The sequence below is a fragment of the Streptomyces sp. CBMA29 genome (assembly GCF_014596445.1).
GTDB lineage: Bacteria > Actinomycetota > Actinomycetes > Streptomycetales > Streptomycetaceae > Actinacidiphila.
Genome location: NZ_MECL01000150.1, coordinates 1 through 57671, shown reverse-complemented (window position 1 = coordinate 57671; position 57671 = coordinate 1). Strand labels below are relative to the sequence as shown.

Here is a 57671-nt window from a genome sequence, read left to right as displayed (position 1 = left end):
GGGCCGCCAACGAATACGCCGACCGGCTGAGCAGGCGACGCCGCTCCTCGTCCACTTCCACCCTCCCCAATTCCGTCAAGGTCACCAAGGCATCACTACGCCAGTCCAGAGCACCGACCGCCGTCACGGACAAGTCCGCGAGACCGATCTCGTCCAGCGTGAGATGACGGCCGAGGCGACGGGACAGCGCTTCGCGCAACACTAACGGCGCGTCGCCGGAGGGCACCGTCCCTCCCACCCAGTAGGTCACATGCGACCGTCCGACGGCCGTGCACGCGCTGATGCCGTTCTCCGTGGCGACGCGCACGACGGCCGCCGCCACCTGCGCGTGCGACCACCCTGCCTGGGCGATGACCTGCGCCAACTTCTCATTACGGCTACGCGCCATCTTCGCGTCCTCCCGTGCCGGAGCGATCTTTCACCACCTTCACCAGCTCACGGGCCTTGACCTCATTCCGTGGCTCTGTGATCGGCGGAACACTCAACGTACTCGCCAACACCACGGTCCCGGGAGGGAAGAGCATGAGCGTCACTCCCGGCAAGCCGGAAGGAGGATCAGATGTGCGTGAAGAAGAGACTGCCCCTTTTCGCCCCGGCAGCACGCCCTCACAACGGACAGGTCGGCCGCACCCCTCCTGCCAACTGGCCCGACAGGGGTACCCGGGGAGCGAGCCCTCAATGACCGCCCACTCCCCGGAACGTCTCGCGCAGAGCCCGGCATACGCTGAGCCCGTACTCGACGAATTGGCCCTCCGTATCGAGCGTGGACCCAACCGCGACGGCGACACGGTGTCGGAGGACGACGCACTGTGGGTCGGACGTCTCCGCCGCATCGGGGCTGCCGTGGTGGCTCGTTGGGGATATCCCGGGCTCGTCGAGAGCGCCGAGTTGCTGATCAGCGAGCTGGTCACCAACGCTCTGCGGTACGGAGCGGACGACGCGATCGCCTTCAAACTCGTCCTCGCCGCCGACGCGTTTGTGATCGAGGTGGACGACGGATCGCCTGGCCGGCCGCGGGTCCGTGAGGCGGGGCCGGACGAGGAGAGCGGGCGCGGCATGCTCCTGGTTTCCGCTGTGGCGGACGAGTGGGGTGTCAGCCCCGACGGAACGTGCACCTGGTGCGTCCTCAAGATCCCCCAGGCGGGGCAACCGAGTTGAAGAGGTTCGAGAAGAGTCACCGCGGGTGGCCGCTCCAGGGGCGGTCGGCCGCGACAGCAGCAGCACGCCTGTTTTCCCATGGAGAAGGAGATCGAGATCAACGAGCAGCACGTACCCCAGCCGCCGCAGCCTGCGGGCCCGCTGGAGCATCCGAAGCCGTGGAGCACGCCGGGTTCGTGGACGATCACTACCACGGCCGTGCTCGCGGTGTCCGGCTATCTGCCCGAGTGGGCCGAGGACGATCCGACGGAGGTCGGCGTGCCGTTGGACCTGCTGTCGGCACGGCTGGCCAGCATCAATCACCGGAACTTCTTCGAGGGCGCGATGATGCCCCTCACCACCACGGACAGCAGAGACGAGGCCGAGGAGGACGCGGTCTTCGAGGGAAGCATCGACTGCAACCCGTACGACGTGGACCCCCGCCTGCGCGTGCCGGTGGTGAACATCCAAGTCAGTCCGGAGTGCCGAATTCTGGGCCTGGACCCGCAGGAACTCGCGGAGATCGCATTGAAGTTACGCGCCCAGGCCGATCGTCTCCACGACGAGGTCCTGCCCGCGCTCATTGCCGCCCGCCAAGACTGGGCCACGCGCCAACCGGACTGACTCCTGACCACGTTCTGCACTGTCGGCGGGGCGGGCCACCGATTCCGGTCCGTCCTGTCATGCCTCTCCGCAACACCTTGTCGGCCAACAACGATCACTTCGAGGGGAACCGGGGATGTCCGCACGTCAGCGCACCCGGCCGAGCAGGCTGCACCAAGAGCCCGAGGCGGTCACCTGGGCACGGGAGAAATCCGAGCCGACCAAGCGGGCACTTGCTGATCTCGTCGGCATAGGCGAGCAGTTGATGGGCGAGATCGAGTCCGGTTGGCGCAGCGCCACCCCAGCCAGCCTGATCAAGATTGCCGAGGCGCTGAACTGCCCGATCGTCGCATTGGATTGCAAGCGCGCGACGCCGTCATATCGATGTCGAGGAGTCCGCTCACGCTGACGCCCCGACCCGCCGACCGCCGACGTGGGCACATCCCTGCCCGGACGCGATGGCGGACGTCACCACCGGGAAGACAACTGCCCCCCGCACCGACCCATGGTGGGTCTGTTCGCGCATGCGCGTAGTTCCGCGAACGTGGGGGGCAGTGATGGCCGGCTGGCACGAGAACGGCACGCCGGACGAGACCATGGCGTACGGCTGACGGCTGCGGGACCTGGAGGCAGCAGCGTTCCGCACCAGCCGCGCCCTCACCGAGCACAGCGTGCAACTGGCGACCGTACGCGAGCATCAGACCACCACGTTCGGCCACACAGGCCCCTCGGCGATACCACCGGCGTGCCGGGGGAGCGCACCATCACCGCTTCGGGCAGATCATGCCCAGGGCACGGCGGACGAGCCAGCTAACGCGCCACACGGTGGCGGAGATAGACGACTCCCGAGCCAAAGGTGCGGGTCTCGACGAGTTCGAGATGCATCCGGCGCTCGTGCTGAGGGAAGAATGGAACGCCGTCGCCGACCAGTACCGGGTAGAACCCTGACCCGGTACTCGTCGATCAGGCCCGAGTCGGCGGCCTCGGCAGCGAGATTCGCGCCTCCGATCGCGATGTTGCCGTCCCCCGGTTCGGCCTGCAACCGCTCGATCTCCTCCACCAAGCCGCCGGAAGCGAGCCGGGCATGGCCCTGTACCGCCGACAGGGTGGTGGAGAACACCACCTTGGGCAGCGCCCTCCAGATCGCGGCGAACTCGCCCGTCGAGAAACCGAGCGCGGGGTCCTGACCTGCGGTCTCCCAGTACAGCATCGACTCGTACAGCCGCCGCCCCAGCAGATGGACGTCGGCCTCCCGCACCTCATCGGTGGCGAAGCGGAAGACCTCCTCGTCGGGCGGCGCCCAGTCGAAGCCGCCGTCCGGCCCGACGATGTAGCCGTCCAGCGAAACGCTCATCGAACAGGTCACGCTGCGCATCAGAAGTCCTCCTCGGTAACGGGTCCGACCCTACGACTGCCGGACGCCGCAGGACTCATCGCAGCTCGTGGAATCCCTTGCCGAGTCATCACACGAAATCACTTTGCGAGAAAGCCTCACCGCGAAAGGGGGATGTCGTTTTGGCGTCGAGGCGGGCGAAGGGGCTTCATTCGCTGGATGGATAGCGGCTTCCCCGCCTACGTTGCTGGTCCGCGCTCGTCCGAATGCACGGCAGGGAAGGGGGAATCGCCGTCGATCCGATGAGGCAGGGGCGCGGAACAGCCGTCGGAAAGTCGACCGGCGCCCGAGAGGTACCAAGTCGTGGGCGCCGGGCGGGCAGCCCGAAGGGCGCCGATTCATATCTAGCGGGCGGCATGCCGTCTCTGTACGAGAACCGCCGCACCGCGCTTCTACAAGCAACGGAGTAGCACATGCCCGCCATGCCGAGCGGAAGTCCGGCCTGCCCGGATGTCGATCGCCCACGCCGCCTCGCCGACATGGTTTCCGGTGCGGCGTGCCCGCGCGCCGTCGACCTGGCCACCACCGCCACCCTCATCCGCAGCGGCCTGGTCGCGGCAGGGCGGGGCCGCTGAGATGCCGAGGATCCGCACGATCAAGCCGGAGCTGTTCATCAACGACCGGTGCAACGAGGTCTCGGTGACCGCGCTGCTGACCTTCATCGGGCTGCTCCCGCAGGTCGACGACTGGGGGCGGCACCGGGACAACGCGGCGATCATCGGGGGCGTGATCTGGCCGCAGCGCGCCGAACACACCGCCGTGCACGTCGAGGAGGACCTCATCCAGCTGGCGCTTGCCGGACTGATCTGCCGCTACACCGGGTGCGACGGCAAGCGGTACCTGCACATCGTCGGGTGGTTCGAGCACCAGAAGATCGACAAGCCGAGCCAGTCCCGGATCGGTCTGCACCGGCCACCACCCCGACCACCGGTGCGGCCCCTGCACGGGCCCCTGCACCCAGCACCCCGACCCTTCACCGAAGGCTCCCGGAGGGTTCGGGGAGGACTCGCCGAACCCTCCCCGAGCCCTCGAAACGCCCCCACGTCCTGTGCCGACCCCTCCTGCACCCACCGGGGCCACCTCGGCCCCGGCCTTGGACACCCGCGACACCGCCGCAGCCACGCCCCAGGAGGGCGTTGGCAAAACCGCAGGTCAGGAGGCACTCGCCGAACCTTCGCCGAAGGCTCCCCGAATACTCTCCGAGGGCTCGGCCCCTGGATCTAGGATCTTGGATCCTGGATCTTTCTTCCCTACGGGGCGCGATGCGCCCGGCGCGGGCAGCGTCTCGGCGAACCAGCTGATCGGCGAGTACGTCGCCTCGTGCGACCGGCGGCCCCCCGAGGACGTGATCGGGCACTTGGGACGGATCACCAGGAAGCTGCTGGACGAGGGCATCACCCCGGAGCACGTCCGGGCCGGGCTGCGGCGGTACGCCGAGGTCCAGGGCCACCCGTCGCGGCTGCCGAGCCTTGTCAACGACGCCATGAACGCCCCCGGTGGATCGGGGGCTGGTTTGGGCCGTCCGGGATTCGGGTCTAACGTGCCCGCTCACAGGGCATGGACCAACCCGGTCGACGCCTCCACCGCCTACGCCGAGGAGCTGTGATGCGTACCCGAACCCGTGAACCGCAGACCCTCGCCGAAGCCGGAGCCCTCGACCGCCTCGCCCGAATCCTGGCCGCGCGGAACATCGACCCGGCCGCCCTCACAGCCTCGAACGAGTCGGTGCCGTACTCGCCGCTGGACGCCCTCGTGGCCGGGATGCCGCCGCGCTACCGGGGCGCGGCGGCCGACCATCCCCAGGTCCTGGCCTGGTGCCGGGAGGTTGCCGCGCAGGCGATCGCGCCGGGCACCGGGGCACGGCGGCAGGTCGCGACGGGGCCGTCGCTGCTGATGGCCGGGGTGGTCGGCGCGGGCAAGACGCACCAGGCGTACGGGGCGGTGCGGGCCCTGGTTGGGGCAGGGGTCGGGGTGCGGTGGCGGGCGACGACGGCGGCCGACCTGTACGCCGAACTGCGCCCAAGGGCCGGGGTGGATAGCGAGCGGAATCTGACAGCCGTGGCCCGGGTGCCGCTGCTTATCCTGGACGACCTCGGTGCGGCGAAGGCCAGCGAGTGGGTCGAGGAGATCACGTACCGGCTGGTCAATCGCCGCTACAACCAATGCCTGCCGACGCTGATCACCTCCAACCTGGCGATCAGCGCCCTGCGGGCGCACGTCGGCGACCGCGTCGCCTCCCGCCTGGCACAGATGACCACGAGGGTCGAGTTCGCGCCGGTCGACCGCAGACGCACCCGCACCGCTGCCTGACCCCAGGGCAAGCCGCTCCGCACGGGTCCGCCCCCGAGCGCGCCACCCCGTCGACTTCCCAGCCAGACCACTCCGCCGACGCACCACCAGCGCACGGAGAGAGCGATCGGAGCACACCCCGCATGCCCAGCACGACGAACCCCCCGCCCACCACCGGTCGCTGGGGGACGGACCTGGCAGAACCAGGCAGTCTGCGGGGGCTCCGACAACCGCGCCGACCGACCTGACCACCACGGTCACGGTCAGTCCGACCACTCCGGGCGAATCCGGTCACTCGGGATGATCAGTTCGGTCAGCGGTCACCCCGGGCCGGTCAGGTCGGCGCCGGTCAGCCGGTCGGTGAGAGGGAACGGTGACCTGGCGGACGACGCCCGGCGCGGTCACCGGCCACTGCAAGGATCCCAGTTCGGGCGTTCGGGCCGCTGACCTTCGCGGTCAGCCGATCAGTCGCCCGGCGGTCAGAGAACGACTGGCCGCCACCGACCAGGTGACCGTCTGCCCGGTCAGCCGTCCGCCGGTCACTGACCGGCCGGTCACCCCGGCGCCGGTCAGTGACCGCGAATTCCGTCGGGCCGGTGACCGGCGGTCTGACCCGGACACCGAGGAGCTGCTGGCGATCGTCCGGTCGGCGGTCAGAGCCGAGGACAAGCTGACGCGGCAGGTCATCGCCCAGGCCGTCCGAGGTCAGAAGATCCCGCTGTCGAGCGACACGCTGACCGCCCCGATGGCCCAGCTCCGCGAACAGCACGACACCCCGTCACCCAGTCACCCCCCACCGGGACTGACCGCACACCACGACGGTGGGTGACCGGGCCGGATAGCACGGCCGGTCACCCATCCAGCGAGCGTCACCGTTCCGACTTCTTTTAACCACAGGAGAACACCGCCATGCGCACGACCCCTGCCACCCCAGCCGAAGTGGACAACTGGCTGGGCGTGCCGCACCACAGCTGCCACCTCCACCGCGCCGAACCCGGACCTGACCGCACCTGGACGCTGCACCACCCTCTCCTGGCCATGGACCGTACAGAGGACTTCCTGCACGAGGTCCACCAGCAGGACGCGGAGTCGGGTCGGTGACCGCGAACGACTCGGCAGCTACCACCCCGGTACAGCAGCGTGAGGTCAACACAGCCCTCCGGGCAGCAAGTTGTGGGGTAAGCGCTGCTTACCCCGCTCCCGCCCCGGAAGGGGCGGGAGCTTACCGTTCGGCGGCGGGCCCGGGGGTGCCTGCCGCCGAACGGGACGACGGCCCGGGGGTGCCGTCCGTGGGGGAGGAGCTGCCGCAGAACACCGCCGTGCGCGCCGTGTCCCGCCGACGCCGTCCGCGCCACAGCGCCCAGCGCCGCACCTGCACCAGCCTGCGTTTCAGCGACGCCGAATGGACCGCCGTCCAGCTCGCTGCCCACGCCGCCGACCTTGCCCCCGGCGGCTACGCCGCAGCCGCCACCCTCGCTGCCGCGGCCAGCGTCAACCCCACCGCCGCGGTCGCGGACTACCGGCGCGGTGTACAGGAACTCATGGAGTCCAACCGGCAGCTCGCCGCCGTCGGGAACAACTTGAACCAGGTCGCCCACTTCCTCAACGCCGGCGGGCAGCCCGCCACCGACCTCCAGCAGCTCCTGCACCGCATCGACAGCGCACTCGCTTCGGTGGACGACGCCGTCGGGTGGCTGGTGCGCCGGTGACGGCACCGGTGGAACGCACAGGCTGATCCGCTACCTGTTCGGCCCCGGCAAACGCGACGAGCACACCGACCGGCACCTGGTCGCGTCCTGGAACGACTACGCCCCCGGCCCCGGCCGCAACCCCCACCACACCATCGCCCAGTTCGCCGGGCGGCGCGACCAATCCGTCAAAGCAATCGGCGACCGGGCACCGGCCACGACGTTCTGGCACTGCTCGGTCCGAGCAGACCCCGGCGACCGGCACCTCGATGATGCCGACTGGGCGGCCATCGCCCGCCGCTTTGTTGCCGCGGTCGGCGTTGCCCCCGAAGGCGACACCACCGCCTGCCGGTGGGTCGCCGTCCGCCACGCCGAGGATCACATCCACATCGCCGCCACCCAGGTGCGCCAGGACGGCCGCCGCGCCGACCTGAAGTTTGACCAGCGCAAAACCCAGGCTGGAGCTCGGCAGATAGAAAAGGACTACGGCCTGCGCCGACTCAACCCCGGCGACGGCGCCGCCGCCAAGAACCCCACCAGCCAAAAGCGGTTCAAAGCCGAACGCACCGGACGCGCCGAAATCCCGCGCGAGACGCTGCGCGAAGCCGCCCGCCAGGCCCTCGCCGGAGCCGCCACGTAAGCCGAGTTCTTCACCCGGCTGCGGGACAAGGGCCTGCGCATCAAACTCACCCAGGGGCCGTCCGGGGACGTCCTCGGCTACGCGGTCGCCCTGCCCGGCGACCGCAACGCCAGGGGTGAGCCCATCTGGTTCGCGGGCTCCACCCTGGCCGCCGACCTCTCCCTGCCCCGCATCCGACAACGCCTCACCGACGGCACCCCCGACCAGCACACGTCAACGCGAACCGGCGCCGCCCGGCCGCACTGGTCGGCGCCTGCCCGGGTACGCCGCACGGCAACCGGCGTCGCCGAACGCGCCACCGCCCTCCTGGACGGAGACGGCGACGAAGCCGCAGCCCAGCTCACCGGCATGGGCCAACTCCTGGACGCCGTCGCGCAGACCTCCCCGGCCGCGACCCGCGCCGAACTGGCCGCCGTGGCCCGCTCCTTCGAACGCGCCACCCGCAGCCACACCCGTGCCGAACAAGCCGACACCCGCGCGATGTGCTCGGCCGCCCGGGGCATCATCCAGGCCGGCGGGGCACTGGGGAGGGGCGAAGACGGCGGCGCCACCGCAATGCTCCTGTCCGCCCTCGTCCTGTTCGCCATCGCCGCCGCCCACTGGCACTCCGCCCGAGGACAGCCCAACAAGCCCACGCCGCAAGCCAGACCGCCGAACACCTGCGCGCCGCCTACCGCCAAGCCGCCGCCGCACCCATGAACGCCCTGCACGCCCAGGGTCGAGCCCTGCCCGAAACCGAACGCCGCAGCTACGAGGCCACCATCCGCGCGGTACTGGCGCACCACCTCACCCGCACCGGTACCGAGACCCAGCACGACGCGCTGGCCGCCACCCTCGCCCAGGCCCAACAGGCAGGCCGCGACCCCAAAGCCCTGCTCCAGCAGGCCGTCAGTCGTTGGGACCATTGCCACGTGTCGGCGGTGCTCACTGTCAAGCAACTGCACCCTGCCTCCGTGGGCACCCAGCAGCACACCATCTGGGAACACCCAGACCCTGAGTGGCCCGTGCCCTCACTCCCGATGTGGCGGCGATCGACTGTCGATGCCCACGGCACCATGCACTTCGTCGATCCCGCGCACACGCCGACGGAGTGGTTCGGCCTTACGAACCCGTGGCCGATCGGGATGTGCTCCCCCCGACAGGGACAATTACAAAGAGGCCACGCTCGCGCTCCTGCTCGAGCTGGCCTGCAGTGACAGTGGACTCGGGGGCGTGTTCGCGGCGCTGCCTAGCCTCGGCGTCTGTGCGCTGTCTTTCCCGCGCTCAGCGCGAACTGGAGGGGCTCGCTGGGCACCGTGTCAGCGCCTGGTCCCAGCCGTCGTCCGCGCCAGCGCCCATACCCACTCCGCAACTTATCCCGCACACCCAGGCCCCAGATAGCGCCACAGACCTCTCTGCCCTCCTGGACACCATCGGCGCGGACAGAGCCCCGTCGCGCTGAATGCGCTGCCCGTCCGGCAGGAACGCTCATTGCTGTCGGCATCGACGGTTAGAACAGCCAAGGGTCGGCGATCGAACCGTCGATCTCCAGGCCATAACAGCTGGCCTGCTCGGCCTCTTTAGCTCTGCCCTCGTCTTCCCAGAGAGCAGCAAGCGGGCCGACGCCACCGCCAGCATCGACCAACGCCCGGTGCGTGCGCTCGGCATGGGCTGTATTCCGGTGCCGTTCCATCATGGCCAGCCGCTCCTGCGCATAGAGGTCCCCCCGATCTGCCGCGCGTCGATGCAGAGCCTCGGCCTGGCTCGGGTTACGGGCCTCCTGGTGCCAGCCCGCCACGGCCCAGGTCTGCGGGTTCCGGGACTCCGCCAGCCGATACAGGACGGACTCCGCGTCAACCTCGTCGTCGCCGTACAAGCCCATCAGTAACATGACCGCAGCGAACACCCCGCCCGGCCAGTGCCGCTCTGCCGCGCCAAGCACGTCCCGATCGGCCAACTCGACGACCGTCCAGGCCAGCCGTTCGGCCTCGAACCGATTGCCGTCCCGGTACCGTTCCATCGCCATCATGGCCAGTTCGAATCCATCGCCGCTTTCCGCGAACGATCGCGCCAAGAGCTCGGCCTCGCCCCACTCGTCAACGCGGCACTTGAGTGTTACCAATTCGCCCTTGGCATCCCGATCACCCGCCGATGCCCCCAGCCACAGGAGCCGTTCGAACTCCGCGAGGTGGCCCGCCTTTCGGCGCAGCTCAGCCAGCAGGTAGGGCGCCGCCGGATCTCCGAGCGCCACAGCCTCCGTCAATGCCGTTTCGGCCTCCGGGCCGTGGTCCAGCACCACCGCCAGCGATGTCAGGGCCGAGGCCCGCCCGGTGGTGGCCGCTTCCCTAATCAGCCGTTCGCTCTCGTCAGGGTCGCCGACCTCGTTGAGTGTCCAAGCCAGGGCTAACATCGGCTCCGGGTCTCCGCTCCGGAGGATAGATCGCGCCAGCGTCTCGGGTTCCTCGGTTAGGCCCCGGTACGCCATCATCGTGACGATTGTCTCCCAGGCCGGACCGTGTCCCCCATCTGCCGCGCGGCGCAGCAGTGCGGCCGCCAGACGCAGCCGCCCCCGATTCTTTGCGGCACAGGCCAGTCCGTACAGGTCAGCGGCGGTCGCCGAGTGGTGTTCAACAGCGTGCCAGAACGAGGAGGGCGGGAAGCACTCGCGCCGAGCCGTCCGGGCGTAGTGGTCGAGGTAGTCCGCCAGGCGGCTCACTCCCGACCTGGCGCCCATGCCGTGGTCGCGGGCAACGTCGCCGAGCGCCGCCGCCACGTCCTTGACCCTGGTTCGTGCGAAGGCCAACGCGGTCTCGAACCAGTCCGCCGGCGCTGCTGCGCGCTGAGAGTCCGTCAGGTAGCCGGGCGCGGCCGCTTCCAGCAGCGCGAACGAGAGCGGGGAGGCGTGACCAAGTCGGCGCGCGTCCATTGCGGCCGTGACAACAGCCTTGCCGTAGCAGTCCTGCGCTCCATCTGCCTGCTCGTACCGTTGAACCAAGGCTGGCCCGCCGGCCAGGGTCTGGGTGATGGAACCGTCCAGAGCTGTTCGCGCGGCGACGGCCAGGGAACCGTCGTCCGTCTCGTGCAGCCGCCCCAACGCCGAGCCGTCAAAGACCGCAGGAACAGTGATCACGCGCGCTGCCGCAAGCAGTGCCCTGGCCTGAGGATGGCGGTCCTGGACGCCGGTCGGACGATCGGTCAGTTCGTTTCGGTGGCCCGGCCAAAGGGTGGCGATGACCACCAACGGTCCTGGCTGCTCCAGCCGTCGGCGCAGTGCCGCGGCAGCGGCCTCACCGCCGTTGCCGCCGAGCAGTTCCTGGGCCTCGTTGAGCCACAGCACGGTGCGCGGGCCGAGGGCGTTCGCCGCAAGCAGCCGGTTCAGGCTGTCTGCGTCCTTCGGATACGCCAGCGCCCAGTCAGCGAGGCAGGCCAGGACCGCCTCGTACGCGGTGCGCGTCTTCCCGGCGCAGCTATACCCGCTCAGCACGAGCAGCACTGGGTCTGCTCCGGACGCCGCATCCTTCAGCAGGCCGCGCAGCTCGTGGTCGTGGCGGCGGGCGATGTACGTCGGGAGCACGAAGTCAGTCGCGGCCGTTCGCAGCGGATCGGCGATCGCCGCGTGCACGCCGAGCCGCTCGGGCTGCCAGCTGGCCAGCGGACGTGGCAGGTCGAGGGGGCCGACGACGCAGGGTTCTCTGTCGGAGTGCACTGGTCGTTGCGCGGTCCCGCCGTTCTGCCCCCCGATCCGGTCGGCCACGGCGTCCCGATGGCGACGGCGCCAGTGGTCGAGGTCGAAGAGGTGCCGCTCGTCGGGCAGCGGCTCCGCTCCTTGGCGCTTCGCCTCGGCACCGATCGCGAGCACCAGCCCAATCAGGCGCTCCACGGAGGCCGGCAGGTTCCGTCCGAGGAGCCAGCCGCCGACCGTCGAAGGTGACTCGACACGGGCACTGCGCGCGAGTCTGCGCAGACCCGGCACCGGCCTGAGCCTGCTGAGGCGCCACTCCCCCAGGGTCCGCAGGTCCGATCGGAACCGTTCCTCACCACTGCCCAGCACGCCGCCCCGCCTGTCCGATCTGTCTCGCCTGCCGTTGGACGGCCCCTCGGCGTATGCCCGGTGACCTCCCGCTCTCCGCCTCGACTGTACAAACGGAGAATCCGGGTTCCGTACGGACCCGCCGGACAGCGAGAGTCCCGATCGCCCCGTTCTCCACGAAGGGATCCTCTCGTGTCATTCGCCGATGCCGTACGAATCGGTGCGGTCGTGCTCTCATCCCCGGGCGTCATCGTCCTGGTCGTCTTCGTGCTGCTCTATCTGGGCGTTGTCCTGCCTGCGGTGTGGTCACGCCGAAGTCATCGTCGACAAGCGGCCATGCGGGTCCTGGAGCTGATGCTCGGCCTTTTCGTACTGCGCGTGCTGGCCGGTCTCCTCCGGCGCTGACCGACTCTGTCGACACCGGTGGCGGCCCGGCGCCAACCTCTCGCACTGCACAGGCGTCGGCGAGGAGCCACACCGCAACGGTCACGGCGTCAACCTGTCGTGCAGTACCGCTGTCTGGGGACGGCGAAAGGGTCGGCGCGATGCCGAATTCACCCTAGTTGAGGAGTGATCGGCGGCAGCACCCAGCGCGCTCGCGCTTTGCTGTTGCCGGAGATCGGTGGAGTGGCAGCCTTCCTTCACGCCTGGTTGGCCGGGGACGGCAAGACATCATGGCGGCCCGCAGGAGTACGGCTGTTCGGGCAGACGAGGTGTCCGGGACCTTACACCGTCCCCCGCAATCTGCCGGATACCCTCGGGCGGCCAGTTCGGAGAGCATAGGATTCCGGAAATATCGATCATGGGCCGCGCCGCCCGGGGACTCCTGTCCGGAGAAGAGCGCGCTGCGGCCCGCCGGCGGGGGAATCTGTGTACTTAGCGCATCTTCGGGTCGAGAACTTCCGGGTCTTCGGAGCTGCGGCCCTGAGCGAAGGCGAGTCGGACGCGTCGCTGGCCCTGTCATTCACGGCCGGGACGAACGTGCTCGTCGGCGAGAACGACAGCGGGAAGACGGCGATCATCGACGCGATCCGGCTGTGCCTGCAGACCGCGGCGACGGACTACTACCGAGTCTCCCAGGATGACTTCCACCTCGGGAAGGACGGGCGGGCGGAGACCTTCACCATCGTGTGCGGGTTCACCGACCTGTCGACCGAGGAGCAGGCGGTCTTCCTTGAACTGCTCACTCATGACCGCCACGGCGCCGCCTGGCTCTGCGTGACGTTCAAGGCCCAGCGGATGGACCCGGTCCGGAACCGGGTCTCGGTCACCACACGGACCGGACCAGACGGCAACGGCCCGGCCCTGGATGGCGCCGCACGCGAACTCCTGCGCGCCACCTACCTGCGCCCTCTGCGCGACGCGGAGGCGGAACTGCGCTCGGGTCGCGGATCACGGCTCTCCCAGATCCTCGCCGGCTACCCGGCAATGAAGGACCAGGGTGTTGATGATTACGACCCCGAGGGCGATACCCCTCCGTCCACTCTGGTGGGGATCCTGCGCCGCGCCGAGCACGACATCCGAAACAACAATGCCGTCGCTGATGTGAGCCAGGACATTAACTCAGCTTACCTGCAGCGGTTCGCCATCGGCGACGACGTCCTGCGCGCCAAGATCAGCGTCGCCACCGACGCGACGCTGGCCCGCGCACTGGAACGACTCGAACTGAATCTCTTCGCCAGATCCGACGAGTGGACGCGCCGAGGGCTCGGATACAACAATGCCTTGTTCATGGCTGCGGAGCTCCTCCTGCTGGGCAAGAGCGAACTGGCTCCCCTGTTGCTGATCGAGGAACCCGAGGCGCACCTCCACCCCCAGCTCCAGACCCGGATCATGGACCTTCTCCACGACAAGGCCCAGAGGCCGCAGGAAAATGGCAGGGCCCCGGTCCAGGTCATCCTCACCACCCACAGCCCCAACCTCGCCTCATCAACGCCCGTCGAGTGCCTAACCCTCGTCGTCCGGGGCCGCACCTTCCCGCTGCGGCGGGGTATCACGCGCCTGACCGGCGAGGACTATGCGTTCCTGACCCGGTTCCTGGACGTGACCAAGGCTAATATGTTCTTCGCCCGCAGCCTGGCGATGGTCGAGGGCGACGCTGAGGCAATCTTCCTGCCCGCTCTCGCCGCCGTCCTGGGTATGCCCTTCAACGAGCACGGCGTCAGCGTGGTCAACGTCGGCCACGTCGGCCTGTTCCGGTACAGCCGCGTCTTCCAGCGCTCCGGCGAGCAGATCCCCGTCCCCGTCGCCTGCATCCGCGACCGCGACCTCGTTCCCGCCGGCACCTCGGAGAAGATGCGAGGCAGCTTGAAGTGCTGGGACGAGATGACGGAGCAGGAGATCGCCGCGCACATTGCGGACCTCGCCAGCGAAGACGACGGGCCGGTGAAGACCTTCGTGTCGAACTGGTGGACGCTGGAGTACGACCTCGCCGTCACCTCTTGGACCATGGCCAGGCTGATGCACCGCGCGGTCAAGCTCGCATCCGTTGCGGAACGGTCCTGGCCGGACGCCGCCAAGACTGCTCAGGTCATCGCACGGGCCGACAAGGTCGTCGACCGCTGGCTGCGCCAGAAGGTCCCCCTCGAGCAGGCTGCTCTGGCTATCTACAGACCGCTCAAGCTCAACAGCGCCAGCAAGTCGATCACCGCGCAGTTCGCCGCGCAGCTCCTCGCCTCCACCTCGGTGACGAAGAGCGACGTCCCGCCCTACCTGATCGACGCCTTCACCCACCTGTGCGGCGAGGCGACCCTGTGACCGGCACCTACCTGCCCGATGCCTTCGCCACGCACAAAGTGGAGGCCATGGTGAAGCTCCTCGGACTCGACCCGCTCGACGCCGAGCAGTGGGACTTCCTGCAGAGCGAGACCACACAGGACCTCCAAGCCGCTCCGGGGTCGGGCAAGACCACCTTGATCGGGCTCAAGCTCGCACTTATGGCCGACGCATGGACCTCCGCTACGTGCGGGGTGTGCGTGCTGTCCCACACCAACACGGCCAAGAACGAGATCGCCGACCGGGTGGCCTCCCTCGCCACGGGGCGCAGCCTGCTGCGCTACCCACACTTCATCGGCACCATCCAGTCCTTCGTGCACACTTTCCTTGCGCTTCCGGCCGTGCGGGCCGAGGGAGTCGAGGTTCGCTCCGTCGACGACGCGGCCTTCGAGACCGCAGCGATCCGGCTCCTGCAGCACCCCAACTACTCCACCCTGCGCAGCTACGTGGAACGTCAGCGCGGCGGCACCGGCATCGTCACGGGGGCGACGTTCACCTACCGGGATAGCAAACTCGTGGTCACCGGCGCGACTGGGGAACTCCCCTTCCGCGCCGAGACGGTCAGCGGCGAGCAACTGTCCAGGCTCAAGTGGGCTCTGGCCCGCCGAGGCGTCTTTCGCTACCAGGACATGTACGCCATCGCCCAGCAGTACCTCACCGAGCACCCAGGCATCATCCCGGCCGTCTCCGCGCGCTTCCCGTTCGTTCTCTTCGACGAGATGCAGGACACCAGCGTCCCCCAGCACGAACTGCTGGACCTGGTCTTCGCCTCCTCACCCACCGTGGTGCAGCGGGTAGGCGACACCAATCAGGGCATCTACAGTGACTCGGGCGCCGTGACCGGGCCAACCTCAGCGTTCCCGCTGGCCGGTGCTGCGGAGCTGCCGGTCAGCCGCCGCTTCGGACCGCAGATCGCAGCAGTGGCCAGCCGCCTGGCGGTCCGGCGCCCCCAGCAGATCCATGGAGCCGGCCCCGACGGACAGGTGGCGATACTGCTGTTCAACGAGGCCACAGCGATCGATGTCGTGCCGACTTTCGAACGCATGGCTGCCGCGATCCTCCCCGAGGATGTTCTCCTCAGACGTCCGCCGCGCGTGTTGGGCGCGCGGCAGGGCCCGGGAACTTCCCAGGCATACCCGCAGTCGATCTCCTGCTACCTGCCCGGCTACACCCCGCCCGGTCGCCCAACGGCCCACCGCGCCCTGATCGACGCGGCACGCGCGGCAGGGCCCCAGTGGAGGTCGGACGCGAACAGCTACGAAGCGGCCACTGAGTTGTGGAACGCCCTGCGCGCGTCCTTCACGCCCCTGACCGGCGAAGGGCTGCCGGCGCTCGGCCGCCTGGAGAGGTCTGCGGCGACCCCCGGCGGCAAGGTACGGATCCTGCTGCGCGAACTCCTCGCCCACGGAGCCACATTCGACGAGGCGAGCTGGGGCATGATCACCGATCAGCTGACCGTCCAGATGAAGCTGCTCGCCGACGCACCGCTGAAGGCCCTCGGCCTGGAGTTCACCCCCGCGGGCGAGTCGGCCCCAGCAGTGGGCGGCGTTCCCAGGAGTTCTGCCGCAGTGCCAGCGGCGCGCGCCATACCCGGGACCATCCAGAGCGCGAAGGGCGAGACCCATGCGGCGACGCTGATCCTGGAGTGCCTGGAGAAGAACGGCAGGAAGTTCGACGTGACCGAGGCGCTCCGCATGGTTGCCGAGGGGAGTGACCCCCGGCGGGAGCTGAAGAGCGTCCAGGCCGCTGTGCAGCTCGTCTTCGTCGGGGCGACGCGCCCCACCCACCTGCTGGTGCTCGCCGCCCACCGCGATCGCGGCAAGCAGTACGCGGAGGCAATGGTCGACGCGGGCTGGGACATCCGAGACCTCACCGAGCACTGACCGCCGCATGCCGTTTACGAGGCCATTGGGCCCGCAAGCCCTTCGGAAGCAGTCGGCTCACCGGCGTCGTCTAAGCGGCCACCGGCGCCACGACCCCGGAACCCGGGTTGCCCGGACAACCCCTGTACACCCTTCGTCGCCGCAGCCGCAGCCGCAGCCGCAGCCGCAGCCGCAGCCGCAGCCGCAGCCGCTGGCGCGGCACTCGCACAGCTCATCTCCACCGCGCACCGCCGCGGGTTCGAAGTGCGGACCCAAGACTCGGCGGAGCGGAGGTCCCTTGGAGGGCGACAGGGTGTCTTGCCCCGGACCGGTGGACCGGGTGTGATGATCGGCGTGAACATCTTCTCGCCGATCGAGCGAACCGACCCGTCCCCGGCCAAGTACGAGGAGAGCCACTCCCAGTTCATCGACCGCGTGGCAGGCTCCTACTGGGAACAAGTCCGCAACGTGATCGAGGACTGGTTCTCCCGGCTGTGCCCGGATGCTCGGCCGGACGTCATGGGACGGCTGCGCTCCACTGACGACCGGCAGTCCAAAGGGGCTTTCTTCGAGTTGTACCTGCACGAGTGTCTTCTCCGGATGGGCTACGCCGTGACCTGTCACCCGGAAGTTGACGGGACTAGCCGCCGCCCGGACTTCCTTGCGGAGAAGGACGGCACGGCGGTCTACGTTGAAGCTCGATCAGCGTCGTTCAGTGACGTCTCGGGGCGCGCAGCAGCGAGGGTCAACACTCTGTACGACTCGCTCGACAAGATCAGCAGCCCGAACTTCGTCCTGTCGATCGACGTAGAAATGCAGGGAGGTGGCCCGCTCCCAGCCCGCCCGTTGCGCTCCAGACTGGGAAAATGGCTAGCAGAGCTGGATCCGGACGCCTACAGGAACCAGGGGAACGGCCGCCGCGACTTTCCAGGAATGCCCTATGAGGCGGACGGGTGGCGAATTCAGTTCCACGCGCTTCCGAGGTCGCCCGAGGCGCGCGGAAAGGAGGGCGTGAGACCACTTGGGATCCTCGGCGGCGGACGAGCCTTCGTGGTGCAAGGCGAGGAGGGGATCAAGAAGGCCCTGAGTGACAAGGGTTCCGCATACGGGCCGCTCAGTGCTCCGTACATCGTTGCGGTGGCGTTGAGCAGCTTCACCACCGATGACTACGACGTGAGGAACGCGCTGTACGGCACGGAGAGCCTGCTCATCGACACTCGACCTGGCGCCGAGACCCACTTGGGGGCTGTCATCCGCAATCCCGATGGCTACTGGTACAAGGGTGATCGCTCGGACCACCGTCACGTGTCGGCAGTGGTCGTGGTCAAGCAACTGCACCCCGCCTTCGTGGCCACGCAGCAGCACACCATCTGGGAGCACCCCGACCCTGAGTGGCCCGTGCCCTCGCTACCGATGTGGCGTCGATCGACCGTCGACGCCCACGGCGCAATGCATTTCGTTGATCCTGAGCACACGCAGGCGGAGTGGTTCGGCCTCACAAACCCGTGGCCGATCGGGGAGCCCTTCCCGCGTCAGGGACAAGGCTAGAAGGGCCAGGCTCGCGCTCCTGAGAAATAGCTGTGCAAGTGCTACAAGTGGCTGGTCCCTCGTTGTCGTGTGACGTCCACGGCGAGGTATTCACCCGGACGGCGGAAGCCATTGGTCTTGGGAGATGCCACGAGGCGGCAGCTCTGCCCCTGAACGTTGCGGGACACGGGGGTGCAGCACGGGCACGGAGAGCGCAAGGCGAGCGCGGACGCTCTTGGACGGGGTGGCAGAACACGGCATCGGATCGCAGGTTTGATTTCCGTAATCATATGGATGTCCCGGGCCTTTGAACTGAGCTTTCCCTTGTCTAGCGGGATAGGTCGGGCGCACGTAGTGAAAGCCCCGGTGGACCAGCGTGCGTGACACCTAGTCAGGTTCTGTCATTGATCTTCGGTCGACAGGCCAATGGCTATCACCGCGCCGTGACCGTCCGGCGAGGTCGGGGCTGTCCGGTCTCGACAGATCTCGCGCCTGACTCGGCACCTAGTGACGATCGCGCTGTTGAACGGGCGGCTGCGTCGGTGTGCGCGAGCTCAACCCGGAGGCCGTAATCGCCGGCCGCGGCGGTAACCTTCGCGGTTCGCCGGCCCAATGGCCCATCTCTGCCGGCACCCTGGCGGATTGACTCGCGTGGTGCCGTTTTAGCGCCTCCGGCCGTGAGGGCCTGCGCCGGCACTTCAGTCCTCCCGGTCATGGGCGCTTGGGGGAGGATCGGCCGCGTACTTGGAGACAGGTGATGGCTGTCCAGAACGGCGGTGAGCACTCGGTGGGGCGCGGGGCTGGTGGTCGTGCGCCCACGACACTGCCCGGAGGAGCGCCGCACTGGACAAGCCGCGGATGCGCTTATGGAGGACGGTGTGGTCAGGAGGATGCGTTACCTTCGACAGTCTCGTCTTCGATGCGGGCTGTGTGGCCGGGGCCGGGATGGACGACGCCGGGGACCAATGGGCTGATGTAGTCGAGTTCGATCTCGCCGAAGGTGTCGCTGGGAACGGGTGCTGTGTCGTTGTCGGCGACGATCAATTGCAGGGCTTCACCATAGGTGTAAGCCAGATCTTTGAAGCGGTCGTAAATTCGGCGGCTAGTTTCCTGGTCTTCGGGGTTGTTGCCGAACACTCTTCGGGGGGAGTCGATGATCAGGAGGGAGGGCACCAGCACGTCAGGGTGGGTCAGGCCAAACTCGAGGAGCGCCAGGCTGTAGGCAAGGTTGACGCAGGCGCTGATGCCGCCGCCGGACGCCTGGAGGTTCTCGAACTGCGTGTCGTTAACGACCGGCAGGTACGAGTCGGGGTCCACGACCGCTGACTCCACCTCCCACGGCGGTTGAAAGTCCTCGAGGATCGTGCGGAAGGATGTGCTGAGTTCCGCGACCAGGGTCTGTCGGCTCTGGAGGTCTGCGGTACGGGCCTTGATCGCCGCGGTGAGCTCCTTGCGTTCGGCGGTGATGTCGCGGACGGACTGGTTGATCGAGCGGGCGCGGGTCCAGAAGTCGCGTAGCTGTGCCACTGCGTCGATGGTCGCTTTGAGCGTGGCCACTCGGGCGCTGGACTGCGCGATCGCCTCGAAGCGGGGTGCGACCGTGTCCCGGGTCAGCGCATCGAGCTGGCGGCGCAGGGTGGTGGCACGGAAGTCCGCCTGCTCGGCGGCCTCTTGTGCACGTTGCAGAACCTGAACGTCGGCGTCCTGGACTGCACGGGCATCCTGAAGTTGTTCCTCCAGCGCTGTGCGGGTCTGTTGTACGACGACGGGGTCGACGTCGGCGTCGCGCGGATCAGGCTGCAGGCACACGACGCAGTAGTCGGCGGGGACGGGCCTGTTCTCCAGGCGCTGCATGCAGCGCGGGCAGATGACGAAGTCGAAGGGGGAGAGCAGGTCGATGGCGGTGGAGGACCGTTCCAGGCGGGCGAGGTCCAGGGTCACCTGGGCGACGACGGCGGCTCGTGCTTCGACCAGGTCGCGGGCGCCGAGGACTTCCTGGGCGGCGTCGCGGGTCGCGTCGACCGCCCGTCCCAGATCCTGGCGCAGGACGGTGTCCGCTGCCGCATTGTCCTCCAGCTCGAACCGGAGGGAGGACAGGGTGCTCTCGGCCCGGCCGAGCATGTCGCGCAGGCTGGTGAGCTCGGTCCGCAGTTCCTCCTCGCTTCGGGAGTCGGAGGCTTGCAGGAACTGAGTGACGTTCGCGTACTCGGACTTCTTTTTCTTCAGCTGCTCGTCCAGCAGGTTCTTGGCCAGCCGCAGTTCCATGAGGGCGCTATCAGTCAGCGCGAACATGAGCTTGAACAGCTCTTTGCGCTTGCGGTTGAACCAGGTGTCGCGGTGGCCCACGACCTCCCTGTCGATGTTGTGGGCCTCCATGTAGGTGTAGGCGAACAGGTTGCTGAACGTCAGGTCCAGCGACTGCGCGTTCCCGTCGCGTGTGCTCGGGATGGAGGCGCGGGGGAAACCGGTGGCCTGCAGGAGGTAGTCCGAGAGCGTCTCGCGTCGGTTGGCGGACCGCACAGCGAGGCTGTGGAGCAGCGTCAGGGTGTCGGGGTCGAGGATGTCCACGTGGTCGGAGCGCTCGTCGCTGATGGTCCGTTTGAGGATCATGTGCTGGTTGCCCATGACGACGTCGGCGCGCACCGAGTGGACGTGGTCGCGCACGGTGGTCGTCAGCCGGGCGGACCCGCCGATGGTGTGCTTGAGCAGCATGAGCAGGCTGGATTTGCCGGAGCCGCTCGCTCCGCTGATGACTGTGGCCGGCTGGTCGAACCGGTAGGTCTTCTCCGCAGTAGCGGTGGTGACCGTCAGGGAGAGGAAGCGGACGTGGACTGCCATCAGATTTCCGTCCGCCAGGGCCTGTCCACCGCGTCGGGCAGGCGTTCGTAGATAAGGGTCTTAAGGGCTGACCCGGTCTTGTTGAAGTGCTTCTTCAGCAGGGTGATCCGCTCGGCGACGACAGCCCACTCGTCGGTTAAGGCGAGGGTGTCAGCGGCGATCGCCCCCGTGGCGGTAACGCGGAACTCGGCACGGCCGCCTCCGGCATAGGTGATCAGCCCACGGGCGGCAAGAGAGCCAAGGACGCTGTAGTAGCGCTGGTCCCAGGGGCCGTACTTGTAGCGGGTCATGCGGCTCTCCACGGCGATCCGCTCGAATCTCGTAGGCTCCGCACCCGTTGGCCAGGACAGGTTCCGCTCATTGAGGAGCCGTTCGAGCAAGGCTGGATAGCGGAGCAGGAAGTCGAGCTTGGCCAGCTTCGTCAGGCCGTCCAGGCCCTTCTTCGCCGTGGTGAACTGGCTGATCAGCAGCAGCACGCGAGCCTCGTGATAGTGAGATTCACGCTGTTCCTCCTGGCGGCCCTCGGTCCTGATCCGTCTAGCGGCCGCGGCCTGCTCGGTACTGTTGGTCACGGGGCGCCCTCGGCGGAGGCGTCGAACGGCTCGGAGAAGTAGAAGTGGCACTCATCGGCAAGCTGGTAAGCCAGGCCACGCAGATGCTGCTTGTTGACCTTGAACGGGGGCGTTGCCGCCACCGTCTCGGGAGTCAGGTACTGGATGAGGAGCTGATTCATCCGCCGGCCGTACGCCGAGCCGGGCGCAGTTTCCTGCTCTGCTCTTCCACGGCACTCGAAAGCGGCGTCGGTCACCTCAAGGCTCAGGTTCTCCAGGTCCGCGGCATCTCCTACCAGGCCCGAGCGCTGCTGGGACCAGGTCACGTACCAGGCCGAGCGCAGCCGTTCAGCGTGGGCAGCCTCGTCCGAGGGCACCTGGCCGTGGGCAAGCTTGCGCCCCAGCCTCGTGCCTCCGGGGGCCTTGATCGGCACCTGGCCACGCACATACGTCGGCACGGCGGTGCGCAGGTAGGCGAACCCATCCAGGACGGTGACGCGGCGCAGCCTGCGCCTGGCGATGCGCGCGGACATCTGCCTGTTGTTCAGGACCCGGGCAGGGTCGACGATGTAGGAGGCGAGCTGCCCGCGGTCACTTTCGTCCCGGTTCGCCTTCTCGATGCGGTTGACCAGATCCCGGTAGGTGCTCTCGGCGTCTACGTCGACCAGTTCCAGGCTGGCGATGGCCGGCAGCAGGAACTGCTGGATGTTGGTGTCCGTGATCGAGTGATTCGCGGACTGGTCGTGGTCGATGGCCAGTACCGCTAGGAAGCCCCCCACCTGGTCGAGGAAGCCCTCGGGAAAGACGATGTCAGCAACGTTCACCTGGGGCGTATCAGGAATGTTGTCGTAAGGCTGCTTCCACCGGACCTTCAGCAGCTGCCTGGCCACGTTCTTCACCATCGCGTCGCGGCCCTCGGTGAGCTCCGGCTGCGGGCCGCACATCCTGGCAAGGCCACGCGCGTTGTCCCTGGCTGGCTTCAGCGCAGCATTGGTGAACAGACGCAGGCGCACGTTGCTCGCGCGATCGCAGCCCACCCAGCGATCGAACAAGTGGGCAAGACCCCCGTCCTGAAACAGCTGACTCAACGTCCAAGGGCCCTGATCGTGCTGGCGGTGCTTGACCGAGACCAGCTCGACCGCACCGTCGCAGAAGGCGATCACGAAGTCCTCGTGCCACTCGCAGACGATGTAGTCGACGCTCTCCTGCGTGAGCATCGCCAGGCAAAACCGCGCCGCGACCTCCGCCTGGTAGCGGTACAGGCCCGACGTCCTGGAGCCGTCGTCCTCCTTCGGCGCAAGCCGAAAGATCGGATGCTCGAACCCCTCCCGGCTCCCTGCCGCCTCGGCTACCACGTCGACCACCGCGCCCCCTGCCCAGTTGCCCCTCAACCGGCCCCGCGTCGGCCAGGGCGGCCGTAAGGGCGGAAGAAAACCAGGACTACCACAGGGCTGATGCGGTGTGTAATCGATTGATCACAGCCGTTACCGTAAAGATTCCGGGCACCAGTAGTAATGCAAATCGCAGCGACTCCCACGACTCGCGACTCGGCGCCCTCGCGAACGCAGCAAGTCAGGCCAGGGGCTAAGATCCCTGTGCCTAATCCGTCGATCGTGGGTTCGAGTCATCGTGCCTCGGCCCGTCTGGCGTCGCAAGATATGAGGAAGCTCGGCCGCTGACCTGCCACGCCGGCTGCCCCCGCGGCTGATGAAGCGCGGAGTAGCCCCTGGTGGAGGCCCTCTGCTGCCCGGAATCCCAGGGACTTTTCAGGGACTTTCAACTCTGTCGGAGGGACTTCCCGGGGACTTTTCGCCGTGCAAACCAGGAAGGCTCCGACAGAGCTGAAAGACGGGAAGTCCCAGGTCAGGGCCTACCGGGTCAGCACTCGATGACGTTGACGGCCAGACCGCCGCGGGCGGTCTCCTTGTATTTGACCTTCATGTCGGCGCCGGTCTCCTTCATGGTCTTGATGACCTTGTCGAGGGAGACGTGGTGGCGGCCGTCGCCGCGCATGGCCATGCGGGCGGCGGTGACGGCCTTGACGGCGGCCATGCCGTTGCGCTCGATGCAGGGGATCTGGACGAGACCGCCGACCGGGTCGCAGGTCAGGCCGAGGTTGTGTTCCATGCCGATCTCGGCGGCGTTCTCGACCTGTTCCGTGGAGCCGCCGAGGATCTCGGCGAGACCGCCGGCCGCCATCGAGCAGGCCGAGCCGACCTCGCCCTGGCAGCCGACCTCGGCGCCGGAGATGGAGGCGTTCTCCTTGAAGAGCATGCCGATCGCGCCCGCCGCCAGCAGGTAGCGGACGACGGCGTCCTCCCGGTCGACGGCGCCGGCGGTCGGCGCCGCGACGAAGTTCAGGTAGTAGTGGAGGACGGCCGGGATGATGCCCGCGGCGCCGTTGGTGGGGGCGGTCACGACCCGGCCGCCCGCCGCGTTCTCCTCGTTGACCGCCATCGCGTAGAGGGTGACCCACTCCATCGCGTGCGCGGCCGGATCGCCCTCCGCGCGCAGTTGGCGCGCCGACTGCGCCGCGCGGCGGCGGACCTTCAGACCGCCCGGCAGGATGCCCTCACGGGACATCCCGCGCCCCACGCAGGACTCCATCACCCGCCAGATGTCGAGCAGCCCGGCGCGTATCTCCTCCTCCGTACGCCACGCCTTCTCGTTCTCCATCATCAGCGCCGAGATCGACAGACCCGTCTCACGCGAGAGCCGCAGCAGCTCGTCACCGGTGCGGAAGGGGTGCCGCAGCACCGTGTCGTCCAGCTTGATGCGGTCCTCGCCCCCGCCTTCCCCGCCGAGGGCGTCCCGGTCCACAACGAAGCCGCCGCCCACCGAGTAATACGTCTTCTCCAGCAGCGGTACGCCGTCCGCGTCGTACGCGAACAACGTCATCCCGTTCGCGTGGTACGGCAGCGACCTGCGCCGGTGCAGCACGATCTGGGTGTCCGCGTCGAAGCCGATCTCGTGCGCCCCGAGCAGTTTGAGCCGCCCCGAGGCGCGGACGGCGGCCACCTCGTCGTCCGCCGTCTCCACGTCCACCGTCCGGGGCGAGTGCCCCGCAAGACCCAGCAGCACCGCCTTCGGCGTCCCGTGCCCGTGGCCCGTCGCCCCCAGCGACCCGAACAGCTCCGCCCGGACCGACGCGGTGTGCGCCAGCAGCCCCTCGTTCTTCAGCCGGTGCACGAAGATGCCCGCGGCGCGCATCGGGCCGACAGTGTGCGAACTGCTCGGGCCGATGCCCACGGAGAAGAGGTCGAACACGGATATCGCCATCGGGTCCAGCTCCTGACGTTCGGGGTGACGCCGTTGTCCCCCCGGTGGGGTTCCCCTCCCTGCGCGAGGGTGGGGCCGATTTCTTTGAGGGGTGCTGGGAGGTGCCCCCAGCACCCCTTAGGGGCACTACGTGTACAGCGGGTGCTTGGCCGTCAGGGCGTCGACCCTCGCCCGGAGGGCGTCGGCGTCGTAATCCGGCTTCAGCGCCGCCGCGATGATCTCCGCGACCTCGCGGAAGTCCTCGGCGTCGAAGCCGCGGGTGGCCAGCGCGGGCGTGCCGATGCGCAGGCCCGAGGTGACCATCGGCGGCCGGGGGTCGTTGGGGATCGCGTTGCGGTTGACGGTGATGCCGACCGAGTGGAGGCGGTCCTCGGCCTGCTGGCCGTCGAGCGCGGAGTCGCGGAGGTCGACCAGCACGAGGTGGACGTCGGTGCCGCCTGACAGGACGGAGACGCCGACCTCGGTGAGGTCGTCCTGTACCAGCCGCTCGGCGAGGATCTTGGCGCCCTGGAGCGTACGCGCCTGCCGGTCCTTGAACTCGTCGGTGGCCGCGGCCTTGAAGGCGACCGCCTTTCCGGCGATCACGTGCTCCAGCGGGCCGCCCTGCTGACCGGGGAAGACCGCGGAGTTGATCTTCTTGGCCAGCTCGGCCCTGGAGAGGATGACACCGCCGCGCGGGCCGCCGAGCGTCTTGTGGGTCGTGGTGGTGACCACGTCCGCGTACGGCACGGGGGAGGGGTGCAGACCGGCCGCGACCAGGCCCGCGAAGTGCGCCATGTCGACCATCAGGTACGCGCCGACCTCGTCCGCGATCCGGCGGAACTCGGCGAAGTCGAGCTGGCGCGGATACGCCGACCAGCCCGCGATGACGAGCTGCGGCCGGTGCTCCCTGGCCAGCTTCTCGACCTCGGCCATGTCGACAAGACCGGTGTGCTCGTCGACGTGGTAGGCCGCGACCTTGTACAGCTTGCCGGAGAAGTTGATCTTCATACCGTGGGTCAGGTGGCCGCCGTGCGCTAGGTCGAGGCCCAGGATGGTGTCGCCCGGCTTGATCAGGGCGGCCATCGCGGCGGCGTTCGCGGACGCGCCGGAGTGCGGCTGCACGTTCGCGGCCTCGGCGCCGAACAGCGCCTTGACGCGGTCGATCGCGAGCTGCTCGATCACGTCGACGTGCTCGCAGCCGCCGTAGTAGCGGCGGCCCGGGTAGCCCTCGGCGTACTTGTTGGTCAGCACGGAGCCCTGGGCCTCGAGGACCGCGACCGGCGCGAAGTTCTCCGACGCGATCATTTCGAGGGTGGACTGCTGGCGGTGGAGTTCGGCGTCGACCGCGGCGGCGACGTCCGGGTCGAACTCGTGCAGGGACTGGTTCTGCAGCGACATGAGATCTTCCTGGTCAGAAGGTCAATGAATACCGGGGGCCGGCGAACGGCCGGTGACGGCGGGCCCGGCGGGAAGCGAGCCCGCGATGACGGCCGGGGGCCGGCCCGCCATGACGGCCGGGGGACCGGCCCGTGACGGGGGCCGGGAGGTCAGCCCGCGATGAAGGCGTCGTACTCGGCGGCGGACAGCAGCTCGTCCGTCGCCCGCGGCTCGCGCACCTTGAACAGCCAGCCGTCCGCGAAGGGCGAGGAGTTGATCAGGGCCGGGTCGTCCACGACGTCCTGGTTGATCTCCGTGACCTCGCCGGTGACCGGCGAGTACAGGTCGCTGACGGACTTGGTGGACTCCAGCTCACCACAGGTCTCACCCGCCGTGACGGCGTCGCCCACCGCGGGAAGCTGCACGAACACGACGTCGCCGAGCGCGTCGGCGGCGTGCGAGGTGATCCCGACGGTGACGCCCTCGGCCTCGGGGGCCGACAGCCACTCGTGTTCCTTGGTGTACCGAAGATTCTGGGGGTTGATGCTCATGACGGAATTCTCCCGGATGCGAAGGGGTGCCCGCGCGCGGGGACGGCGCGGTCGGTCGGCTCGGCGGACAGGTCCGGTACCAGGCGGGCGGGCCCGGTACCAGGCGGCGGTACGAGCGTGTCAGCGCTCACGCTTGTAGAACGGCAGCGCCACGACCCGGTGCGGCTCACGGGTGCCGCGGATGTCCACCGCGACCCCCTCCGTGCCGGGCGCGGCATGCGCGGCGTCCACGTACGCCATCGCGAGGGGCACGCCCAGCGTCGGGGACGGTGCGCCCGAGGTGACCTCGCCGACCACGGCGCCCGAGGCGTCGGTCACCGCGTAACCCGCGCGCGGCACCCGGCGGCCCTCGGCGATCAGCCCGACCAGCTTGCGCGGCGGGGTGGCCGCCGCCTTCTCGGCCGCGGCCTCCAGCGCCGCCCGGCCCACGAAGTCGCCCGCCTTGTCGAACTTCACGACCCGGCCGAGCCCCGCGTCGAACGGCGTCAGCGCGGTGGTCAGCTCGTGCCCGTACAGCGGCATGCCCGCCTCCAGGCGCAGCGTGTCCCGGCAGGACAGGCCGCACGGTACGAGCCCGGCCCCGGCGCCGGCCTCGGTCAGCGCCTGCCACAGCCGCTCGGCGTCGGCGGGCGCCACGAACAGCTCGAAGCCGTCCTCGCCGGTGTAACCGGTACGGGCGATCAGCGCGGGCACCCCGGCGACCGTGCCGGGCAGGCCCGCGTAGTACTTCAGCCCGTCCAGGTCCGCGTCCGTGACCGACTTCAGGATGCCGGGGGACTCCGGGCCCTGGACGGCGAGCAGCGCGTACGCGTCCCGGTCGTCGCGTACGGCGGCGCCCGCGAAACCGGCCGCGCGCTCGGTGACGGCGTCCAGCACCACCTGGGCGTTGGAGGCGTTGGCGACGATCATGAACTCCTGCTCGGCGAGCCGGTACACGATCAGGTCGTCGAGGATGCCGCCGTCGGGCGCGCAGATCATCGTGTAGCGGGCCCTGCCGACCGCGAGCGCTGACAGGTGGCCGACCAGCGCGTGGTCGAGCGCCTCGCCCGCCCGCGGTCCCGTGACGGTGATCTCGCCCATGTGGGAGAGGTCGAAGAGACCGGCGCGGGTGCGGACGGCGGTGTGCTCGTCGCGCTCGCTGCCGTACCGCAGCGGCATGTCCCAGCCCGCGAAGTCGGTCATGGTCGCGCCGAGCGCGCGGTGCGACGCGTCGAGGGCGGTGTGGCGCGGGGAGGTCGGTGGCTGGCTCATCGGAGGGCTCCCAGAGGGGTGACGGCGCGGGACGGACAGGGCGGGCCGGGGCATGGCCGCCCCGGGTCTCCCCATCTGTCATCGGAACCTGAGAGGTTCACCGTGACCCTCGCGGGTCCCGGTTTGCACCTTGGGTGGGGCCGCTCCCCGGAAAGGGAGCCGCCCGCTTTTCAGATCTGCCTCGCCCGCGCGGTATCTGTGCCTGAGAGATTCAAGGGAGGGCTTGCTCCTTCGGCGCCCGGCCCGGTGAGGGGACGGAACTCTCCCGCGCGGCCTCCAACGGCCGGTATACAAGTTGTGCCGCCAATCATTGCACGCCAGCCGCTAGGGTTTCCGGGCAGGACAGTGGCACATGGGCGGACAAGGGTGGACATGGAGATACCGGCACCGTACACGGCACCGTACATATCGCCGGACATATGGCCGGCCAACGAGCTGGAAGAGGTGCTCACCGCGAGCCTCGGCAACCCCTCGGCCGCCCCCCGGCTGCTGGAGGTGCTGGGGCGCTCCCATGTCTGGGTGCCGCTGCCGAACGGCGGGGCGCCGGACGCGCCGGGGCTCGACCTGCCCACCGTCGAACTGGAGGGCGCGACCTATGTACCGGTCTTCAGCTCAGAGCAGCAGTTCCGGCAGGCCGCCGACGGCATGGCCTGCACCGTCGCGCCCGTCCACGAATTCGCCCGCGGCCTGCCGCCGCTGGTCGGCATCGCCGTGAACCCCGGCGGCGCCGTCGGCGTGCCGCTGCCGCCCGCCGCCGTCGCCGAGCTGTGCCGCGGGGGCGGCGCCGCCGAACGGTACGAGCAGGACGGCGCGCCCCCCGGCCGTACGGTCGGCGCCCGCGTACGGCTGTGGGAACCGGACCACGACGACGAGCCGGTGGACTTCCTCGCCACCGCCGCGGGGGAGTTCGCCGTCACCCCCGTCGTACTGTCCGCGCGCCGCGCGCTGGCCGCCGTGGAGGAGGAGCCGCCCGCGCTCTTCGTCGGGGTCGAGCTGGACGGCTGGCAGGAGGCGGACCGCGCCGCGGCCATGGACGCCGTCGGCCGCGCCCTCGGCGCCGCGCCGCTGCCCTGGCCCGTCCAGCTGATTCTGCTGGACGTCGCACAGGACCCGGTCGCGGACTGGATGCTGGAGTCCGTACGGCCGTTCTTCACACGGGACTGAACCGGACCGAACCGGACTCATCGGGACCGAACGGGACCGACCGGCGGGAGGCCGTACGACGCGGGTGGGGATCCAGGACGTGACCTGGTTTGATGGCGGGCGGCGCACAGGTGTGCGCCGGGCAGACCGAACGAGGGGAAGGGGCGGTCCCACGTGATCGCGGGCGCGCAAGGCGGTGCGGCGGCGGCCGGCCATGTGGAGCAGATGCTGCTCCAGGTGGCGCCCGGCCGCTTCGACGCATACGAGAACCTGCTCGCGTCGCTGGCCGAGGGCCAGGTGTGGATGCTGCTCTGGCACGGCACGCCCGGTTCCGCCGATGCCCAGTACGGCAACCTCCGGATCGGCGGTCACGGCTACGCGCCGTGCGTCACCTCGCCGCGTGAGCTGGCCGCCAGCGGCTGGAGCCGTGAGTACGAGGTCGTCTCCGGGCGCGACATCGCCCTGACCCTCTTCCCCGACCGCTGGGGCCTCTGGCTCAACCCGCACGCCCCGGGCGGCGGGGTCGGGGTGCCCTGGCTCGACCTGCGCCGGATCGCCGCCGGACTCGACCTGCTGCCCGCCGGGCCGCTCCAGATCGGCGAACCCTCGTTGCAGATCCCGCAGTTCTACGCTCTGCTCGCGCAGGCCGCGCACCGCACCCCCGCCGTACGCGCCCTGCGGCGCGCCTGGGTCCAGCCCACCCTCGGCGAGCCCTATCTCGCCATCGGCGTCGAGGTCTACGACGACTCTCCGCAGTCCGTCGAGTCCGTCCGCCTCATGATGCAGCAGTCCGTCGCCGGTGTCCCCGACGGTCTGCCCGTCTCCACCGTCGCCATGGCCGACGCCTACGATCCCGTCGCCATGTGGATGCGCGCCAACGGCCAGCCCTTCTTCGACCGCGAAGCCTTCGCCGGCGGCCCGGCCTGGGGCCCCCGCTAGCCCGTCCGGCGTTTGAGGACATCTTTTGAGCCCGGCCGGTGATTGAGGACTAGCCCGAGCGGCAATGAGCGACCCCCTACGACCCGGCACCGTCGAGGGCGGCGGACATCAGGCCGAGCGGCGGGCTGCCCAGGGCGAGCAGGGCGGCGTGGAAACCGGGCAAGGTGAAGGCCGGCTTCCGCTTGGCCCGCTCGCGCAGCCGCATGATCTCCAGCTTGCCCCAGGTGTAACGCCCGTAGGCGGCGTCGAAGGTGCCGCGCCGCGCCTCGGCGGCGGCCCCGGCACGGGCCAGATGGGCGTCGCGCATGAAGAGCCGGGTCGCGTCCTCTATGGAGAGCGCCCCGGTGTGCAGCCCGATGGAACACGTCAGCCGCGTCACGCGGACCAGCGCTTCGAGCGCGACCCCGATCGCGAAGCGCGGGTCCCGCGCCCGGAACCCCTCTTCGAGGCAGACCTCCTCGACGTAGTGCGCCCACCCCTCGGCGAAGGAGAGGCTGTGCAGGACCCGCCGCACCGGCGTCGCGGCCCGCCGCAGCGAGCGGCTGTGCGCGAAGTGCCCGGGAGCGACCTCGTGGACGGTGATCGACGGCAGGCTCGTGCGGCTGAAGACGGTCAGCCACTCCTCGCGCTCCTCGGCCGGCCAGTCCGGCTCCGGCGGAGTGACGTGGTACCAGGACGCGGCATCGGCCTCGGCGGGCGCGGCCCAGCTCATCATGGCCATGGCCCAGCGCCGGGAAGGCGGCGCGGGTCCGACGAGACAGTCCCCGTCCACGTACGGCGCGAGCTTGTGCGCACGGGTGAAGGCGATCACCTCGTCGGTGAGCCTGGCCGCCTCGGGGATCACGCCGTCGGCGTCGGGGTGGTCGGCCATCAGCTCGGGCAGCAGCTCGTCCACGCGCCGGTGCCGGTCGTACGCGCGGCAGGAGTCGACCAGCAGCTCGGTGAGCCGGGCGCGCTCCCGGTCGGCCTCGACGGCGAGCGCCGACAGGTCCACGCTCAGGCCCTCCTGACTGCCCATCAGCGCGGCCAGCGCGTTGCCGCCGAGCCGGGGGTCGGGGTCGCCGTGCTCGGCGGCCCGCTCGATGTGCGCGACCAGCCGCCCGTGCGCGGCCAGTGCGGCGGCGGTGTCGGGGCTGTCCTCGGCGTCGAGCCCGGCGGCGAGTCCGCGTACGGCGCCGAGCAGCGCGTCCGCGACCGGCGCGCTCACCCGGTCGAGCGACGCCACGGCGCCGTCCACCGCCTCCGGCCAGCGCGCCAGATGCTTGCGGCGGGCCTTGGCGCGCTCCCGCCCGGACGCGTACTCCCGGTCGTAGCAGGCGAGTTCGAGATTGGACAGATGCGGGTACGGGTCGCGCCTGTGCAGTTCCAGGTCCCCGTACTGCACGCGCAGCGCCTCCTCGAAGACCGTCAGGTGCCGGTCGTCGTGGGCGGATTCCAGCGGTCCCGCGGCGCGCTGGGCGCGGGCCATCGCGTCGAGGCCGCGGCGGACGCCGTCCGGCGACAGGTCCTGGACACGGCCGTCGTACTCGTGACGCCCCGCCATTTCCCGTACCACCGGCACCATCAGGTCGCATACCGCACGCAGCCGCTCGTTCACCACACGACCGTACCCCGAGGTACGCGTCGGTAACGGTCGATGAATCACCACATCACAGTTGCGCATCCCTTCGTGGTGAGGGCTGGCGGGTGATCGACACATCACAGAAGAATCCAGCGGCAAGGGCCTCAGGTCCCCCGTTGTCATCTGCACCACCTGCACCGCCTCGTACCAACAGCACTTTCTGCAGAGCCAGTTCATGCATCACGCACGTCATGCAACTCGCACCAGCAGCACGACTGATGAGTAAAGCCGCTACAGCGGCGGGCGCGCGCCGGTTACCCGCCGGCGAGAGGGGTCAGTCACACCATGACCGCACCGATTGAGACCACCCACGGGCAGGCCGAGGCACAGCCGGAAGCCATTCTCAGCGGGGTCGAGCGGAGCCAGATCGAGGGCCGGTCCCTCGGTCAGATCGCCTGGATGCGCTTCAAGCGCGACAAGGTGGCGGTGGCCGGCGGTGTCGTCGTCATCCTGCTGGTGCTGCTCGCGATCCTGGCCAAGCCGATCGAGCACGTCTTCGGCCTCGACCCGACCGCCTTCCACCAGGACCTCGTGGACCCCGTCCGCGTCGCCCCCAAGGGCCCGTTCGGCGGCATGAGCTGGGCCCACCCGCTGGGCATCGACCCGCAGTTCGGCCGTGACCTGCTGGCCCGGATCATCGAGGGCTCGTGGGTCTCGATGCTGGTGGCGACCGGCGCGACGATCCTGTCCAACATCATCGGCACCGTCCTCGGCGTCATCGCCGGGTACTACGGCGGCTGGGTCGACAGCCTGATCAGCCGGCTGATGGACACCTTCCTCGCCTTCCCGCTGCTGCTCTTCGCGATCTCGATCTCCGCCTCGCTCCAGGACGGCGCCTTCGGGATGAACGGGCTGCCGCTGCGGATCAGCGTGCTGATCTTCGTGATCGGCTTCTTCAACTGGCCCTACATGGGACGCATCGTGCGCGGCCAGACGCTGAGCCTGCGCGAACGCGAGTTCGTCGAAGCCGCCCGCAGCATGGGCGCCCGCGGCCCCTTCATCCTCTTCAAGGAACTGCTGCCCAACCTGGTCGCGCCGATCCTCGTCTACTCGACGCTGCTGATCCCGACCAACATCCTCTTCGAGGCCGCCCTGAGCTTCCTCGGCGTCGGCATCGCACCACCCCAGGCGTCCTGGGGCGGCATGCTCAACGACGCCGTCGACCTCTTCTACGCCGACCCGCAGTACATGGTCGTCCCCGGCCTCGCGATCTTCATCACCGTACTGGCCTTCAACCTGCTGGGCGACGGACTGCGCGACGCCCTCGACCCGCGCAGCAAGTGAACGGCCGCAAGCACGCCACGCCGCACCGCCCGTACCGGGTACCAGCCCGCCCGTACCACCGCTGAAACCACGTATATCCATTCGATTTGGAGGCTTTCCTCGGCATGAACAGCAGAAAAGCGACAGCCGCGCTGGCGCTTGCCATGGCTCTGGCCCTGGGAGCATCCGCGTGCAGCAGTGACTCGAAGGACGACAAGGGCGGCAAGAACCCGAGCAGCGGCAGCGGCAAGTCCGCCTCCGGCTCCGACGCCGCGCTCACCTCGATCGTCAACAAGTCCGACAAGAAGGGGGGGACGGTCGTGATGGAGAACTCCGACGTGCCGGACTCCCTGGACATGGGCAACACGTACTACGGCTGGGTGCAGAACTTCTCCCGCCTCTACGCGCGTACCCTGCTCACCTTCAAGCCCGCCGCGGGCAAGGACGGCCTCACCGTCGTCCCCGACCTCGCCACCGGACTCGGCAAGGCCAGCGCGGACGCCAAGACCTGGACGTACACCATCCGGTCCGGGCTGAAGTACGAAGACGGCACGCCGATCACCACCAAGGACATCAAGTACGCGATCGAGCGCAGCAACTTCGCGCCCGAGGCGCTGTCCAACGGTCCGACGTACTTCAAGGCGTACCTGGCGGGCGGCGACAAGTACCAGGGTCCGTACAAGGACAAGAACCCCAACGGGCTCGCGTCCATCGAGACCCCGAACGACACCACGATCGTCTTCCACCTGGCCAAGCCCTTCGCGGACTTCGACTACCTGGCGACGTTCTCGCAGACGGCCCCCGTGCCGCAGGCGAAGGACGACGGCGCCGGTTACGTGAAGCACATCGTCTCGTCCGGCCCGTACAAGTTCTCCTCGTACACCGAGGGCGCGGGCGCCACGCTGGTCCGTAACCCGCAGTGGAGCCAGGCCACCGACCCGGTGCGCAACCCGCTGCCGGAGAAGTACACGATCAAGTTCAAGGTCGACGCGGTCACCATCGACAACAACCTGCTGGCGGGCAACACCACGGTGGACTCCGGCGGTACCGGTGTCACCCCGCAGACCCAGGGCAAGGTGCTCGGCCCCAAGTACAAGGGCAGCACCGACGACTCGTACGCCGGCGCCACCGCGTACATGGCGATCAACTCCAAGGTCGCGCCGTTCGACAACATCGAGTGCCGCAAGGCCGTCGAGTACGCGATCGACAAGGTGTCGGTGCAGACCGCGATCGGCGGCAGCGTGAAGGGCGACATCGCCACCACGCTGCTCCCGCCGACCGTCAACGGCTACGCGAAGTTCGACCAGTACCCGACCGAGGGCAACAAGGGCGACGCGGCCAAGGCCAAGCAGGCCCTGACCGCCTGCGGCAAGCCGGGCGGCTTCACCACCAACCTGACCGCCCGCTCGGACCGTCCGGCCGAGATGGCGCAGGCCACCGCGGTGCAGAACTCGCTCAAGCAGGTCGGCATCACCGCCAACATCAAGAGCTACCCGGCGGGCAAGTACTTCGCCAACTTCGCCGGTGTCCCGAGCTACGTGCACGAGCACCAGCTCGGCCTGATGATGATGGCGTGGGGCGCCGACTGGCCGACCGGCTACGGCTTCCTCGACCAGATCGTGGACGGCAGCGCCATCAAGCCGTCCGGCGGCAACAACCTGATGGAGCTGAACGACCCGGCCATCAACAAGGCGCTGTCGGACGCGATCGCCAACACCGACGCGGCCGCCCGTGAGAAGGCGTGGGGCGACATCGACAAGATGGTGCTCGACACCGCCACCGTCGTGCCGCTGATCTACCGCAAGAACCTGCTGTACCGCCCGGAGAGCGCCACGAACGTGACGATCACTCAGGCGTACCTGGGCATGTACGACTACCTGCTGCTCAGCTCCTCCAAGTAAGCGAGAGCACCGAACACCGGAAGGCAGGTGAAGGCATCGGTGTCCGCCGGGACCGGGGTTGACCCCCGGCCCGGCGGACCCGGCGCCGAACCGCTGTGACTGCGTACATCATTCGACGCGTGATCGCCGCGATAATCCTGGTGCTTGTCGTCAGCGCGGTCACTTTCGCGATCTTCTTCCTGGTCCCCAAGATCGGCGGCCAGAGCACGACCCAACTGGCCACCCAGTACGTGGGCAAGGACGCCAACCCCGAGTCGATCGCGGCGGTCAAGAAGAACCTCGGGCTGGACCTGCCGCTCTACCAGCAGTACTGGCACTTCATCAAGGCCATCGTCATGGGCGCGAACTACAAGTTCGGCCCGGACGCGGCGGTCTGCCACCGCCCCTGCTTCGGCTACTCCTTCAAGTCGCACGTCGAGGTGTGGCCGCAGATCAAGTCCCGTATCCCGGTGACCTTCTCGCTGGCGATCGGCGCGGCCGTGATCTGGGTGGTCTCCGGTGTCGTCATCGGCGTCATCTCCGCGCTCAAGCGCGGCACGATCTTCGACCGGGTCTCCATGGGCGTGGCTCTGGCCGGTGTCTCGCTTCCGATCTTCTTCACCGGCATGGTGCTGCTCGGCCTGTTCTCCTACAAGTGGACGATCTGGGACAACGTCGAATACGTCGGGTTCACCACCGATCCCGCGCAATGGGCGTGGAATCTGATCCTGCCGTGGATCGCGCTGGCCTTCCTCTACTCCGCGCTGTACGCCCGCCTCACCAGAGCCGGGATGCTGGAGACGATGGGCGAGGACTACATCCGTACCGCGCGGGCCAAGGGCCTGCCGGAGCGGACGGTCGTCGGCAAGCACGCGCTGCGCGCGGCCCTGACCCCGATCGTCACCATCTTCGGCATGGACTTCGGCCTGCTGATCGGCGGCGCGATCATCACCGAACGCGTCTTCTCCTTCCAGGGAGTCGGCGCCTACGCCGTGCAGGGCGTCAAGGACAACGACCTGCCGATCGTGCTCGGCGTGACGATGGTCGCGGCCACCTTCATCGTCTTCTGCAACCTTGTGGTGGACCTGCTGTACGCCGCTATCGACCCCCGCGTGAGGTACTCGTGAGCACCACGGACGGCAGCACCGCCCCCGAGAGCGACACCGCGGGTGCCGCTCCGGCGGGGGAGGCGTATCTGTCGGTACGCGACCTGCGGATCCACTTCGACACCGACGACGGCCTGGTGAAGTCGGTCGACGGCCTCAGCTTCGACCTCCAGCGCGGCCGTACCCTCGGCATCGTCGGCGAGTCCGGCTCGGGCAAGTCCGTGACGTCGCTGGGCATCATGGGTCTGCACCGCACCTCGCGGGCCCGGATATCCGGCGAAGTCTGGCTGGACGGCGAGGAGTTGGTCGCCGCGGACCCGGACCACGTACGGCGGCTGCGCGGGCGCAAGATGGCGATGATCTTCCAGGACCCGCTCTCCGCGATGCACCCCTACTACACGGTCGGCGCGCAGATCGTCGAGGCGTACCGGGTGCACCAGAAGGCGTCGCGGAGGGTCGCGGCCGAGCGGGCCGTGGAGATGCTGGACCGGGTCGGCATCCCGGAGCCCAGGAAGCGCTTCTCGGACTACCCGCACCAGTTCTCCGGCGGTATGCGGCAGCGCGCGATGATCGCCATGTCGCTGGTCAACAACCCCGAGCTGCTGATCGCCGACGAGCCGACGACCGCGCTCGACGTGACCGTGCAGGCGCAGATCCTGGACCTGATCCGGGACCTGCAAAAGGAGTTCGGCTCCGCGGTCATCATGATCACCCACGACCTCGGGGTGGTCGCCGAGGTCGCCGACGACCTGCTGGTGATGTACGCGGGCCGGGCCGTGGAGCGCGGCACCGCCGAGACGCTGTTCACGGCGCCCCGGCACCCGTACACCTGGGGCCTGTTGGGCTCCATGCCGCGCCTTGACCGGGAGCGCCTGGAACGGCTCAACCCGGTCAAGGGCACCCCGCCCAGCCTGATCAACGTGCCGTCCGGCTGCGCCTTCCACCCGCGCTGCCCGTACGCGGCACTGACCGGCGGCGCCGCGGAGACGGACGTGCCGGAACTGCGCGAGGTCGGTCCCGGCCACATGGCCGCCTGCCACCTCGGCGAGGCCGACCGCCTCCGGATCTGGACCGAAGAGATCGAACCGAAGCTGTGAAGGGTCAGGAAGAACCCGTGGCCGAGAACCCCTCGCCGGACGAGCCGCCGCAGGACGCGTCCGCGTCCTCGCCGGACGGCACACCGTCGGACAACGCCGTTTCGGACAACGCCGTTTCGGACGACGCCGTTTCGGACGACGCTGTTTCGGACAACGCCGTTTCGGACAACGCCGGGGCGGCCGGCGGTCCTTCGTCGGGCAGAGCCGCGTCGGACGGCAGGCCCTCGCTCGACAAGAGCGTCCCGCTGCCGCGGCAGCGGAGCGGCGAGCCGCTGCTCAAGGTGACCGGTCTGGTCAAGCACTTCCCGATCACCAAGGGGCTGCTGCGCCGCCAGGTCGGCGCCGTACAGGCCGTGGACGGCATCGACTTCGAGGTCGCGGCGGGCGAAACGCTCGGCGTGGTCGGCGAGTCGGGCTGCGGCAAGTCCACGATGGGACGGCTGATCACCCGGCTGCTCGAACCGACCGGCGGCACGATCGAGTTCCAGGGCCGGGACATCACGCACCTGAGCACCGGGGCGATGCGCCCGATGCGGCGCGACGTCCAGATGATCTTCCAGGACCCGTTCTCCTCGCTGAACCCGCGGCACACCATCGGCACGATCGTCGGCGCCCCGTACAAGCTCCAGAAGGTCGCGACCGAGCACGGTGTGAAGCGCGAAGTGCAGAATCTGCTGGAGCTGGTCGGGCTCAGCCCCGAGCACTACAACCGCTACCCGCACGAGTTCTCGGGCGGTCAGCGGCAGCGGATCGGCATCGCGCGGGCGCTCGCCCTCAAGCCGAAGCTGGTCGTCGCCGACGAGCCGGTCTCGGCACTGGACGTGTCCATCCAGGCCCAGGTGGTGAACCTGCTGGACGACCTCCAGTCGGAGCTGGGCCTGACGTATGTGATCATCGCCCACGACCTGTCGGTGATCCGCCATGTCTCGGACCGGATCGCGGTGATGTACCTCGGCAAGGTGGTGGAGATCGCGGACCGGGAGGCGCTGTACAGCGCGCCCTTCCACCCGTACACCACCGCCCTGATGTCGGCGGTACCGGTGCCCGACCCGAGGCGGCGCACGCAGCGCAAGCGCATCCTGCTCACCGGTGACGTGCCGTCGCCGATCTCGCCGCCGAGCGGCTGCCGCTTCCACACCCGGTGCTGGAAGGCGACGGAGGTGTGCAAGACGCAGGAGCCGCCGCTGGCGCCGCTGGCGACCGGCCACCAAGTGGCGTGCCACCACCCGGAGAACCAGCCGGAGAACCAGCCGGAGAGCGTGGCTGCCACGCCGTAGGCAGTCGCGACGGGGGCGGGCGCCGGGCTCGTACGGTGGGTTTCGCGGGTCCGGCGGCGGGCCGTAGTACAACATCGGCATGGCCACGGATCTGTTCACGCCCACCGTCCAGCACACGCTCGACGTCGTCGGGATCTTCGTCTTCGCGATCTCCGGCGCGCTGGCGGCGGTCCGCAGGAACTACGACGTGTTCGGCATGGCGGTGCTCGCCGAGGTCACGGCGCTCGGCGGCGGGGTCTTCCGCGACCTGGTCATCGGCGCGGTGCCGCCCGCCGCCTTCACCGACATCGGCTACTTCTCGACGCCGCTGGTCGCCACCGCGCTGGTCTTCTTCCTGCACCCCGAGGTCGAGCGGATCAACGCCACGATGAACGTCTTCGACGCGGCCGGGCTCGGGCTGTTCTGCGTGACCGGCACGATCAAGGCGCACACGTACGGGCTCGGGCTCACCCCGTCCGTCGCGCTCGGCCTCGCCACGGCGGCCGGCGGCGGCGTCCTGCGCGACCTGCTGGCGAACGAGGTGCCGTCGCTGCTGCGCTGGGACCGCGACCTGTACGCCGTCCCGGCCCTGGTCGGCGCGAGTACGGTCGCGCTGCTGATCCACTTCGACGTGCTGGGCGCTGTGACCGCGGGGCTCGCGGCGCTGGTCGCCTTCGTCCTGCGGCTGCTGGCGCTGCGGTTCCGCTGGCGGGCGCCGCGGGCGTGGCACCGCAGGAGCGCGGCGGCGGAAGGGGAGTAGCGGACTCCGTCCGGGCCGGGCCGTACGGGCCGGGCCGTACGGAGGAACGGCGGGGTCTCGCGGCCGGTCGCGGCGGCGGGAAACCGCCAGCGGTGGACACGAGGTCTCTACCGCTGGGTAACATCGGGGTATGGCACATGCGACAGCCCGCGCGACCCTCGGCGACAGCGAATTCGACCGCGACACGGCGGTGGCGGCCCGGCCGGGCGAGCCCGGCACGTACGACATCGACCTGTCACCGGGCTGGACCATCGCCGCGGCCGTCAACGGCGGCTATCTGCTCGCCGTCGTCGCCCGCGCCCTGCGCGACGCGCTGCCGCACGACGACCCTTTCACCATCACCGCCCACTACCTGACCGCCTCACGCCCCGGCCCCGCCGTGATCAGGACCGAGACGGTACGGGCGGGCCGGACCCTCTCCAGCGGGCAGGCGTCGCTCTGCCAGACCGACGAGCAGGGCCGTGAGGTCGAGCGGATGCGGGTCATCGCCGCGTACGGCGACCTGGGCGCGCTGCCCGACGACGTACGCACCACCGCGCCCGCGCCGTCGATGCCGGAGTACGCGGACTGCGTCGGCCCCGAGGACGCCCCCGAGGGCGGCGCGCCGCTGCCCGGCTCCAGCGCCCTCCTCGACCGCATCGCGCTCCGGCTCGATCCGGCCACCGCGGGCTGGGCCGTCGGCGCGCCCTCGGGACGGGGTGACATGCGCGGCTGGTTCGGCCTGGCCGACGGCCGGGACCACGACGCCCTCTCGCTCCTCCTGGCCGTGGACGCCCTGCCCCCCACCGCCTTCGACCTCGGCCTCCAGGGCTGGGTCCCCACCCTCGAACTCACCGTCCACCTCCGCGCCCGCCCCGCCCCCGGCCCCCTCCGTATCGCCCTCACCACCCGCAATCTCGCCGGCGGCCTCCTCGAAGAAGACGCCGAGGTCTGGGACACCGCCGACCGCCTCGTAGCCCAGTCCCGCCAACTCGCCCGCGCCCCCCGCGCCTCCGCCGCTCCCTGACGCCTCTTCTCCACGAAGCTCGCGGGAGCGTGAATTCACGGCGCCCATGAGACGTGCTTGGGTATCCCTTTACCTATTCCCCGCCATGTGGTGACCGTGTGAAGATCTGCTGGTTGCTTGATTGAGCAACTGTGCGGTCTCTGGGGAGGGTTCGTGAGGTCAGGGTGGGGGGACGCTCGGCGTTCGGGGTCGGGGTGGCGCTCGCCGCGCCTGGGCCCGAGCGGGAGGGGACCGTCGCGTCGCCGCCGTCGTACGGGGTGGCGGAGGCGCGGGATGTGCTGTCGGCGCGGTTGATGGCACGGTTGCGGCGAGGACGCCTCCGGGCCGCAGTCATCGTCGCTGCCGGGGCCGGAGCGGGTCTCTTCTGAGGAGCAACGGGGGGCATCGGCTGCTTGATCGCCGCGGCGGCAGTGGCGTCGGCCCGCCCCCGGTGCGGCAGCAGCGCTCGGGGGCGGGCTTCGCCGCCCATCCATCACACAGAGAACTCTCGAGCCCGAAGGACGGAACCTTATGCCGAAGTTGCGCCCAGGTGCGGTAATTTTTATCACGACAGCATGCGCCTTGAGTATCGTCGCAGTAGCGCTCCTGCTCGCGAGCTCACCGCTTGCCCGATATGCCGTCGCGCTCTCTTGCCTGGCATGGGGAACCGTCCTGGGTCATCAATTGACGGCGCGGGGGCGCGCACTACCTGGCGACTTCGGTGCATCATCGAGACCAATTTATCAAATGGAATTCTCCGCACTTCAAGGCAGTCAACCTGATATGCGCGCGAAGGGATTCAGGAATCTCGTTCCTGAGAGCCTGGTAGTGCAGAGTGTCGACGTGGGTAAGGTAATCTACCTCGTGGCTGGAAAAACGAAGAGCAATGCCGGTGAGACCTATCGAACGTGCGTTGGTCTGCTTCACGCGGCGGGCTCACCGGTATGCATACGTGTCGATGTTTCCGAGGTTCTTCTCTCCAGCGAAGGCTCACTGATCGAGAGAAGTCAATCCGGTGGAATAGTGAGTGAATTCTCAAAAGCCAGGGCTGTCGTCGCATAGAGCAGTTTCCTGCTCGCAGAGGCGCGGGTTCGTGTGAAGTCGTCTGGTCGCTTCGTCCGAAACGGGGTAGACCATGCGCGCGGGGTGACCGATTCGGGGTGGGGGCGAGAGGTGGGGAGGGGGCGGACGCGGGTGGGGGTCGGAAGGTTGCTCCGGCGAACGTAGAATCGGGGCACCATGGCCTACTTCGACCACGCCGCCACCACGCCCATGCTCCCGGAGGCGGTCCAGGCGATGACCGCCCACCTCACGGTGACCGGGAACGCGTCCGCACTGCACGCCGCCGGGCGGCAGGCCCGGCGAACCGTCGAGGAGTCACGGGAAGCGCTCGCCGCGGCACTCGGCGCGCGGCCCAGCGAGATCGTCTTCACCGGCGGCGGCACCGAGTCGGACAACCTGGCGGTGAAGGGCCTGTTCTGGGCGCGCAGGGACGCCGACCCGCGCAGGGTCCGCGTCCTGGCCAGCCCGGTCGAGCACCACGCGGTGCTGGACGCCGTCCACTGGCTCGCGGAGCACGAGGGCGCCGTCGTCGAGTGGCTGGATGTCGACGGCTACGGCCGCGTGCACCCCCGGACGCTGCGCGCCGCGATCGACCGCGACGCCGACGACGTGGCCCTGATCACCGTGATGTGGGCGAACAACGAGGTCGGTACGGTGCTGCCGGTCGCCGAGCTGGCCGAGGTGGCACGGGAGTTCGGCATTCCGATGCACTCCGACGCCGTGCAGGCGTTCGGCCAGGCCGAGGTGGACTTCACCGCGAGCGGCCTCGACGCGATGACGGTGACCGGCCACAAGATCGGCGGCCCGTACGGCGTCGGCGCGCTCGTACTGCGGCGCGAGGACACCCCCGTACCGCTGCTGCACGGCGGCGGCCAGGAGCGCAGCCGCTCCGGCACCCTCGACGTACCGGCCATCGCCGCCTTCGCGACCGCCGGCGCCCTCGCCGCCGAGCGCCGCACCGCCTTCGCCCGCGACATCGGCGCCCTGCGCGACACCCTCGTCCGCGACGTGCTCGCCACCGTGCCCGACGCCATCCTCAACGGCGACCCCGACCCCGCGGGCCGCCTCCCCGGCAACGCCCACTTCACCTTCCCCGGCTGCGAGGGCGACGCCCTCCTCCTGCTCCTCGACGCCCAGGGCATCGCCTGCTCCACCGGCTCCGCCTGCACCGCGGGCGTCGCCCAGCCCAGCCACGTCCTGCTCGCCATGCACCAGCCCCCCACCCACGCCCGCGCCACCCTCCGCTTCTCGCTGGGCCACACCACCACCCCCGCCGAGATCGCCACCCTCACCGCCGCCATCGGCCCCGCCGTCGACCGCGCCAGGGCCGCGGGCCAGACCTGAGGGCCGGGCCGGGAGGCCGTTACTCTGGGGGAGTGAATGACTTCCCTGACGCCGATCGCAAGAAGCTGCGTGTACTGGCCGCGATGAGCGGCGGTGTGGACTCCGCGGTGGCGGCGGCGCGCGCAGCCGAGGCGGGGCACGACGTGACCGGCGTGCACCTGGCGCTGTCGGCGAATCCGCAGAGCTTCAGGACGGGCGCGCGGGGCTGCTGCACGGTGGAGGACTCGCGGGACGCGCGACGGGCGGCCGACGTGATCGGCATCCCGTTCTACGTGTGGGACCTCGCCGAGCGCTTCCGGGAGGACGTGGTCGAGGACTTCGTCGCGGAGTACGCGGCGGGCCGGACGCCGAATCCCTGCCTGCGCTGCAACGAGAAGATCAAATTCGCCGCGCTGCTGGACAAGGCGCTGGCGCTGGGCTTCGACGCGGTCTGCACCGGGCACTACGCGACCGTCCTGGTCAAGGACGACGGCACGCGCGAGCTGCACCGGGCGAGCGACGCGGCCAAGGACCAGTCGTACGTGCTCGGCGTGCTGGACGAGCGGCAGCTCGCGCACGCGATGTTCCCGCTGGGGGACACCCTGACCACCAAGGGCGAGATCCGCGCGGAGGCCGAGCGGCGCGGGCTCGCGGTGGCGCGCAAGCCCGACAGCCACGACATCTGCTTCATCGCGGACGGCGACACCCAGGGCTTCCTGGCCAAGCGCCTCGGCACCGCGCAGGGCGCGATCGTGGACGAGGACGGCGCGCGGGTCGGCACGCACACGGGTGCGTACGGCTTCACCATCGGCCAGCGCAAGGGCCTGCGGATCGGCGTCCCCGCGGACGACGGCAAGCCGCGCTACGTCCTGGACATCTCGCCGGTCGACAACACGGTGACGGTCGGCCCCGTCGACGCTCTCGACGTGACCTCGCTCACCGCGATCAAGCCGCGCTGGTGCGGTACCCCGCCGACCGGCCCCGCCGCGTACACCGCGCAACTGCGGGCGCACGGCGAGGACGTACCGGTGACGGCGGAGCTGGTGGACGGCGAGCTGCGGGTCGGCTTCGGCGCGCCCGTGCGCGGCATCGCGCCAGGCCAGGCCGTGGTGCTGTACGACGGCACGCGCGTCGTCGGCTCGGCGACGATCGCCACGACGGACCGGACCGCGGGGGCGCGGGGGAGCGCCGATACCGTGACCGTATGAACATCTGTGTCTTCCTCTCCGCCGCCGATCTCGACGAGCGGTACACGGCCCCCGCCCGGGAATTCGCCGAGCTGATCGGCCGCGGCGGCCACACCCTGGTCTGGGGCGGCTCGGACGTCGGCCTGATGAAGGTCGTCGCGGACGGCGTCCAGGAGAGCGGCGGCCGGCTGGTCGGGGTGTCGGTGGAATTCCTCCGGTCCAAGGCGCGCGACACCGCGGACGAGATGGTGACCGCGGTGGACCTCGCCGAGCGCAAGGCGGAACTGCTGCGGCGCGCGGACGCGATCGTCATCATGGTCGGCGGCACCGGCACGCTGGACGAGGCCACCGAGATCCTGGAGCTGAAGAAGCACGGGCTGCACGCCAAGCCCGTGGTCCTGCTCAACAGCGCCGGTTTCTACGACGGCCTCAGGGAACAACTGCACCGGATGGACGCGGAGGGCTTCCTGCCGCTCCCGCTGGCCGATCTGGTGGCCTTCGCCGACACCGGCGAAGAGGCCATGACCTACCTGACGGAGAACGTGTGAGCATCCACCTGGTCACCGGAGCCGGCTCCGGCATCGGCGCCGCGGTCGCGCGCAGGCTGCTGGAGCGCGGCGACGAACTGTGGCTGCTGGCCAGGGACGCGGGCCGGGCCAAGGCGCTGGCCGCCGGCTTCCCCGGCGCGCGGACCCTGGTCGGCGACCTCGCCGAGCCGTCCCGGCTGTCCTGGGCGCTCGGCCACCAGGCACCGCCCGACCGGCTGGACTCGCTCCTGCACATCGCGGGCGTGGTCGAACTCGGCGACATCGGCGACCTCACCCCGAAGGTCTGGAACGAGACGCTCGCGGTCAACCTCGTCGGCCCCGCCGAGCTGACCCGGCTGTTCCTGCCCCAACTGCGGCTCTCCCGCGGCCATGTGGTCTTCGTCAACTCCGGCGCCGGTCTCGACGCGCACGCGCAGTGGGGCCCGTACGCGGCCAGCAAGCACGGCCTCAAGGCCCTCGCGGACGCCCTGCGCCGCGAGGAGCACCCGGGCGGCCTGCGCGTCACCTCCGTCTTCCCGGGCCGCACCGCCACGCCCATGCAGGCCAAGGTGCACCAGCAGGAGGGCAAGCGGTACGACGCCGAGCGCTGGATCGCGCCCGAGTCGGTGGCCACCACGGTCCTCACCGCGATCGACCTTCCGCAAGACGCGGAGATCACCGACCTGACGGTACGACCGGGCCGATAACGCCTGCGGCGCGGCTGACGACGAGGTGCCGCCTGCGGCGGGGCTGACGACGACGGCGAGGTGCCGCCTCCGGCGGGGCTGGTGGCAGCGGCGAGGTTGTGCCTGCGGGCGAGGTGCCGCCTGTGGCGGGGCTGGTGGCAGCGGCGAGTAGGGACCGGCGTCGGCCGACGGCCGAGGACTGCCGGCGGTGCCAGCGGGGTGCTGCCTCCGGCGGGGCTGACGACGGCGGGGTGCCGCCTCCGGCGGGGCTGGTGGCGACGGTGAGGTTGTGCCTGCGGGCGAGGTGCCGCCTGCGGCGGGGCTGGTGGCAGCGGCGAGTAGGGACCGGCGTCGGCCGACGGCCGAGGACTGCCGGCGGTGCCAGCGGGGTGCTGCCTCCGGCGGGGCTGACGACGACGAGGTGCCGCCTGCGGCGGGGCTGGTGGCAGCGGCGGGTAGGGACCGGCGGCGGGCGGCCGAGGACGGCTGGCGGTGCGAGCCGGGCTTCGGTGGCGGCGGGGCTGGTGGTGATGCCGAGGTTGCGCCTGCGGCGGGGCTGGCGGTGCCAGCGGGGTGCCGGTGACGGCGGGGCTGACGACGACGGTGGGGTGCCGTCTGCGCCGGGTGAGGACCGGCGGCGGGCGGCCGAGGACTGCTGGCGGTGCCAGCGCCAAGGTGCTGTTCGCCGCGCCGGAGGCGGCACTGCGGCCGGGTCCCGACCCGAGGGGCGGGAGCCCGTCATGACCCGGGCGGCCGGGTCCACCCCGCCGTTTCCGTCGAGCCCCCCGCAGGGGGCCGGTCGTCCAAGCGTGTACATATGCCGGGTGATTGCTCCGGCGCAGCCGATATCCGACTGCTTTCGTCACTTTCGCACCTTAGGGTCATCCGCGCCCCACCCCGATCCGAGGGAGCGGACCGACCATGGCCTCTGCCACCGCAGTACCCCGGCCGAGCAGCGCCGGGCGGGACGTACGGGCCCGCGCCGAGGCCGCCCTGCGGCTCGCCGCCCCCGCGCTGCTCGGCTACGGCGCCGCCCGCGCGCTCGGCATCGGCCTGCTCTGCTACTTCGCCGAGCGGCGCGGCCGTTCGCCCGGCGCGGTGCTGTACGGATCCTGGGACTCGCGCTGGTACCAGGACGTGGTCGAGCACGGCTACGACCGTACGGTCACCGGAGTGCCCAACGCCTGGCACGGCTGGAGCAACCTCGCCTTCTTCCCGCTGTACCCGGCGCTCTGCCGCGTCGCGGACGCGGTCCTGCCGGTCGGCGCCGCCAAGGCGTCCTGGCTGGTCTCGCTGACCGCCTCGATGGCCGCGGCCTGGCTGATCTTCCTGGTCGGCAACCGCCTCCACCGGCGGCGTACCGGCGTCATCCTCGCGGTGCTGTGGGGTTGCCTGCCGCACGCGCTGGTCGAGAGCATGGCGTACACCGAGTCGCTGTTCACCGCGCTCTGCGCCGCCGCCCTCTACGTCACGCTGGCCAGACGCTGGGTGTGGGCCGGGACGTTCGCCGCGCTGGCCGGACTCACCCGGCCCACCGGCGTCGCCATCGCCGCGGCCATCGGTCTCACCGCCGGGCTCGCCGCGGTCCGGGCACTGCGGCAGCCGCGCGCGGGGCCCTGGTGGGGGCCGGTCTGGCGGCCCGCGCTCGGCATGCTGCTCGCGCCCGCCGGATGGCTGGCCTTCGTCGTCTGGGTGGGCCTGCGCGTACACCGCGCCGACGGCTACTTCGCCGTCCAGGAAGCCTGGGGCAACCGTTTCAGCAAGGGCGGCTACCTGCTGCGGCGCTTCCGCTGGGTCTTCCTCGGCCCGCGCGGCAGCGACGTACCCGTCGCCTTCGTCGTCGTCACCCTCGTCGTCGTGGCCTGCTTCGCGCTCTTCGTCTTCTGCCTCGTCCAGCGCCAGCCGCTGCCACTGCTGCTCTTCAGCGGCGCGCTCCTCGCCGTCCTCACCCTCGGCGCGGGCGTCTACATCGCCCGCGCCCGCTTCCTGCTCCCCGCCTTCCCGCTGCTGATCCCCCTGGCCCGGGTGCTCGCCCGCACCCACCCGCGCACCATCGCCTGCACCCTCTCCTTCGCCGCCGTCGCCTCCGCGGTCTACGGAGTCCACCTGTCCCTGGTGTGGAACGGCCCGCCGTAGCGGTGAGCCGCGCCCACCGGGTGGCCTACGCTCAGCGACGTGAGTACCCAGACTGACTTCTCCCTGCCCGCGGGCACCGCGACCGGTGTCGGGTCCATGCCGGGCGGCGACGCCCGGGAGGCGGCGCGGGTGGCCGTGGAGGCCGTGGAGGGCATGGCCTTCCTGCCCGAGCTGCCCGGCCGGGGCCCCGGCGCCGACATGATCGGCCGGACCCTCGGCATGCTCGTGGACCTCTACGCCCGCGTGGAGCCCAGCGGCTGGCGCTTCGGCGACCGGCCGGGACGGGACTCGAAGCGCGCCACGTCCTGGCTCGGCGAAGACCTGGACGCGCTGGAGGAGTTCACCCAGGGCTACGAAGGGCCGCTCAAGATCCAGGCGGTCGGACCGTGGACGCTGTCCGCAGGGGTGGAGACCCGCAACGGCGAGGCCGCGCTGCGCGACCACGGGGCGGTACGCGACCTGGCGGGATCGCTCGCCGAGGGCCTGCGGCTGCACGTCGAGGAAGCGCGGCGCCGGGTCCCCGGCGCCCGGATCGTGCTCCAGCTCGACGAGCCGTCGCTCACCTCCGTACTGCACGGCGGGATCAGGACGGCCAGCGGCTACCAGACCTACCGCGCGGTGGACCGCGCCGTCGTCGAGTCGACGCTGCGCGACCTGATCGCGGCCGTCGGCGCACCGGCCGTCGTCCACTCCTGCGCCCCCGAGGTGCCCTTCGGGCTGCTGCGGCGCGCCGGGGTCGTCGGCATCTCCTTCGACTTCGAGCTGCTCACCGAGCGTGACTGGGACGACTTCGGAGAGGCCGCGGAAGGCGGCACCGCGCTCTTCGCCGGTGTCGTCCCCGGCAAGGATGCCCCATTGTCAGACCCTGGCGGTAGCGTCAGTGGTGTTCGGGCGCTGTGGCGCAGGCTGGGGCTGGCGCCGGGGGCATTGGGCTCCTCGGTCGCGGTCACCCCTTCCTGCGGTCTGGCGGGGGCCTCTCCGGCCTATGCCCGTGCCGCCCTGGCGCACTGCGCGAAGGCGGCGCGATCGCTCGTCGACAACCCTGAGTGAGGGAAGGGACAGTTTCGTGGCAGCCGTGGAGGACGACGCAAGCCGGGGCGAGGCGAGCGCGGCGGAGATCCCCGCCGAGGCACGCGAGGAGCACGCACGCCTCGCCGAGCAGATCGAGGAGCACCGCTTCCGCTACTACGTCAACGACGCGCCCGTCGTCAGCGACGCCGAATTCGACAAGCTGCTGCGCCGGCTCGAAGCGGTCGAGGAGGAGCACCCGGGACTGCGCACCCCCGACTCGCCGACCCAGAAGGTCGCGGGCGCGTACGAGACGGAGTTCACCTCCGTCCGGCACCGCGAGCGGATGCTGTCGCTTGACAACGCCTTCGCGCCGGACGAGCTGGCCACCTGGGCCGAGCGCGTCGCCGCGGAGCTGGGCCCGCCGGACAACACGCACAGCCCGTACCACTTCCTGTGCGAGCTGAAGGTCGACGGCCTCGCGGTCAATCTGACGTACGAACAGGGCCGCCTGACCCGCGCCGCCACGCGCGGCGACGGCAGGACCGGCGAGGACATCACGCCCAACGTACGGACGATCGCCGACATCCCCGACCGGCTAGCGGGCGACCGCGTGCCCGAACTGGTGGAGATCCGCGGCGAGGTGTACTTCCCCGGCGAGAAGTTCGAGGAGCTGAACGAACGGCTGGTCGAGGCGGGCGACAAGCCCTTCGCCAACCCGCGCAACGCGGCGGCCGGTTCACTGCGGCAGAAGGACCCGCGGATCACCGCGAGCCGCCCGCTGCGCATGGTGGTGCACGGCATCGGCGCCCGCCAGGGCTTCGACATCGACTGCCAGTCGCACGCGTACGAACTGCTGCGCGAGTGGGGTCTGCCGACCGCCCGCTACAACAAGGTGGTCGGCTCGCTCGCCGAGGTCTCCGACGTCATCGCCTACTACGGCGAGCACCGGCACGACGTCGAGCACGAGATCGACGGCGTCGTGGTCAAGGTGGACGAGATCCCCCTCCAGGGGCGGCTCGGCTCCACCTCGCGGGCGCCGCGCTGGGCGATCGCCTGGAAGTACCCGCCGGAGGAGGTCAACACCAAGCTGGTGGACATCCGCGTCGGCGTCGGCCGCACCGGGCGCGTGACGCCGTACGCGGTCGTCGAGCCGGTCACGGTGGCGGGCTCCGAGGTCGAGTTCGCGACGCTGCACAACCAGGACGTGGTGAAGAAGAAGGGCGTCCTGATCGGCGACACCGTCGTGCTGCGCAAGGCGGGCGACGTCATCCCGGAGATCCTCGGGCCGGTCGCGGACCTGCGGGACGGCAGCGAGCGGGAGTTCGTGATGCCCGCCGAGTGCCCGGACTGCGGCACCGCCCTCCAGCCGATGAAGGAAGGGGACATCGACCTGCGGTGCCCCAACGCCCGCTACTGCCCGGCCCAGTTGCGCGAGCGGATCTACTACCTCGCGGGCCGCAAGTGTCTCGACATCGAGAACTTCGGATACGTCGCCGCGACCGCCCTGACCCAGCCGCTGGAGCCTTCCGAGCCGCCACTGAAGGACGAGGGCGACCTGTTCGGCCTGGAGATCGAGGAGCTGCTGCCGATCCGCTCCTACGTCCTCGACCAGGACACCGGCCTGCCCAAGCGGGACGCGGACAGCGGCGACGAGAAGATCGTCACCTTCTTCGCCAACCAGAAGGGCGAGCCGAAGAAGAACGCGCTGGCGATGCTGGAACACATCGCCGCGGCCAGGGAGCGCCCGCTGGCCCGTATCCTCACCGGCCTGTCGATCCGTCATGTCGGCCCGGTGGCCGCCGAGGCGCTGGCCCGCGAATTCCGCGACCTGGACCGAATCAAGGACGCCGCCGAGGAGGAACTGGCCGCGGTCGACGGCGTCGGCCCGACCATCGCCGCCTCGGTGAAGCAGTGGTTCGCCGAGGACTGGCACCTGGAGATCATCGAGAAGTGGCGGGCCGCGGGCGTCAAGTTCACCGAGGAGGGCTCGGACGAGGGACCGCGTCCCCTGGAAGGACTCACCGTCGTCGTGACCGGAACACTGGCCGGACACACCCGAGACGGCGCCAAGGAGGCCCTGGTCAGCCGCGGTGCGAAGGTCACCGGCTCGGTCTCCAAGAAGACCGGTTTCGTCGTCGTCGGCGACAACCCCGGTTCCAAGTACGACAAGGCGCTCCAGGTGAAGGTGCCGGTGCTGGACGAGCCGGGCTTCGCCGTCCTGCTCGAACAGGGGGCCGAAGCGGCCAGAGCCGTCGCGGTGAATCCGCCGGAGGCGGCGGAAACGGCGGAAACCGAGGAAACGGAGGAAACCGAGGGAACGGGGGAAGGCGCCGCGGACAAGCCGGTGGCCGAAGACGCGGAAGCGGTGGACACCGACGGCACAGAAACGGCCGCCGAATCCGGCTGAATGGCCCTGGGATGTCACCCGTTCGGCCTATATCAGAATACGGCGACCGCCCAGGTCGCATTCCGGGAACCCCTGCTGATCGGTGCCCGAGGTGGCCCGTCGCGGCCTACTGTTGAGAAGCGCGCCCGCCGGGCATGAACCTTCCAGCGGCCTCAGCGGGTCCCACCGCGGGCACCGGCGCGGTTGGACCTGCTTGCCACACCAGGCTGCGAGAGGGACGGGCATGGAAACGACGGAGGGCGTCGTAGCGGCGCCGCTGCCCAGCAGCCAGGCCGCGACACCGCTCCCGTGCGCAACCCGGCCGTCGATCCGGATAGGGGTGCCGGCGGTCGCCGGTGCCGCGCTCGTCGCGGGCGTCGTCCGCATGGTCGTCAGCGGCCACGCGCTGTTCCCCGGCGGCACCATCGGCTGGGCCCTGGCCGTACTCACCGGCATCGTCGTCGGCCACCTGGTCGCGATGGGCCGCGACCGCTGGTGGGGCGGCACCGGTTCCGGCGCCGCCCTCACCCTCGCCATGCTGCTGCTCTACGGCTGGGTGCCCGCCGTCCTCGTCAGCCTCGCCGTGGTCGTCCTGGTCGGGGCCGCCCGCAGGCACCGCTGGCGGGAGGCCGCGCTGCACGGCGCCATCGACATCCTCGGCATCGGCGCGGGCGCGCTCGCCCTCTACTGCTTCGGCGACCACCCCTCCGTCGAGGGCCCCTGGCGGCCCGCCGCCTGGACGCTGTCCGCCGCCCCGGCCATCCTCGTCACCGCGTTGGCCTATCTGACCGCGACCCGGCTGCTGCTGTGGCTCGCGTTCGCCCCGCGCGGCAGCGGCCTGCCCACCGCCGCGCGCACCGCGCTGATCCGGCAGGGCATGGTCGGCGTCGCCCTGCTCGGCATCTCCCCGCTGATCCTGGTCGTCGCCTGCGACATGCCCGTCCTGCTGCCGCTGTTCTCCGTCCCGCTGATCGCGCTTGACTCCACCTTGTGGATCGCGCACGCCCGCGCCGAGGAACAGCTCCGCGACCCGCTCACCGGCCTGCCGAACCGTCAATGGCTCCTGGAACGCGTCCGGTCGGCGCTCGACATCGCCCAGGACCGCGGCGAGCGCAGCGCCCTGATCCTCATCGACCTCGACAAATTCCGCTCGGTCAACGACACGCTCGGACACCTCGCGGGCGACCGGCTGCTCCTCCAGGTCGCCGACCGGCTGCGGCTCGCGCTGCCGCGCGGCGCCGAGGCCGCCCGGCTCGGCGGCGACGAATTCGCCGTCCTGCTGCCCGTCTGCGACTCACCGACCCGCGCCCAGCGCGTCGCCCGCGCGCTGGCCCTGGCACTCGGCTCCCCGATCAGCCTGGACGGCCTGACCCTGGTGCTGGAGGCCAGCGCCGGGGTCGCCGTCTTCCCCGACCACGCGGTGGACGCCGAAGGGCTGCTGCGCCGCGCCGACGTGGCGATGTACCAGGCCAAGCTGGACCGCAGCGGCGTCGAGGTCTACGAGGCCAAGCGCGACGGCAACACCCCCGACCGGCTGGGCCTGCTCGGCGACCTGCGCCGCGCCCTCGACGCCGGGGACGTCCAGCTCCACTACCAGCCCAAGGTCCGCTTCGACGGCCAGGTCGCCGGACTCGAGGCGCTGGTGCGGTGGGAGCACCCGGAGCGCGGCCGGGTGAACCCCGAAGAGTTCATCACGATGGCCGAGACGTCCGGGCTCATGCCGCAGCTCACCGAGTACGTCCTCGACACCGCCCTCGCGCAGGTCGCCCGCTGGCGCCGGATGGGCCTCGAAGTCCCCGTCGCCGTCAACGTCTCGCCCCGCGACGTCCACAGCCCCGGTTTCGCGGGTGCCGTCGCCGCCCGCCTCGCCCGGCACCAGGTCCCGCCGGGCTCGCTCCAGTTGGAGATCACCGAGCACGTCCTGCTCGAAGACCCGCAGCGCGCCGCCGACACCCTCAACGGGCTCACCGGACACGGAGTCAAGATGTCCCTCGACGACTTCGGCACCGGCTACTCCTCCCTGGTCCACCTGCGACGGCTCCCCGTCAGCGAACTCAAGATCGACCGCTCCTTCGTCGCCCGCCTCGTCATCGACAACGAGGACGCCGAGATCGTGCGCTGCACCATCGACCTCGCCCACTCCCTCGGCCTCCTCGTCGTCGCCGAGGGCGTCGAGGACGACGAGACCTGGGAACGCCTGCGGGATCTGCGGTGCGACGCCGTACAGGGGTGGCTCGTCGCCGCCGCCATGCCTCCTGACGAAGCCACGGCGTGGCTGCGCGCCCGCGGTGAGCGGGGGTGGCAGCGGCCCATCGCTGCGCTGGCAGCGACGCCCGAACCCGAGCCCGAGCACTCGGCTCTCCCGGACATCCGCCGGCCCTGACGCGCGTCCACCGTGCGCAGGTGGGTGCGCCCCGTCAGGGGCGCGGGGAACTGCGCGGGCAACCCACCACCGGCCGGTGGTCCGGGGACAACCGAATTGCCCCGCTGGGGCGGGTGGTGAGGCGCGCCACCGCCGTGGCTGAGCGCGCAGTTCCCCGCGCCCCTAAAAAGATCGGGTTGCCGCCCGCGGCAGGGAAATGGGGTCCGGGGGCGTGCCCCCGGGCCCGTAGGATGAGGGGTCCACCGACATCTCACCCCGCAGAGGATCGCAATCGCATGCCTGGCATCACGCGCGAGGAGGTCGCCCACCTCGGCAAGCTGGCACGGCTGGAACTGTCCGCCGAGGAGCTGGACCACTTCGCCGGACAGCTCGACGACATCATCGGCGCGGTAGCCCGCGTGTCCGAGGTGGCCGGCGAGGACGTACCGCCGACCTCGCACCCGCTGCCCCTGACCAACGTCATGCGCCCGGACGACGTCCGGCCGTCGCTGACCTCGGAGCAGGCCCTGTCGGGCGCCCCTGCGCAGGAGCAGCAGCGCTTCAAGGTGCCGCAGATCCTGGGGGAGGACTAAGACCATGACGGACATCATCAGGCTGACCGCCGCTCAGACGGCGGAGAAGATCGCGTCCGGCGAACTGACCGCGGTCGAGGTCACCGAGGCGCACCTGGCCAGGATCGAGGCCGTCGACGAGAAGGTGCACGCCTTCCTGCACGTCGACCGCGAGGGCGCGCTCAAGCAGGCCCGCGCCGTGGACGCCAAGCGCGCCGCGGGCGAGCCGCTGGGCCCGTTGGCGGGTGTGCCGCTGGCGATGAAGGACATCTTCACCACCGAGGGTGTGCCCACCACCGTGGGCTCGAAGATCCTCGAAGGGTGGATCCCGCCGTACGACGCGACCGTCACCAAGCGGCTCAAGGCCGCCGACGTGGTGATCCTCGGCAAGACGAACATGGACGAGTTCGCGATGGGCTCCTCGACGGAGAACAGCGCGTACGGCCCGACCGGCAACCCGTGGGACCTGACCCGTATCCCCGGCGGCTCTGGCGGCGGCAGCGCCGCGGCGCTGGCCTCGTACCAGGCGCCGCTGGCCATCGGCACCGACACCGGCGGCTCGATCAGGCAGCCCGCCGCGGTGACCGCGACGGTCGGCGTGAAGCCCACCTACGGCGGCGTCTCGCGGTACGGCATGGTCGCCTTCTCGTCCTCGCTCGACCAGGGCGGCCCCTGCGCCCGTACGGTGCTGGACGCCGCGCTGCTGCACGAGGTGATGGCCGGGCACGACCCGCTCGACTCCACGTCCGTCGACGCGCCGGTGCCGCCGGTCGTCGAGGCCGCGCGCAACGGCAGCGTGGCGGGCCTGCGGGTGGGCGTCGTCCAGGAGTTCGGCGGCGAGGGCTACCAGGCCGGTGTCGTCCAGCGGTTCAACGAGTCGGTGGAGCTGCTGCGCGACCTGGGCGCCGAGATCGTGGAGATCTCCTGCCCGTCGTTCACGTACGCGCTCGCCGCGTACTACCTGATCGCGCCGTCGGAGTGCTCCAGCAACCTGGCCCGCTTCGACGCCATGCGCTACGGCCTGCGGGTCGGCGACGACGGCACGAAGTCGGCCGAGGAGGTCACCGCGCTGACCCGTGACGCGGGCTTCGGCCCCGAGGTCAAGCGCCGCATCATGCTCGGCACGTACGCGCTCAGCTCCGGCTACTACGACGCGTACTACGGCTCGGCGCAGAAGGTCCGCACGCTGATCACGCGGGACTTCGAGAAGGCGTTCGAGAGCGTCGACGTGATCGTCTCGCCGACCACCCCGACCACCGCCTTCCCGATCGGCGAGCGCGCCGACGACCCGATGGCGATGTACCTGGCGGACCTGTGCACCATCCCCGCCAACCTCGCGGGCAACGCGGCGATGTCGCTGCCCTGCGGTCTGGCCCCCGAGGACGGGCTGCCGGTGGGACTCCAGATCATCGCACCCGCACTCAAGGACGACCGGCTCTACCGGGTCGGCGCCGCCGTCGAGGCCGCCTTCGTGAAGAAGTGGGGCCACCCCTTGCTAGAGGAGGCACCCCAGCTATGAGCACCGTGAAGAAGAAGGGCCGGGCCGGTACGTACCTGGCCATCGGCAGCACGCTTTTCGCCGCCTTCAGCAACGTCAAGAAGGTGCGCAACGCGCGTGGCGAGCAGGACACCCTCCAGTTGGTCGACGGCCTGATCCGGGTGGCCGCGGTGGCCACCGGCGTGGCCCTGCTCATCCGCGAGCTGCGCGAGGCGCACGACGACGACATCCTGACCGGCTGAGAGCCTGACGGACCGAGAATGCAGAGGGAACTGTGACCGTCACGGAGCTGCTGTCCTACGAGGACGCGCTGGAGTCCTACGACCCGGTGATGGGCCTTGAGGTCCATGTCGAGCTGGGCACCAGGACCAAGATGTTCTGCGGCTGCTCGACCGAACTGGGCGCCGACCCCAACTCGCAGACCTGCCCGACCTGTCTTGGCCTGCCCGGCGCGCTGCCGGTGGTCAACGCGATCGGCGTGGAGTCCGCGATCAAGATCGGCCTCGCGCTCAACTGCGACATCGCGCAGTGGTGCCGCTTCGCCCGGAAGAACTACTTCTACCCGGACATGCCGAAGAACTTCCAGACCTCCCAGTACGACGAGCCGATCGCGTACAACGGCTATCTGGACGTCCAGTTGGAGGACGGCGAGGTCTTCCGGGTGCAGATCGAACGCGCCCACATGGAGGAGGACACCGGCAAGTCGCTGCACGTCGGCGGCGCCACCGGCCGTATCCACGGCGCCTCGCACTCGCTGCTCGACTACAACCGCGCGGGCATCCCGCTGATCGAGATCGTCACCAAGCCGATCGAGGGAGCGGGCGCGCGCGCCCCTGAGGTCGCCAAGGCGTACGTCGCCGAGCTGCGCGAGCTGATCAAGGCGCTGGGCGTGTCCGAGGCCCGGATGGAACAGGGCCAGATGCGCTGCGACGTCAACTTGTCGCTGCGCCCGCACGGGCGGGAGAAGTTCGGCACCCGCAGCGAGACCAAGAACGTCAACTCGCTGCGCAGTGTGGAGCGGGCGGCCCGTTTCGAGATCCAGCGGCACGCGGCGGTGCTGTCCTCCGGCGGCACGATCCTCCAGGAGACCCGGCACTTCCACGAGGAGGACGGGTCGACGACCTCCGGCCGGATCAAGGAGGAGGCCGAGGACTACCGGTACTTCCCCGAGCCCGACCTGGTGCCGGTCGCCCCGGCCCGCGACTGGGTCGAGGAGCTGCGCGCCGGGCTGCCCGAGCTGCCGCGGCTGCGCCGCAAGCGGCTCCAGGAGAGCTGGGGCATCGCCGACCACGAGATGCAGTCGGTGCTCAACGCGGGCGCGCTCGACCTGATCCTCGCCACCATCGACGAGGGCGCGGACGCGGCGGCGGCCCGTAAGTGGTGGATGGGCGAGCTGGCCCGGCACGCCAACGAGTCCGGCGCCGAGCTGGCCGATGTGCCGATCACCCCGGCGCAGGTGGCCAGGGTCGCGGCGCTGGTCTCGGCCGGCGACCTCAACGACAAGCTGGCCCGCCAGGTCATCGAGGGCGTCCTCGCGGGCGAGGGCGACCCCGACCAGGTGGTCGACAAGCGCGGTCTGAAGGTCGTGTCCGACGACGGCGCCCTGGGCGCGGCCGTGGACGAGGCCATCGCGTCCAACGCGGCGATCGCGGACAAGATCCGTGGCGGCAACCTGGCCGCGGCGGGCGCGCTGATCGGCGCCGTCATGAAACTCACGCGCGGGCAGGCGGACGCGAAGCGGGTCCGTGAGCTGGTGCTGGAGAAGCTGGGCGTGCAGGGCTGAGGCCAGGCCGCCCGCGGTGTGCCCGACGGTTCCACGAGGGCGGTTCCCTTTGGCGGGGGCCGCCCTCGGCCGTGGGCGGTTCTCTTCGCCGGGGGCGTCCTCGGCCGTGCCCGGCCGGGATGCGGACAGCGGATCTCACAGGTTGAGGCGGGCACTCTCAGACGACTCTCAGGCCGCTCTCAGAAAGCATCCCTACGGTGCGGACCATGGAGACCACCAAGCCCCCCACAGTGACCGACGCCGAGAACGAGAGCGAGACCGAGAGCGGGACCGAGAGCGGGACCGCACCCGCCGAGGAGAAGCCCGGCACCGCCGCCGCCGAGACCGCGGCCGACCTCGAAGTCGTGGACGAGACCGACTACGAGGTGATCGGCGACGGAGCCGACGCCGATGACGACGTCGATGACGCCGAGGACGACGACGCCCTCGCCGTGGAGCCCGCGCCGCCGTCCGCCGCCTCCGCCATCGTGACCGGCGCCGCCGCCGTCGCGGGCGCCGCGCTCGCGCTGTCCTCCCTCACCGGCACCTGGCTCAGCAACGTGGTCTCCCAGCGGCAGGGCCTGATCGGCCAGATCAAGACGTCCAGCGGCACCGCCAAGCAGCAGATCGCCGCCGGATACGGCACGCCCTGGCACGCGATCGCCCTGGTCAACGGCATCTTCGCGGTCGTCGCGCTGATCGTCTGCGGTGGGGTGCTGCTGCACCCGGCCTCCCGGGCCCGCGCCGCCCGCGGCCACTGGAGCCAGGCGCTGGCCTGGGGCGGTGCCGTCCTGGCCTTCATCGGCCTGCTCATCGCGGGCGCCATGTGGTTCGACGTATTCGCCGACCTCCCTACGGTCCCCGCGTCCTGATCCCCGCGCGGTGAGCGTCTAAGGCATCCGTACCCCGTCCGAGGCGGCCGTCTAAGGCCCCCTGAGGCCGAGAGTTGCGGCAACTGCCCGATGTGGCGGGACCCCCTTGGAGACGAAGCTTGTGGCATCGGAACAAGCACATCATCCAAGGGGAGAGACCGATGTTCGCTTACGAACTCCAGCAGGCCCGCCGTGACGACCTCCAGCACCGTGCCGACGCCTGGCGGCTGGCCCGGGACGCCAAGGCCGCCCGCGACGCCGCCCGCGGGAACCGCAGGACCACCAGGACCGCCGCCCGCACCGCCGCCCGTACCGACAGTGCGGCGGACCCGGCCGCGGAGGCCCCCGCCTCCCCGCGCCCGTCCGTCGCGAATCTGGGCCGGATCACCTTCAGCCACATTGACACGCCCACCGCGACGGACAAGACCGCGCTGCGCAAGGCGGTCGACCGGTACGCGGGACTGTCCGGCGACGCGGCGCGGTAC

General features: G+C 70.1%; 49 protein-coding genes, 2 pseudogenes and 1 riboswitch (1 of these 52 running past the window's edge). Of the genes and pseudogenes, 39 read left to right on the top strand and 12 right to left on the bottom strand.

Translation table 11 applies throughout. The annotated features are described in order from the left end of the window. A protein-coding gene (locus BGM09_RS20285; RefSeq protein ID WP_188283067.1) for a Tat pathway signal protein crosses the window boundary here: on the bottom strand, positions 1–388 show its start. It extends 1004 nt beyond the left edge of the window; the window shows 388 of its 1392 coding nt (coding positions 1–388); the start codon lies at positions 386–388; the stop codon falls past the left edge of the window. A 290-nt stretch (positions 389–678) separates the two neighbouring features. Between BGM09_RS20285 and BGM09_RS20280 the strand changes: the two genes are divergently transcribed. From BGM09_RS20280 to BGM09_RS20270, 3 genes are all read left to right on the top strand, one after another. Further along, complete coding sequence (locus BGM09_RS20280; protein ID WP_188283066.1) at positions 679–1158, top strand: ATP-binding protein; 480 nt, start codon at positions 679–681, stop codon at positions 1156–1158. A 78-nt stretch (positions 1159–1236) separates the two neighbouring features. Next, the gene (locus tag BGM09_RS20275; RefSeq protein ID WP_188283065.1) at positions 1237–1761 is read left to right on the top strand and encodes a DUF6907 domain-containing protein; all 525 of its coding nucleotides are present in this window, start codon (positions 1237–1239) and stop codon (positions 1759–1761) included. A gap of 115 nt (positions 1762–1876) precedes the next feature. Beyond that, complete coding sequence (locus BGM09_RS20270; protein ID WP_223187317.1) at positions 1877–2149, top strand: helix-turn-helix domain-containing protein; 273 nt, start codon at positions 1877–1879, stop codon at positions 2147–2149. Positions 2150–2550: 401 nt separating this feature from the next. Here BGM09_RS20270 and BGM09_RS20265 read toward each other — a convergent pair. Then, positions 2551–3115, bottom strand: a pseudogene (locus BGM09_RS20265) (dihydrofolate reductase family protein). A gap of 594 nt (positions 3116–3709) precedes the next feature. Here BGM09_RS20265 and BGM09_RS20260 point away from each other — a divergent pair. The 8 genes and pseudogenes from BGM09_RS20260 to BGM09_RS38915 all read left to right on the top strand — a co-directional run bounded on the left by BGM09_RS20260 (position 3710) and on the right by BGM09_RS38915 (position 8946). Then, positions 3710–4739 (top strand): annotated as a pseudogene (locus tag BGM09_RS20260) (hypothetical protein). Then, positions 4739–5443 carry an ATP-binding protein gene (locus BGM09_RS20255; protein ID WP_188283064.1) on the top strand — a complete coding sequence of 235 codons (705 nt, stop codon included), beginning with the start codon at positions 4739–4741 and terminating at the stop codon, positions 5441–5443. The pseudogene BGM09_RS20260 and the gene BGM09_RS20255 overlap by 1 nt, the downstream one beginning before the upstream one ends. A gap of 352 nt (positions 5444–5795) precedes the next feature. After that, on the top strand, positions 5796–6251 hold the full coding sequence (locus tag BGM09_RS37875; protein ID WP_223187316.1) for a hypothetical protein: 456 nt from the start codon (positions 5796–5798) through the stop codon (positions 6249–6251). A gap of 80 nt (positions 6252–6331) precedes the next feature. After that, entirely contained in the window at positions 6332–6523 is a 192-nt protein-coding gene (locus BGM09_RS20245) for a hypothetical protein (protein ID WP_188283063.1), read from the top strand. A 188-nt stretch (positions 6524–6711) separates the two neighbouring features. After that, the gene (locus tag BGM09_RS20240; RefSeq protein WP_317452793.1) at positions 6712–7131 is read left to right on the top strand and encodes a MobC family plasmid mobilization relaxosome protein; all 420 of its coding nucleotides are present in this window, start codon (positions 6712–6714) and stop codon (positions 7129–7131) included. A gap of 22 nt (positions 7132–7153) precedes the next feature. Continuing rightward, positions 7154–7750 (top strand): relaxase/mobilization nuclease domain-containing protein, encoded by a 597-nt coding sequence (locus BGM09_RS39205; RefSeq protein ID WP_411158340.1) that lies wholly within the window; start codon positions 7154–7156, stop codon positions 7748–7750. 348 nt (positions 7751–8098) lie between these two features. Next, entirely contained in the window at positions 8099–8449 is a 351-nt protein-coding gene (locus BGM09_RS38920) for a hypothetical protein (RefSeq protein ID WP_188283061.1), read from the top strand. Further along, positions 8446–8946 carry a hypothetical protein gene (locus BGM09_RS38915; protein WP_188283060.1) on the top strand — a complete coding sequence of 167 codons (501 nt, stop codon included), beginning with the start codon at positions 8446–8448 and terminating at the stop codon, positions 8944–8946. The genes BGM09_RS38920 and BGM09_RS38915 overlap by 4 nt, the downstream gene beginning before the upstream one ends. Before the next feature lie 293 nt (positions 8947–9239). On the opposite strand, the gene BGM09_RS20220 is transcribed toward BGM09_RS38915, so the two are convergent. Continuing rightward, a complete protein-coding gene (locus tag BGM09_RS20220; protein WP_188283059.1) occupies positions 9240–11609 on the bottom strand; it encodes a hypothetical protein in 2370 nt (789 codons plus the stop codon). Positions 11610–11987: 378 nt separating this feature from the next. Here BGM09_RS20220 and BGM09_RS20215 point away from each other — a divergent pair, with 378 nt between their 5' ends. The 3 genes from BGM09_RS20215 (at position 11988) to BGM09_RS20205 (ending at position 16417) form a co-directional block, all read left to right on the top strand. Further along, entirely contained in the window at positions 11988–12164 is a 177-nt protein-coding gene (locus BGM09_RS20215; RefSeq protein ID WP_188283058.1) for a hypothetical protein, read from the top strand. A 465-nt stretch (positions 12165–12629) separates the two neighbouring features. Continuing rightward, positions 12630–14516: an ATP-dependent nuclease gene (locus BGM09_RS20210; protein ID WP_188283057.1), complete on the top strand. Its 1887-nt coding sequence runs from the start codon at positions 12630–12632 to the stop codon at positions 14514–14516. Further along, on the top strand, positions 14513–16417 hold the full coding sequence (locus tag BGM09_RS20205; RefSeq protein ID WP_188283056.1) for a UvrD-helicase domain-containing protein: 1905 nt from the start codon (positions 14513–14515) through the stop codon (positions 16415–16417). Before BGM09_RS20210 ends, BGM09_RS20205 begins: the two co-directional genes overlap by 4 nt. A 70-nt stretch (positions 16418–16487) precedes the next feature. On the opposite strand, the gene BGM09_RS20200 is transcribed toward BGM09_RS20205, so the two are convergent. Beyond that, positions 16488–16625 carry a hypothetical protein gene (locus BGM09_RS20200; RefSeq protein ID WP_188283055.1) on the bottom strand — a complete coding sequence of 46 codons (138 nt, stop codon included), beginning with the start codon at positions 16623–16625 and terminating at the stop codon, positions 16488–16490. Between the two features lie 116 nt (positions 16626–16741). On the opposite strand from BGM09_RS20200, the gene BGM09_RS20195 reads away from it, so the two are divergent. Then, a complete protein-coding gene (locus BGM09_RS20195; RefSeq protein ID WP_188283054.1) occupies positions 16742–17944 on the top strand; it encodes a hypothetical protein in 1203 nt (400 codons plus the stop codon). An 861-nt stretch (positions 17945–18805) separates the two neighbouring features. Here BGM09_RS20195 and BGM09_RS20190 read toward each other — a convergent pair. From BGM09_RS20190 to gcvT, 7 genes are all read right to left on the bottom strand, one after another. Next, positions 18806–20761 (bottom strand): AAA family ATPase, encoded by a 1956-nt coding sequence (locus BGM09_RS20190; RefSeq protein ID WP_188283053.1) that lies wholly within the window; start codon positions 20759–20761, stop codon positions 18806–18808. Further along, the gene (locus BGM09_RS20185) at positions 20761–21333 is read right to left on the bottom strand and encodes a hypothetical protein (protein ID WP_188283052.1); all 573 of its coding nucleotides are present in this window, start codon (positions 21331–21333) and stop codon (positions 20761–20763) included. The genes BGM09_RS20190 and BGM09_RS20185 overlap by 1 nt, the downstream gene beginning before the upstream one ends. Further along, on the bottom strand, positions 21330–22676 hold the full coding sequence (locus BGM09_RS20180; protein WP_317452792.1) for a dsDNA nuclease domain-containing protein: 1347 nt from the start codon (positions 22674–22676) through the stop codon (positions 21330–21332). Before BGM09_RS20180 ends, BGM09_RS20185 begins: the two co-directional genes overlap by 4 nt. A 514-nt stretch (positions 22677–23190) precedes the next feature. Then, complete coding sequence (locus tag BGM09_RS20175; protein ID WP_188283050.1) at positions 23191–24591, bottom strand: L-serine ammonia-lyase; 1401 nt, start codon at positions 24589–24591, stop codon at positions 23191–23193. Between the two features lie 126 nt (positions 24592–24717). Next, the gene (glyA, locus tag BGM09_RS20170; protein WP_188283049.1) at positions 24718–25971 is read right to left on the bottom strand and encodes a serine hydroxymethyltransferase; all 1254 of its coding nucleotides are present in this window, start codon (positions 25969–25971) and stop codon (positions 24718–24720) included. Between the two features lie 149 nt (positions 25972–26120). After that, the gene (gene gcvH, locus BGM09_RS20165; protein WP_188283048.1) at positions 26121–26501 is read right to left on the bottom strand and encodes a glycine cleavage system protein GcvH; all 381 of its coding nucleotides are present in this window, start codon (positions 26499–26501) and stop codon (positions 26121–26123) included. 120 nt (positions 26502–26621) lie between these two features. Continuing rightward, positions 26622–27752, bottom strand: a complete 1131-nt coding sequence (gcvT, locus tag BGM09_RS20160) for a glycine cleavage system aminomethyltransferase GcvT (RefSeq protein WP_188283047.1) — start codon at positions 27750–27752, stop codon at positions 26622–26624. A 180-nt stretch (positions 27753–27932) separates the two neighbouring features. Continuing rightward, positions 27933–28030, bottom strand: a riboswitch (glycine riboswitch). Between the two features lie 94 nt (positions 28031–28124). Here gcvT and BGM09_RS20155 point away from each other — a divergent pair. Both BGM09_RS20155 and BGM09_RS20150 read left to right on the top strand, forming a co-directional pair. After that, entirely contained in the window at positions 28125–28916 is a 792-nt protein-coding gene (locus BGM09_RS20155; RefSeq protein WP_188283046.1) for an enhanced serine sensitivity protein SseB, read from the top strand. Between the two features lie 204 nt (positions 28917–29120). Then, positions 29121–29834, top strand: coding sequence for an enhanced serine sensitivity protein SseB C-terminal domain-containing protein (locus BGM09_RS20150; RefSeq protein WP_188283086.1), 714 nt, complete (start codon positions 29121–29123; stop codon positions 29832–29834). Positions 29835–29910: 76 nt separating this feature from the next. Here the strand turns inward: BGM09_RS20150 and BGM09_RS20145 are convergent, their stop codons facing one another. After that, the gene (locus tag BGM09_RS20145; protein ID WP_188283045.1) at positions 29911–31431 is read right to left on the bottom strand and encodes a DUF885 family protein; all 1521 of its coding nucleotides are present in this window, start codon (positions 31429–31431) and stop codon (positions 29911–29913) included. 309 nt (positions 31432–31740) lie between these two features. Here BGM09_RS20145 and BGM09_RS20140 point away from each other — a divergent pair, with 309 nt between their 5' ends. From BGM09_RS20140 to BGM09_RS20035, 22 genes are all read left to right on the top strand, one after another. Beyond that, positions 31741–32739, top strand: coding sequence for an ABC transporter permease (locus BGM09_RS20140; protein WP_188283044.1), 999 nt, complete (start codon positions 31741–31743; stop codon positions 32737–32739). Between the two features lie 104 nt (positions 32740–32843). Beyond that, positions 32844–34619, top strand: coding sequence for an ABC transporter substrate-binding protein (locus BGM09_RS20135; protein WP_188283043.1), 1776 nt, complete (start codon positions 32844–32846; stop codon positions 34617–34619). A 95-nt stretch (positions 34620–34714) separates the two neighbouring features. Then, entirely contained in the window at positions 34715–35725 is a 1011-nt protein-coding gene (locus BGM09_RS20130) for an ABC transporter permease (protein ID WP_188283042.1), read from the top strand. Then, positions 35722–36801, top strand: coding sequence for an ABC transporter ATP-binding protein (locus BGM09_RS20125; protein ID WP_188283041.1), 1080 nt, complete (start codon positions 35722–35724; stop codon positions 36799–36801). The genes BGM09_RS20130 and BGM09_RS20125 overlap by 4 nt, the downstream gene beginning before the upstream one ends. 245 nt (positions 36802–37046) lie before the next feature. After that, positions 37047–38078 (top strand): ABC transporter ATP-binding protein, encoded by a 1032-nt coding sequence (locus tag BGM09_RS20120; RefSeq protein WP_188283085.1) that lies wholly within the window; start codon positions 37047–37049, stop codon positions 38076–38078. Between the two features lie 79 nt (positions 38079–38157). After that, entirely contained in the window at positions 38158–38817 is a 660-nt protein-coding gene (locus BGM09_RS20115; protein WP_188283040.1) for a trimeric intracellular cation channel family protein, read from the top strand. Positions 38818–38947: 130 nt separating this feature from the next. Further along, on the top strand, positions 38948–39823 hold the full coding sequence (locus BGM09_RS20110) for a thioesterase family protein (RefSeq protein ID WP_188283039.1): 876 nt from the start codon (positions 38948–38950) through the stop codon (positions 39821–39823). 726 nt (positions 39824–40549) lie between these two features. Next, positions 40550–40864 (top strand): hypothetical protein, encoded by a 315-nt coding sequence (locus BGM09_RS20105; RefSeq protein ID WP_188283038.1) that lies wholly within the window; start codon positions 40550–40552, stop codon positions 40862–40864. A gap of 177 nt (positions 40865–41041) precedes the next feature. After that, positions 41042–42208, top strand: coding sequence for a cysteine desulfurase family protein (locus tag BGM09_RS20100; protein WP_188283037.1), 1167 nt, complete (start codon positions 41042–41044; stop codon positions 42206–42208). A 32-nt stretch (positions 42209–42240) separates the two neighbouring features. Further along, entirely contained in the window at positions 42241–43395 is a 1155-nt protein-coding gene (mnmA, locus tag BGM09_RS20095; RefSeq protein WP_317452791.1) for a tRNA 2-thiouridine(34) synthase MnmA, read from the top strand. Then, positions 43392–43922: a TIGR00730 family Rossman fold protein gene (locus BGM09_RS20090; protein ID WP_188283036.1), complete on the top strand. Its 531-nt coding sequence runs from the start codon at positions 43392–43394 to the stop codon at positions 43920–43922. The genes mnmA and BGM09_RS20090 overlap by 4 nt, the downstream gene beginning before the upstream one ends. Next, entirely contained in the window at positions 43919–44608 is a 690-nt protein-coding gene (locus BGM09_RS20085) for an SDR family oxidoreductase (protein WP_188283035.1), read from the top strand. The genes BGM09_RS20090 and BGM09_RS20085 overlap by 4 nt, the downstream gene beginning before the upstream one ends. 900 nt (positions 44609–45508) lie before the next feature. After that, positions 45509–46723, top strand: a complete 1215-nt coding sequence (locus BGM09_RS20080) for a hypothetical protein (protein WP_223187315.1) — start codon at positions 45509–45511, stop codon at positions 46721–46723. Positions 46724–46762: 39 nt separating this feature from the next. Further along, on the top strand, positions 46763–47773 hold the full coding sequence (locus BGM09_RS20075; protein WP_317452790.1) for a methionine synthase: 1011 nt from the start codon (positions 46763–46765) through the stop codon (positions 47771–47773). Next, the gene (gene ligA / locus BGM09_RS20070) at positions 47709–50141 is read left to right on the top strand and encodes an NAD-dependent DNA ligase LigA (protein ID WP_188283034.1); all 2433 of its coding nucleotides are present in this window, start codon (positions 47709–47711) and stop codon (positions 50139–50141) included. The genes BGM09_RS20075 and ligA overlap by 65 nt, the downstream gene beginning before the upstream one ends. Positions 50142–50364: 223 nt before the next feature. Next, positions 50365–52503: a putative bifunctional diguanylate cyclase/phosphodiesterase gene (locus tag BGM09_RS20065; RefSeq protein ID WP_188283033.1), complete on the top strand. Its 2139-nt coding sequence runs from the start codon at positions 50365–50367 to the stop codon at positions 52501–52503. Positions 52504–52778: 275 nt separating this feature from the next. Next, a complete protein-coding gene (gene gatC, locus BGM09_RS20060) occupies positions 52779–53075 on the top strand; it encodes an Asp-tRNA(Asn)/Glu-tRNA(Gln) amidotransferase subunit GatC (RefSeq protein ID WP_188283032.1) in 297 nt (98 codons plus the stop codon). A 4-nt stretch (positions 53076–53079) separates the two neighbouring features. Next, a complete protein-coding gene (gene gatA / locus BGM09_RS20055; RefSeq protein WP_188283031.1) occupies positions 53080–54573 on the top strand; it encodes an Asp-tRNA(Asn)/Glu-tRNA(Gln) amidotransferase subunit GatA in 1494 nt (497 codons plus the stop codon). Beyond that, positions 54570–54794 (top strand): hypothetical protein, encoded by a 225-nt coding sequence (locus BGM09_RS20050; protein WP_188283030.1) that lies wholly within the window; start codon positions 54570–54572, stop codon positions 54792–54794. Before gatA ends, BGM09_RS20050 begins: the two co-directional genes overlap by 4 nt. 32 nt (positions 54795–54826) lie before the next feature. Further along, positions 54827–56335, top strand: coding sequence for an Asp-tRNA(Asn)/Glu-tRNA(Gln) amidotransferase subunit GatB (gene gatB, locus BGM09_RS20045; protein ID WP_188283029.1), 1509 nt, complete (start codon positions 54827–54829; stop codon positions 56333–56335). A gap of 206 nt (positions 56336–56541) precedes the next feature. Further along, a complete protein-coding gene (locus BGM09_RS20040) occupies positions 56542–57186 on the top strand; it encodes a hypothetical protein (RefSeq protein WP_188283028.1) in 645 nt (214 codons plus the stop codon). A 161-nt stretch (positions 57187–57347) separates the two neighbouring features. Further along, positions 57348–57671, top strand: a 324-nt coding sequence (locus BGM09_RS20035; protein WP_188283027.1) for a hypothetical protein, incomplete at its 3' end; no start/stop codon positions are given.

Bases quoted from the DNA above. Each gene is read 5' to 3' on its own strand.
- BGM09_RS20280 (WP_188283066.1), top strand. From the start codon at position 679: ATGACCGCCCACTCCCCGGAACGTCTCGCGCAGAGCCCGGCATACGCT.
- BGM09_RS20275 (WP_188283065.1), top strand. From the start codon at position 1,237: ATGGAGAAGGAGATCGAGATCAACGAGCAGCACGTACCCCAGCCGCCG.
- BGM09_RS20270 (WP_223187317.1), top strand. From the start codon at position 1,877: ATGTCCGCACGTCAGCGCACCCGGCCGAGCAGGCTGCACCAAGAGCCC.
- BGM09_RS20255 (WP_188283064.1), top strand. From the start codon at position 4,739: ATGCGTACCCGAACCCGTGAACCGCAGACCCTCGCCGAAGCCGGAGCC.
- BGM09_RS20245 (WP_188283063.1), top strand. From the start codon at position 6,332: ATGCGCACGACCCCTGCCACCCCAGCCGAAGTGGACAACTGGCTGGGC.
- BGM09_RS38920 (WP_188283061.1), top strand. From the start codon at position 8,099: ATGGGCCAACTCCTGGACGCCGTCGCGCAGACCTCCCCGGCCGCGACC.
- BGM09_RS38915 (WP_188283060.1), top strand. From the start codon at position 8,446: ATGAACGCCCTGCACGCCCAGGGTCGAGCCCTGCCCGAAACCGAACGC.
- BGM09_RS20195 (WP_188283054.1), top strand. From the start codon at position 16,742: ATGATCGGCGTGAACATCTTCTCGCCGATCGAGCGAACCGACCCGTCC.
- BGM09_RS20190 (WP_188283053.1), bottom strand. From the start codon at position 20,761: ATGGCAGTCCACGTCCGCTTCCTCTCCCTGACGGTCACCACCGCTACT.
- BGM09_RS20175 (WP_188283050.1), bottom strand. From the start codon at position 24,591: ATGGCGATATCCGTGTTCGACCTCTTCTCCGTGGGCATCGGCCCGAGC.
- glyA (WP_188283049.1), bottom strand. From the start codon at position 25,971: ATGTCGCTGCAGAACCAGTCCCTGCACGAGTTCGACCCGGACGTCGCC.
- gcvH (WP_188283048.1), bottom strand. From the start codon at position 26,501: ATGAGCATCAACCCCCAGAATCTTCGGTACACCAAGGAACACGAGTGG.
- gcvT (WP_188283047.1), bottom strand. From the start codon at position 27,752: ATGAGCCAGCCACCGACCTCCCCGCGCCACACCGCCCTCGACGCGTCG.
- BGM09_RS20155 (WP_188283046.1), top strand. From the start codon at position 28,125: ATGGAGATACCGGCACCGTACACGGCACCGTACATATCGCCGGACATA.
- BGM09_RS20150 (WP_188283086.1), top strand. From the start codon at position 29,121: ATGCTGCTCCAGGTGGCGCCCGGCCGCTTCGACGCATACGAGAACCTG.
- BGM09_RS20140 (WP_188283044.1), top strand. From the start codon at position 31,741: ATGACCGCACCGATTGAGACCACCCACGGGCAGGCCGAGGCACAGCCG.
- BGM09_RS20135 (WP_188283043.1), top strand. From the start codon at position 32,844: ATGAACAGCAGAAAAGCGACAGCCGCGCTGGCGCTTGCCATGGCTCTG.
- BGM09_RS20115 (WP_188283040.1), top strand. From the start codon at position 38,158: ATGGCCACGGATCTGTTCACGCCCACCGTCCAGCACACGCTCGACGTC.
- BGM09_RS20110 (WP_188283039.1), top strand. From the start codon at position 38,948: ATGGCACATGCGACAGCCCGCGCGACCCTCGGCGACAGCGAATTCGAC.
- BGM09_RS20105 (WP_188283038.1), top strand. From the start codon at position 40,550: ATGGAATTCTCCGCACTTCAAGGCAGTCAACCTGATATGCGCGCGAAG.
- BGM09_RS20100 (WP_188283037.1), top strand. From the start codon at position 41,042: ATGGCCTACTTCGACCACGCCGCCACCACGCCCATGCTCCCGGAGGCG.
- BGM09_RS20090 (WP_188283036.1), top strand. From the start codon at position 43,392: ATGAACATCTGTGTCTTCCTCTCCGCCGCCGATCTCGACGAGCGGTAC.
- BGM09_RS20080 (WP_223187315.1), top strand. From the start codon at position 45,509: ATGGCCTCTGCCACCGCAGTACCCCGGCCGAGCAGCGCCGGGCGGGAC.
- ligA (WP_188283034.1), top strand. From the start codon at position 47,709: ATGCCCGTGCCGCCCTGGCGCACTGCGCGAAGGCGGCGCGATCGCTCG.
- BGM09_RS20065 (WP_188283033.1), top strand. From the start codon at position 50,365: ATGGAAACGACGGAGGGCGTCGTAGCGGCGCCGCTGCCCAGCAGCCAG.
- gatC (WP_188283032.1), top strand. From the start codon at position 52,779: ATGCCTGGCATCACGCGCGAGGAGGTCGCCCACCTCGGCAAGCTGGCA.
- gatA (WP_188283031.1), top strand. From the start codon at position 53,080: ATGACGGACATCATCAGGCTGACCGCCGCTCAGACGGCGGAGAAGATC.
- BGM09_RS20050 (WP_188283030.1), top strand. From the start codon at position 54,570: ATGAGCACCGTGAAGAAGAAGGGCCGGGCCGGTACGTACCTGGCCATC.
- BGM09_RS20040 (WP_188283028.1), top strand. From the start codon at position 56,542: ATGGAGACCACCAAGCCCCCCACAGTGACCGACGCCGAGAACGAGAGC.